Source organism: Dyadobacter bucti, assembly GCF_005869225.1.
GTDB lineage: Bacteria > Bacteroidota > Bacteroidia > Cytophagales > Spirosomataceae > Dyadobacter > Dyadobacter bucti.
Window position 1 is genome coordinate 403,315 of the sequence record NZ_SWFP01000003.1, and the last position, 57,671, is coordinate 460,985.

General features: G+C 44.6%; 48 protein-coding genes and 1 riboswitch (2 of these 49 only partly in view). Of the genes, 21 read left to right on the top strand and 27 right to left on the bottom strand.

The features are described from left to right. Positions 1-1,093 carry the 5' portion of a M16 family metallopeptidase gene (locus tag FBF61_RS11800; RefSeq protein WP_138477429.1) on the bottom strand. The gene continues 230 nt to the left of window position 1, outside the view, so the window shows 1,093 of its 1,323 coding nt (coding positions 1-1,093); the start codon lies at positions 1,091-1,093; its stop codon lies beyond the left edge, outside the window. A 100-nt stretch (positions 1,094-1,193) separates the two neighbouring features. On the opposite strand from FBF61_RS11800, the gene FBF61_RS11805 reads away from it, so the two are divergent. Then, entirely contained in the window at positions 1,194-2,003 is an 810-nt protein-coding gene (locus FBF61_RS11805; RefSeq protein WP_229215013.1) for an endonuclease/exonuclease/phosphatase family protein, read from the top strand. On the opposite strand, the gene FBF61_RS11810 is transcribed toward FBF61_RS11805, so the two are convergent. Beyond that, positions 1,970-3,745 carry a VRR-NUC domain-containing protein gene (locus FBF61_RS11810; protein ID WP_138477430.1) on the bottom strand — a complete coding sequence of 592 codons (1,776 nt, stop codon included), beginning with the start codon at positions 3,743-3,745 and terminating at the stop codon, positions 1,970-1,972. The two genes, FBF61_RS11805 and FBF61_RS11810, sit on opposite strands and share 34 nt — an antisense overlap. Before the next feature lie 214 nt (positions 3,746-3,959). Here FBF61_RS11810 and FBF61_RS11815 point away from each other — a divergent pair, with 214 nt between their 5' ends. Further along, positions 3,960-5,150 carry a phosphoglycerate kinase gene (locus tag FBF61_RS11815; RefSeq protein ID WP_138477431.1) on the top strand — a complete coding sequence of 397 codons (1,191 nt, stop codon included), beginning with the start codon at positions 3,960-3,962 and terminating at the stop codon, positions 5,148-5,150. 116 nt (positions 5,151-5,266) lie between these two features. Here FBF61_RS11815 and FBF61_RS11820 read toward each other — a convergent pair whose 3' ends face one another. Both FBF61_RS11820 and FBF61_RS11825 read right to left on the bottom strand, forming a co-directional pair. Continuing rightward, positions 5,267-7,717, bottom strand: a complete 2,451-nt coding sequence (locus tag FBF61_RS11820) for a TonB-dependent receptor (protein ID WP_138477432.1) — start codon at positions 7,715-7,717, stop codon at positions 5,267-5,269. A gap of 455 nt (positions 7,718-8,172) precedes the next feature. Beyond that, on the bottom strand, positions 8,173-8,364 hold the full coding sequence (locus FBF61_RS11825; protein WP_026628253.1) for a cold-shock protein: 192 nt from the start codon (positions 8,362-8,364) through the stop codon (positions 8,173-8,175). Between the two features lie 177 nt (positions 8,365-8,541). Here FBF61_RS11825 and guaA point away from each other — a divergent pair, with 177 nt between their 5' ends. Beyond that, the gene (gene guaA / locus FBF61_RS11830) at positions 8,542-10,071 is read left to right on the top strand and encodes a glutamine-hydrolyzing GMP synthase (RefSeq protein WP_138477433.1); all 1,530 of its coding nucleotides are present in this window, start codon (positions 8,542-8,544) and stop codon (positions 10,069-10,071) included. A gap of 64 nt (positions 10,072-10,135) precedes the next feature. On the opposite strand, the gene FBF61_RS11835 is transcribed toward guaA, so the two are convergent. After that, positions 10,136-10,300 (bottom strand): DUF1328 family protein, encoded by a 165-nt coding sequence (locus tag FBF61_RS11835; protein ID WP_138477434.1) that lies wholly within the window; start codon positions 10,298-10,300, stop codon positions 10,136-10,138. Between the two features lie 272 nt (positions 10,301-10,572). On the opposite strand from FBF61_RS11835, the gene FBF61_RS11840 reads away from it, so the two are divergent. Beyond that, positions 10,573-12,429: a M1 family metallopeptidase gene (locus tag FBF61_RS11840; protein WP_138477435.1), complete on the top strand. Its 1,857-nt coding sequence runs from the start codon at positions 10,573-10,575 to the stop codon at positions 12,427-12,429. 67 nt (positions 12,430-12,496) lie between these two features. Here the strand turns inward: FBF61_RS11840 and FBF61_RS11845 are convergent, their stop codons facing one another. The 3 genes from FBF61_RS11845 to FBF61_RS11855 form a co-directional block, all read right to left on the bottom strand. Further along, positions 12,497-15,064: a DUF5686 and carboxypeptidase regulatory-like domain-containing protein gene (locus FBF61_RS11845; protein ID WP_138477436.1), complete on the bottom strand. Its 2,568-nt coding sequence runs from the start codon at positions 15,062-15,064 to the stop codon at positions 12,497-12,499. Between the two features lie 317 nt (positions 15,065-15,381). Next, positions 15,382-16,086: a DsbA family oxidoreductase gene (locus tag FBF61_RS11850; protein WP_138477437.1), complete on the bottom strand. Its 705-nt coding sequence runs from the start codon at positions 16,084-16,086 to the stop codon at positions 15,382-15,384. Between the two features lie 76 nt (positions 16,087-16,162). Then, positions 16,163-16,795 carry an NAD(P)H-dependent oxidoreductase gene (locus tag FBF61_RS11855; protein ID WP_138477438.1) on the bottom strand — a complete coding sequence of 211 codons (633 nt, stop codon included), beginning with the start codon at positions 16,793-16,795 and terminating at the stop codon, positions 16,163-16,165. Positions 16,796-16,894: 99 nt separating this feature from the next. Here FBF61_RS11855 and FBF61_RS11860 point away from each other — a divergent pair, with 99 nt between their 5' ends. Further along, positions 16,895-17,260: a winged helix-turn-helix transcriptional regulator gene (locus tag FBF61_RS11860; RefSeq protein ID WP_138477439.1), complete on the top strand. Its 366-nt coding sequence runs from the start codon at positions 16,895-16,897 to the stop codon at positions 17,258-17,260. 34 nt (positions 17,261-17,294) lie between these two features. Here FBF61_RS11860 and FBF61_RS11865 read toward each other — a convergent pair whose 3' ends face one another. Beyond that, positions 17,295-17,696: a hypothetical protein gene (locus FBF61_RS11865; RefSeq protein ID WP_138477440.1), complete on the bottom strand. Its 402-nt coding sequence runs from the start codon at positions 17,694-17,696 to the stop codon at positions 17,295-17,297. Positions 17,697-17,891: 195 nt separating this feature from the next. Between FBF61_RS11865 and FBF61_RS11870 the strand changes: the two genes are divergently transcribed. From FBF61_RS11870 to FBF61_RS11880, 3 genes are read left to right on the top strand one after another with little or no spacing between them, the layout of a single operon-like run. Continuing rightward, positions 17,892-18,308, top strand: a complete 417-nt coding sequence (locus FBF61_RS11870; protein WP_138477441.1) for a pyridoxamine 5'-phosphate oxidase family protein — start codon at positions 17,892-17,894, stop codon at positions 18,306-18,308. Between the two features lie 36 nt (positions 18,309-18,344). Beyond that, positions 18,345-19,526, top strand: coding sequence for an alpha/beta hydrolase (locus FBF61_RS11875; RefSeq protein WP_138477442.1), 1,182 nt, complete (start codon positions 18,345-18,347; stop codon positions 19,524-19,526). A gap of 57 nt (positions 19,527-19,583) precedes the next feature. After that, positions 19,584-20,441, top strand: coding sequence for a cyanophycinase (locus FBF61_RS11880; RefSeq protein ID WP_205748274.1), 858 nt, complete (start codon positions 19,584-19,586; stop codon positions 20,439-20,441). A 114-nt stretch (positions 20,442-20,555) separates the two neighbouring features. Here the strand turns inward: FBF61_RS11880 and FBF61_RS11885 are convergent, their stop codons facing one another. From FBF61_RS11885 to fbaA, 4 genes are all read right to left on the bottom strand, one after another. Then, positions 20,556-20,939, bottom strand: coding sequence for a hypothetical protein (locus FBF61_RS11885; protein WP_138477443.1), 384 nt, complete (start codon positions 20,937-20,939; stop codon positions 20,556-20,558). Positions 20,940-21,650: 711 nt separating this feature from the next. Beyond that, a complete protein-coding gene (locus FBF61_RS11890; RefSeq protein WP_138477444.1) occupies positions 21,651-21,995 on the bottom strand; it encodes a T9SS type A sorting domain-containing protein in 345 nt (114 codons plus the stop codon). Between the two features lie 9 nt (positions 21,996-22,004). After that, positions 22,005-26,534 carry a M4 family metallopeptidase gene (locus FBF61_RS11895; RefSeq protein WP_138477445.1) on the bottom strand — a complete coding sequence of 1,510 codons (4,530 nt, stop codon included), beginning with the start codon at positions 26,532-26,534 and terminating at the stop codon, positions 22,005-22,007. Positions 26,535-26,719: 185 nt separating this feature from the next. After that, entirely contained in the window at positions 26,720-27,799 is a 1,080-nt protein-coding gene (gene fbaA / locus FBF61_RS11900; RefSeq protein WP_138477446.1) for a class II fructose-bisphosphate aldolase, read from the bottom strand. A gap of 178 nt (positions 27,800-27,977) precedes the next feature. On the opposite strand from fbaA, the gene FBF61_RS11905 reads away from it, so the two are divergent. The 7 genes from FBF61_RS11905 (at position 27,978) to FBF61_RS11935 (ending at position 36,988) form a co-directional block, all read left to right on the top strand. Further along, on the top strand, positions 27,978-28,280 hold the full coding sequence (locus tag FBF61_RS11905) for a hypothetical protein (RefSeq protein ID WP_138477447.1): 303 nt from the start codon (positions 27,978-27,980) through the stop codon (positions 28,278-28,280). After that, a complete protein-coding gene (locus FBF61_RS11910; RefSeq protein ID WP_138477448.1) occupies positions 28,277-29,482 on the top strand; it encodes a hemolysin family protein in 1,206 nt (401 codons plus the stop codon). Before FBF61_RS11905 ends, FBF61_RS11910 begins: the two co-directional genes overlap by 4 nt. A gap of 37 nt (positions 29,483-29,519) precedes the next feature. Continuing rightward, on the top strand, positions 29,520-30,437 hold the full coding sequence (gene bla / locus FBF61_RS11915) for a class A beta-lactamase, subclass A2 (RefSeq protein ID WP_138477449.1): 918 nt from the start codon (positions 29,520-29,522) through the stop codon (positions 30,435-30,437). A gap of 36 nt (positions 30,438-30,473) precedes the next feature. Continuing rightward, positions 30,474-31,094, top strand: a complete 621-nt coding sequence (locus FBF61_RS11920; protein WP_138478087.1) for an ABC transporter ATP-binding protein — start codon at positions 30,474-30,476, stop codon at positions 31,092-31,094. A gap of 18 nt (positions 31,095-31,112) precedes the next feature. Beyond that, entirely contained in the window at positions 31,113-34,577 is a 3,465-nt protein-coding gene (locus FBF61_RS11925; RefSeq protein ID WP_138477450.1) for a T9SS type B sorting domain-containing protein, read from the top strand. Between the two features lie 108 nt (positions 34,578-34,685). Continuing rightward, positions 34,686-35,135: a DUF4920 domain-containing protein gene (locus FBF61_RS11930; RefSeq protein WP_138477451.1), complete on the top strand. Its 450-nt coding sequence runs from the start codon at positions 34,686-34,688 to the stop codon at positions 35,133-35,135. Between the two features lie 71 nt (positions 35,136-35,206). Beyond that, on the top strand, positions 35,207-36,988 hold the full coding sequence (locus FBF61_RS11935) for an SGNH/GDSL hydrolase family protein (RefSeq protein ID WP_138477452.1): 1,782 nt from the start codon (positions 35,207-35,209) through the stop codon (positions 36,986-36,988). A 9-nt stretch (positions 36,989-36,997) separates the two neighbouring features. Here the strand turns inward: FBF61_RS11935 and FBF61_RS11940 are convergent, their stop codons facing one another. From FBF61_RS11940 to argS, 3 genes are all read right to left on the bottom strand, one after another. Beyond that, positions 36,998-37,891, bottom strand: a complete 894-nt coding sequence (locus FBF61_RS11940; RefSeq protein WP_138477453.1) for a 1,4-dihydroxy-2-naphthoate polyprenyltransferase — start codon at positions 37,889-37,891, stop codon at positions 36,998-37,000. An 82-nt stretch (positions 37,892-37,973) separates the two neighbouring features. Continuing rightward, positions 37,974-38,531: a glutathione peroxidase gene (locus tag FBF61_RS11945; RefSeq protein WP_229215014.1), complete on the bottom strand. Its 558-nt coding sequence runs from the start codon at positions 38,529-38,531 to the stop codon at positions 37,974-37,976. A gap of 139 nt (positions 38,532-38,670) precedes the next feature. Continuing rightward, positions 38,671-40,449, bottom strand: a complete 1,779-nt coding sequence (gene argS, locus FBF61_RS11950) for an arginine--tRNA ligase (protein WP_138477455.1) — start codon at positions 40,447-40,449, stop codon at positions 38,671-38,673. 161 nt (positions 40,450-40,610) lie between these two features. Here argS and FBF61_RS11955 point away from each other — a divergent pair, with 161 nt between their 5' ends. Continuing rightward, positions 40,611-42,164, top strand: a complete 1,554-nt coding sequence (locus FBF61_RS11955; RefSeq protein ID WP_229215015.1) for a hypothetical protein — start codon at positions 40,611-40,613, stop codon at positions 42,162-42,164. A gap of 27 nt (positions 42,165-42,191) precedes the next feature. Here the strand turns inward: FBF61_RS11955 and pyrR are convergent, their stop codons facing one another. Beyond that, positions 42,192-42,731, bottom strand: coding sequence for a bifunctional pyr operon transcriptional regulator/uracil phosphoribosyltransferase PyrR (gene pyrR, locus FBF61_RS11960; protein ID WP_138477456.1), 540 nt, complete (start codon positions 42,729-42,731; stop codon positions 42,192-42,194). Positions 42,732-42,797: 66 nt separating this feature from the next. Here pyrR and pth point away from each other — a divergent pair, with 66 nt between their 5' ends. Beyond that, a complete protein-coding gene (gene pth / locus FBF61_RS11965) occupies positions 42,798-43,358 on the top strand; it encodes an aminoacyl-tRNA hydrolase (RefSeq protein ID WP_138477457.1) in 561 nt (186 codons plus the stop codon). Between the two features lie 241 nt (positions 43,359-43,599). Further along, positions 43,600-44,073, top strand: a complete 474-nt coding sequence (locus FBF61_RS11970) for a hypothetical protein (protein WP_138477458.1) — start codon at positions 43,600-43,602, stop codon at positions 44,071-44,073. 75 nt (positions 44,074-44,148) lie between these two features. Here the strand turns inward: FBF61_RS11970 and FBF61_RS11975 are convergent, their stop codons facing one another. Then, positions 44,149-45,534: an OmpA family protein gene (locus FBF61_RS11975; protein WP_138477459.1), complete on the bottom strand. Its 1,386-nt coding sequence runs from the start codon at positions 45,532-45,534 to the stop codon at positions 44,149-44,151. A gap of 73 nt (positions 45,535-45,607) precedes the next feature. On the opposite strand from FBF61_RS11975, the gene FBF61_RS11980 reads away from it, so the two are divergent. Continuing rightward, positions 45,608-46,489, top strand: a complete 882-nt coding sequence (locus FBF61_RS11980) for a DMT family transporter (protein WP_138477460.1) — start codon at positions 45,608-45,610, stop codon at positions 46,487-46,489. 14 nt (positions 46,490-46,503) lie between these two features. On the opposite strand, the gene FBF61_RS11985 is transcribed toward FBF61_RS11980, so the two are convergent. From FBF61_RS11985 to FBF61_RS12000, 4 genes are all read right to left on the bottom strand, one after another. Beyond that, positions 46,504-47,292 carry a PhzF family protein gene (locus tag FBF61_RS11985; RefSeq protein WP_138477461.1) on the bottom strand — a complete coding sequence of 263 codons (789 nt, stop codon included), beginning with the start codon at positions 47,290-47,292 and terminating at the stop codon, positions 46,504-46,506. A gap of 133 nt (positions 47,293-47,425) precedes the next feature. Beyond that, positions 47,426-48,976, bottom strand: coding sequence for an alpha,alpha-trehalase TreA (gene treA, locus FBF61_RS11990; RefSeq protein WP_138477462.1), 1,551 nt, complete (start codon positions 48,974-48,976; stop codon positions 47,426-47,428). Between the two features lie 59 nt (positions 48,977-49,035). Then, positions 49,036-49,497, bottom strand: coding sequence for a DinB family protein (locus FBF61_RS11995; RefSeq protein WP_138477463.1), 462 nt, complete (start codon positions 49,495-49,497; stop codon positions 49,036-49,038). A gap of 33 nt (positions 49,498-49,530) precedes the next feature. Beyond that, positions 49,531-50,475, bottom strand: a complete 945-nt coding sequence (locus FBF61_RS12000) for a M20/M25/M40 family metallo-hydrolase (RefSeq protein WP_138477464.1) — start codon at positions 50,473-50,475, stop codon at positions 49,531-49,533. 138 nt (positions 50,476-50,613) lie between these two features. Next, positions 50,614-50,721: riboswitch (SAM riboswitch) on the top strand. Between the two features lie 131 nt (positions 50,722-50,852). On the opposite strand from FBF61_RS12000, the gene FBF61_RS12005 reads away from it, so the two are divergent. Beyond that, a complete protein-coding gene (locus tag FBF61_RS12005; RefSeq protein ID WP_138477465.1) occupies positions 50,853-51,905 on the top strand; it encodes a homoserine O-acetyltransferase family protein in 1,053 nt (350 codons plus the stop codon). A 152-nt stretch (positions 51,906-52,057) separates the two neighbouring features. Beyond that, a complete protein-coding gene (locus FBF61_RS12010; RefSeq protein ID WP_138477466.1) occupies positions 52,058-52,828 on the top strand; it encodes a M48 family metalloprotease in 771 nt (256 codons plus the stop codon). Positions 52,829-52,898: 70 nt separating this feature from the next. On the opposite strand, the gene FBF61_RS12015 is transcribed toward FBF61_RS12010, so the two are convergent. The 5 genes from FBF61_RS12015 to mobA form a co-directional block, all read right to left on the bottom strand. Beyond that, the gene (locus FBF61_RS12015; RefSeq protein WP_138477467.1) at positions 52,899-53,669 is read right to left on the bottom strand and encodes a glycerophosphodiester phosphodiesterase; all 771 of its coding nucleotides are present in this window, start codon (positions 53,667-53,669) and stop codon (positions 52,899-52,901) included. A 109-nt stretch (positions 53,670-53,778) separates the two neighbouring features. Beyond that, positions 53,779-56,088 carry an FdhF/YdeP family oxidoreductase gene (locus tag FBF61_RS12020; protein WP_166444504.1) on the bottom strand — a complete coding sequence of 770 codons (2,310 nt, stop codon included), beginning with the start codon at positions 56,086-56,088 and terminating at the stop codon, positions 53,779-53,781. Between the two features lie 2 nt (positions 56,089-56,090). After that, positions 56,091-56,456: a DUF7009 family protein gene (locus FBF61_RS12025; protein ID WP_138477468.1), complete on the bottom strand. Its 366-nt coding sequence runs from the start codon at positions 56,454-56,456 to the stop codon at positions 56,091-56,093. Further along, positions 56,440-57,288, bottom strand: a complete 849-nt coding sequence (gene fdhD, locus FBF61_RS12030) for a formate dehydrogenase accessory sulfurtransferase FdhD (protein ID WP_138477469.1) — start codon at positions 57,286-57,288, stop codon at positions 56,440-56,442. Before fdhD ends, FBF61_RS12025 begins: the two co-directional genes overlap by 17 nt. Before the next feature lies 1 nt (position 57,289). After that, positions 57,290-57,671, bottom strand: the 3' portion of a protein-coding gene (gene mobA / locus FBF61_RS12035) for a molybdenum cofactor guanylyltransferase (protein ID WP_229215016.1). It continues 233 nt past the right edge of the window; the window shows 382 of its 615 coding nt (coding positions 234-615); its start codon lies off the right edge, out of view; its stop codon occupies positions 57,290-57,292.

The window sequence follows — 57,671 nt, forward strand, 5'->3', positions numbered from 1 at the left end:
TCTGAAGCTCTTCTTCGGTAACACCGTCCTTGATGATCATTTCCAGCTGTCCGGAGATGGATTTTTCCAGAGCCTCTGCGGAGATATTATCGGCAGCTACGGCGAAAATTGTAAAAATATTGGGATCAAAACCTTCTCCCAGCGAGGTAAACACCCTTGCGGCGATCGTACTGTCCATCACCAGTGATTTCACCAGCCGCGAAGAATTGCCTGAAGTCAGGAGACTGCTCAGCAAATCGAGTGCATAATAATCCTGGTGGCCCGTTTGCGGTGTGTGGTATGCCATCAGAATATTGGGTGTGGTGATATCTTTATAAGCAGTAACCCGGCGTTCGCCATTCTGAGGAGGTTCTATTGTCCTGATTTTGGGTGGCAAGCCGCGCGCAGGTATAGGTGCCATATACTGGTCGGCCAGTTTGCGCACCTGGCCCATAGTAATATCGCCCACCACCACCACAGTAGCATTGTTGGGCGAATAATATGTTTTGAAATAATTTTCAAGGTCTTCCTGCGTCCAGCTTTTGATGTCCGATTCAAAACCGATCACCGGAAACATATATGGATGCTCCTGGAAAGCAACCGATTGTACTTGTTCGCCGATCAGCCTGTAGTTACTGTTTTCTAATCCGGTGCTCCGCTCAGAAAGTACTACACCCCGCTCACTTTCAACCATTTTCGGGTCAATGGAGAGGCTGGCAATACGGTCGGATTCAAGCTTGAAAATCGTTTCGAGCGCATCTTTCTGAAACCAGTCGGTATACACGGTTACGTTTTCGGTTGTATAGGCATTGTTGGAGCCACCATTGGCTTCCATAACGCGGTCGAACTCCTTGGGACCGTAATTTTTGGAACCATTGAACATCATGTGTTCAAAAAAGTGGGAGAGGCCGGTGATGCCGTGGACTTCATTTCGCGAACCGACTTTCCAGAACAAGTACATATTTGCCGTCGGGATGGAATGGTCTTCCAGTACCAGAAATTTCATTCCGTTCGGTAAGGTAAAAGTCTTTACGTCGTCTGGTTTGTTCTGGGCGTATGCTGCCCCGAAACCAGCGATTAATGCCGCGGAAAGCAGCAAATTTTTTAGCCTCATTGCATATTGGTTTTTAATTGATGTGTAATGATAATGAAATTTGAAAAAAGCATGATTGTAATCTGCTATTTTTGGCGTTGTTGTTTCTATATCCTGTTGAATGATGAAAAATCTACTTTACTGTGCCCTGACACTGATTTTATGCGCTGCATTTACCTCGGCTCCCGATAAAGATCCTGAAAATGTTTCGCCGGAAAAGCAGCTTCTTAAAGTCATGACCTATAACATTCATCATTGTAACCCGCCGTCTGCCGGAGACAAGATCGATGTGGAGGCCATTGCCAAAGTAATCAACGCAGAAAAGCCTGATTTCGTGGCTTTGCAGGAAGTGGACGTAAACACCGAACGTTCGGGGAAAGGGAAAAATCAGGCGCAACAGCTGGCCGAACTGACGGGTATGAAATTCTATTTTTCCAAAGCCATTGACCATCAGGGCGGAGATTACGGGGTAGCCGTTTTGTCCCGCTTTCCGATTGTCGATTCCGTAAGGTACGATCTGCCGGTACATGCCGACAAGCCGGAAGAAAACAGGACGATAGCCGCTGTAACGGTTGTTCTCCCCTCAAAACAAAAAATGATCTTTGCGAGTACGCATTTGGGGTTAAAAGAACCTAACCGGCTTTTGCAGGCTGAAAAGATCATTGAACATTTTGGCAAAACCAAATTACCTATGATCCTGGCGGGGGATTTCAACGCGGTTCCGGAAAGTCCGGTGATAGCTCATTTTGACAAATATTTCACGCGCACCTGCTCAGATTGTAAACCCACTATCCCTGTTGAAAATCCGGATAAAACGATTGACTTTATCATGTCAAATAAAGGCAGCAAGCTACGAGGATCCAATACCCGTGTAATTGACGAGCAATATGCGTCGGATCATTTGCCGGTCGTGGCGGAATTTGAGCTGTAATCGACGTCTGGCTTAATCCAATTGACCCTCACAATCCTGCTCTGCACCTGGTGCTCGGCGAAGAAATGCTGCCAGTGCAGCTGCCGGGAAGACAAATGGTCGGTGGGGGATTTAATTTCGATAAAAGCATATTCGTTTTCGTTCCAGACCAGTAAGTCGGGAAAGCCGCGGGTGTTTTCTCTGAGATTTAATGCGATTTCGATCATGATCGAATGGATCTGTTCGGGGCTGAGCAACGATATCAGTGTGAGGACCTTTTCCACGGCACCTTCGTACCATGGCACCAGCACATTGGTGACGCCATATTTTTCAGCATAAGTTTCCCTCACTATATCTTCCATGACTTCCTTGCTATTGGCTAGTCTCAACCGCTCGGTGAGCTGGGCAGACCTTTTAAAATAAAAATCGGGAAGGAAAAAGTCGGACGGGATCCTTTGTAGCGGATTGTGGATCGTTTTGACATTGGTATCATATATAATGTCCCAGAAAAGCAGCCCGAAAAGCGCCCGCCACGGTTCATTTTCACTGAAAAAAGCCTGATACCCCTGTTCCCGATAGTAATGTATAGCGCCCAGTTCAACCTGATAGCGGTACATGACAGGTACTTCAATAGCATCCGCTGCTTTCAATGCCTGGGTTGTACGCTTGACGACCCGTTTCTTTTTGTTACTGATTTTTTCATAAAAATCCTGGCTGAAATAACGCTCATCTGCATTTTGCGGGTTCTCAGCTATTTCTTCACAAAGTGCCAGGGCTTCATCTATTTCTCCGAGATTGTAAAGCAGCCTGACACGTCTTTCACGGGCCGGAGCATCGTTGGTGAGCTGGTAGATCGTGAGTGCCTGTGAGAGCATTTTTTTTCTTTCCAGCCAGGCACTTACCCGCAGGATAAAGGAATTAAAAGACGGAATGGCCTTAATGCTCAAACCGGTACCGCTGCCGGATTGCCAGTTCATAAACCAGTCGAAAATTTCTTCTGGCGGAAGTACGGTTTTGATGTCATCAAAAGTCTCTTTCATCAGCGAGACCATCAATGTATCGTCGACGTCCTTGCGGCTTTCAAATTGTATGGATAAATGCTGTTCGTCGAACGATTGGAAACGTACATGCCCGAGGTCACGGATCACGAATTCGGTCATATCCGCATTCCGGTTGCCGAAAAACAGAAATTTCATCAGCATGACTTCGGCCTCAAAGCTAACCTTGAACACAGGCTCTGTCTGGCAAATGATTTCGCATAATTTGCTGAACTCATATTCGTAGACCAGCCAGCGCACCAGATCGGGCTTGCGGATATTTTTGGAAGGCATGATGTCTGGCCCCAGCATTTTGGTGATGACCAGCAGCTCGGGTTTGGTAAAAAGGTCTATGATCTCATCCTGCCGGTTCTGATGTGAATCGCAGAGGGATTCGATAAAATCGTTTTCCAGCAGCTCATTCAAAACTGCTGGCAGGTCTGAAATTTCGGAGTAGGAAAGGCTGTTAACCCGGAAAAATGATTTGCTCCGGTTGCTGAAACGGATGAAAAGGCATTGCGCGTCTTCCGACAATCCATCATACTGGTTCAGGAACCGGCTCTCGTCTTCGTTCAGTACGTGTGCATATCTTTTGCGCACAAAATCCAGCACATAACCGAAATAATCATGGTAATACTTGGGTGGCAGATCCGCCGGAAACTCAGTATTCTGAGCAAATGGATTGGAAAACACTGTACTGGAAACCGGATAAAAATTATTTGACATCAATATAAAGTTACCAAATAAATCCGTCTCCCGTCGATTTTCAGGACGGGTTTTTAAAGTTTATATTTATTTTGCGAAATGGCTGATTTTTAGAAAAATTGATAGTGTAAATAGGATTATACTTATTATGAAAGCTTGCTTTTCTCAATTACATAGTATATTATAAAGAAATTGGTTTACATTTGTTTCCTATGGAAAACAATTTTACCTGCCCATGACAACATTAGATTCTTATGATTTCTCAGGCAAAAAAGCCTTGGTTCGCGTTGACTTCAATGTTCCGCTTAATGACAAATTTGAGATCACGGACGATACACGCATCCGTGCAACTATCTCCACAATCAACAAGATTCTTAATGACGGAGGCTCTGTCATACTGATGTCGCATTTGGGTCGTCCGAAAGACGGACCGACTGAAAAATACTCTCTGAAGCACCTCGTGAACCCGCTTTCCCTGATTCTTGGCAAAACCGTGAAGTTCGCTGACGACTGCGTTGGAGAAAGTGCAACCGAACTTGCCGGCGCTTTGCAGCCGGGCGAAGTATTGCTGCTTGAAAACCTTCGGTTTTACAAGGAAGAGGAAAAAGGTGATGAAGCTTTTGCCGAGAAATTGTCAAAACTGGGTGATGTTTGGGTGATGGATGCTTTTGGTACCGCACACAGGGCACATGCTTCTACCGCGGTTATCGGCAAGTTTTTTACTGATAAAGTTTGCGGTTATGTGATGCAGGCTGAACTTGATAATGCTGAAAGGCTTCTCGAACATTCAGAAAGACCTTTTACAGCGATTATGGGTGGGGCCAAAATTTCTGATAAAATTCTGATCATCGAACGTCTGCTTGACAAGGTGGATAATCTGATCATTGGCGGAGGGATGTCCTATACTTTTTCAAAAGCGCAGGGTGGAAGCATCGGACAGTCGCTACTGGAAGCTGATAAGCAGGATCTGACATTGGAACTGGTTAGAAAAGCGAAAGACAAAGGTGTTAACCTGATATTACCCGTGGATACTGTCATTGCAGACCGTTTCAGCAATGATGCGGAGCGTAAAGTAGTTACAGCAGGTGAGATTCCTGACAGCTGGCAGGGACTGGACATTGGTCCTGAAACCATCAAGATTTTTGCTGACATTGTTAAAAACTCAAAAACAGTTCTTTGGAACGGTCCGATGGGTGTTTTTGAATTTCCAAACTTTGCACAGGGAACCAACGCAATTGCTGAGGCAGTGGTAGCGGTTACGGAGGAAAATGATGCATTCTCCCTGATCGGCGGCGGCGATTCTGCTTCTGCGATCAACAATGCAGGTTTTGGCGACCGCGTAAGCTATGTTTCGACAGGTGGTGGAGCGTTACTTGAGTATATGGAAGGGAAGACTTTACCAGGCGTTGCTGCTTTGGAAAGCTAGTCTTCAGGTTTGTATTGCAGAAAATAAGAAATCCATCCCTCACAGCGAGGGATGGATTTTCTGCATAACAAACCTAACTAATTTATGAATTCAGGTCTTGCGACCGGGATTCCTGATCAATTGCCGCCTGCACGTTTCTGAAGATCGTCAGAACCGGTATTACGCTGGCGGGCACCCTTCACATTTTGATTTCCAAAATTGTATGTAAAGGTAAGTCTGAACTGGCGGCTTGGCCACTGAGAGCGGACAGAGAAATCAATGTCCTTGTAAACCGCCTTACCGCGAAAGCGGTTAGTCCAGAAAATGTCATTCACGTTGAGACGGATCGTCCCTTTTTTATTCATTATATTTTTTTGCAGACCTGCGTTCAGCATGCCCATAGGCTTGGCTGCGTACAGACCGTAAAACGCCCGGCTGTTGTACCAGCCCGATATCTCTGCCGAGAATCCCTTGGGTAATGTAAACTGGTTGCTCGCATACATATTCCAGGATGCCTGTTTGATTTCCAGCTTTTCTTCCAGGTAAATCGAATTATAGTGGTTGTAAACCCCTGTAAAGTTGGTTTGCACGTTCCACCATTTTGCGATCTTGATCGGGAACGAAACAGTCAGGCTGACATTATCTTGGTTGTCAAGGTTATCGGATGTTACGAAAGTCTTATTTTCTGAAGCGATTTGCTGAGGCAGCTCGTCTGCGATCATATCCTTGATCCGGCTGTATGCCAGGGTGGTATTCAGAAAGTTTTTATAAACATGGACCAGCTGGAACGAATTGGTGTACTGCGGTTTCAGATTCGGGTTGCCTCGCTGGAAAGTATATGGATCAAGATAAAATTCGAATGGGTTAAGCGACTGGTAGTTCGGACGGTCGATCCTGCGGCTGTAAGAAATATTGATCACATTGTTGGTATCCAGCTGATTGGACAAAAACACACTTGGAAAAAGATTTACATAATTCCGGTCGCGTTTCTGGTTCAGCGTCACTGAATTTCCGATCGAGTGGGTATGTTCACCCCGGAGACCAAGCTGGTATTTTACCTTTTTTGAAATATTGCCGCTGTAATTCAGATAAGCAGCATTTACGTTTTCGGTGTATTTAAATTGATTGGATCTGGTAGGATCAAGAACCCAGTCGTCGATCTTTGTTTCAAAAACCATGTCATTATCAGAAGCAACAACGCTGGATTTCAAACCGGTTTCGAACTTTCCTTTCCAAAGCTTTTGCGTATAGTCCAGTTTTGCCACACCGATATTGATGTTAGAAGGCATATTATTCCGGACGTTCTCGGGATTTCCGTCGGGCGTTCCGTCCGGCGCAAAATAGCGGGTATCCAGTATGCTTTTCTTGGTGCCGGTATAATTCACGTAATCAATATCAAAGGTCAGTTCTTTGCCGTTGTCGTCGAACTGGTGTTTCAAATTCAGGTTTGAACTGATGTTATGCATGGTACCACCATTAAAAACATCGGTACGGAATGTTCTCTGCAAACTCAGATCTTCATTCAGGATGCGCGTATTGGTTTGCCCGAAAGGATTACTCCAATCGTTATAGAACCCCGAAACAAGTACGCCCACTGTTGTCTTTTCTGTTGCAAAATAATCCACTCCTGCCCTGATATTATGGTACTGCGACTTATTGATGCGCTCTGTGCGCTGATCGAAAATTGTCACCTTACCTTCAAAAGGGATTTTTCTGTAAATATCATTGTTATTAAAGCCTTTATTTAAAAAAGTACCTGCGCTGACGAATGAGCTTAGTTTCCCTGCGCGGTAATTAACGGTCACAGAAGCATTTCCACGGCCATATTTCGCATGAGCAAGCCCCAGATTAATATTTCCGTTGGTACCGTAATTTTTATTGCGTTTCATTTTAATATTAATGATCCCGGAGTTCCCGGCAGCATCATATTTGGCCGAAGGATTGGTGATCAGCTCTATTTTTTCGATGTTGTCGCTTGGAGTATTGCGTAAAAGCGTGATCAGTTCCTGTTGAGACAAAAATGTTTGTTTCCCATCAATCTGGACGATAACGCCTTCTTTCCCTCTTAATTTAAGCTGTTCATTTTGCTGATCGACAGTCACACCCGGAGCACGTTCCAGGATTTCAAGCGCAGTGGCCCCGGCAGATACAATACTGTTCTCAACATTGACGACGGTGCGGTCGATCTCCTGTTCAATAAATGGCTTTTTGGCTACTACGGTTACCTCGTTCAGCGACTGCGTGTCCGTAGTAAGCTGAGAGGCGGGCAGCGCGATAGGCGCATCCTTGACCGTAAAAGGTTCTGAGTAGTTTTTTTGATAACCAACCATGGAGACGAGTACGAGATATTTACCATTCGCAACCTGATCAAAAACATACTTTCCATTTTCGTCGGCGGCGAGGCCTTTCACGAGTACGGAATCCTTGGCGTGGAGCAGCAGTACATTCACAAAAGGAAACGGCTGAGATTTCTCGTCCAGGATTGCTCCGGACAGTTTTGCCTTCCCTGGAAGGTTCGGATTAGTTTGGGCCAGCACAAAGCTTCCGCTCAGTAGCAGGGCTACAGTTAGGTTAGTAAAGAATTTCATGGCTAATGGATTACTGTTAATGTACGGGCTGCAAATTGCAAAAGCTACTTCCTCAGCTCCGGTACATTGCAAATGTAAGTACTTTGTATAACATAGAACCTTTGATTACATAAATGGTTATTATGTTACATAAGTGGATAGTGTGTAACTGGATTCGGTTTATAGATACAAATGAAGAAATGAATGTTGCATGAAGCACGGAAAAAAGTTTGGACGGGGGAAAGGGGGGATGGGGGAAGAAGGAAAGGGAGGAAGGTCATGTGTTGTCATTTGCAGTCATGTGTTGCTATCACGATTCCTGACTGTGTCTGACTAAAAACGACCATACTTGACTAAAACTGACACATGACAAAATACGACTGCTCTCAATAACTAACTGCTATACCTGAAATGAAAAAAGCCGCCTCGTTGCTTTCGCATTGAAACGGCTTTTTTAAAATTATATTAAGTCCCTATCAGGCAAGCTTAACATTAATCGCGTTAAGTCCTTTACGTCCTTCCTGTAGGTCAAAAGTAACGTCGTCATTTTCGCGAACTTCGTCAACAAGACCGGAGATGTGTACAAAATAGTCCTGTCCCGTCTCTGTGTCTTTAATAAACCCGTAACCTTTAGAGTCATTAAAGAATTTTACTGTTCCTTGATTCATATTAATTATATATTGAAAAATTTAGGTAAATGTAACCATAAAATAGTGTTAGTACAAAATAACCTTGAAAAATTAAAATGAATCGCAGTTCTGTGCCAACGGGTTATCCGACTGCCTTTAAACTATTTTTTTCGTTTCGGTCAATCTCCCTACATTTGCGTTTTAGATAGCATTTATATGACTGAACAAATTCTTATTTTGGATTTTGGTTCACAGTATACACAATTAATAGCACGTCGTGTCCGTGAGCTTAATGTCTATTGTGAAATCCATCCATACAATAATTTCCCCGACCTCACTCCCAACATTAAAGGTGTCATTCTTTCAGGCAGCCCCTGTTCCGTCCGGGATGCAGATTCTCCTAAAATAGATCTTGATAAATTTCGTAAAATAGTACCCGTTCTCGGCGTATGCTATGGCGCGCAGTTGATGGCCCAGATGCTCGGTGGAGACGTAAAACCTTCTCAGCACCGCGAATACGGCAGGGCAAGACTTGATGTGAAGGATACAGATTCTTCCCTGCTGGCCGGCTTGTCGGAATCTTCGCAGGTTTGGATGTCACATGGAGACACGATCGTTCGTGCTCCTGAAAATTTCCACATCGTAGCTTCGACGGAATCTGTTAAAGTTGCCGCTTTCAAAATTGAGGATGAACTTACCTATGGTATCCAGTTCCACCCGGAAGTAACGCATTCCACAGAAGGTAAAAAGCTGATGTACAACTTTGTAGTGAAAATCTGCGGTTGTAAGCAAGACTGGACTTCTGAGTCATTCGTGGAACATACCATACACAACCTTCGCCAGAAACTGGGCAACGACAGGGTTGTGATGGCATTATCGGGAGGTGTCGATTCAACAGTTGCTGCGACGCTGGTACATCAGGCAATCGGCGAAAATCTCTATTGTATTTTTGTAGATAATGGCCTGTTACGTAAGGATGAATTTGCGGAAGTACTTCATTCTTACCAGAATATGGGCTTGAATATCAAAGGTGTAGATTCAAGATCTCATTTCTACGAGTCGCTCAAAGGGCTTACAGATCCGGAAGCAAAGCGCAAGGCGATCGGCAAATCCTTTATCGATATTTTTGATCAGGAAGCGCACCTTATCGAAGAGGTAAAGTGGCTGGGGCAGGGAACCATATATCCTGATGTCATTGAATCTGTCTCCATCAACGGGCCTTCCGCAACGATTAAATCTCACCACAATGTAGGTGGCTTACCCGATTTCATGAAGCTCAAAGTGGTGGAGCCACTGAATACTTTGTTCAAAGATGAAGTCAGGGCAGTTGGAAGGACACTTGGCATCGATGAAAATATACTGGGGCGTCATCCGTTCCCGGGACCTGGCCTTGCGATCCGCATTCTGGGAGAGATCACTCCGGAAAAAGTAGCTATCCTGCAGGAAGTCGACGCGATATTTATCGGGAGTCTGCGCAAATGGAACCTGTATAAAGAGGTATGGCAGGCTGGTGTCATGTTGCTGCCGGTACAAAGTGTGGGTGTGATGGGAGACGAAAGAACTTATGAAAGTGTCGTCGCACTCCGGGCGGTTACTTCCGTCGATGGCATGACCGCCGACTGGGCGCATCTGCCATACAATTTCCTGGCGGAGGTTTCTAATGATATTATCAATAAAGTGAAAGGTGTGAATAGGGTTGTCTATGACATTTCGTCCAAGCCACCTGCAACCATTGAGTGGGAATAGTCCTAAAAAGAGAAGAGCGGATCAATGTCCGCTTTTCTCTTTTTAAATCGTCTTTGCAAGATCATCAGGATCGCCCGACGCCACGGCTTATCAGGCTCAGTACAAATAGTACCAGAAAAACGAAGAAAAGTATTTTAGCTATTCCGGCAGCACCGGCAGCAATTCCTCCAAAGCCAAGCACTCCGGCTATAATAGCTACGATTAGAAATATTACGGTCCATTTAAGCATAATTGACAAAGTGTTAAGGTTATGATTGATTCATATATGCTTTTAGGAATTACCAATTATGTGCCAAAGCGGGTTTATCGGTTAAAGCCTATTTCTGGCTTAAAAATGAAGTTATTCGTCCCTTTTCAAGGACTTTTGTGTGGAGAATGATGCCCATCCAGATCTTGTAGCCATGCTGTAAACAACGGCTTAGTACCGAAATTTTTTCCTGATAAGCCATACAAATATGCTATTTTGCGATACTATCAATCTAAATCATACCCGTACTCCGGATGAAACTTAAACTATTAGCGCTGGCGCTGACAACGATGACTTTAACAGTTTCTGCGCAGAATGATCGTTGGCAGCAACGCGTAAAATATCAGATGAATGTTGATTTTGATGCCATAAAACATCAATATAAAGGAACACAAAAGCTGGTCTATACAAATAATTCCCCCGATACCCTGCAAAAGGTATTTTATCATCTGTACCTGAATGCATTTCAGCCGGGCAGCCAGATGGACGTGCGTTCAAGGACCATCAGCGATCCTGATCCGCGGGTAAAAGACCGTATTTCCAAACTATCGCCTTCGGAGATCGGATATGAAAAGATCATTTCTCTGAAACAGAACGGAAAGCCGCTGAAATACGAAGTTGTGGGTACGATCCTGGAAGTGACGCTGGCGGAAAAAATTCTTCCCAAATCCCAGCATACATTTGACATGGAATTCGAGGCACAGGTGCCCGTGCAGATCCGCCGGACCGGCCGGAACAATAATGAGGGCATTGATTACTCCATGGCTCAATGGTACCCTAAGATGTGCGAATATGATTATGAAGGCTGGCATGCCAATCCTTACATAGCGAGGGAATTTTATGGAGTATGGGGTGATTTCGATGTCAAGCTGACATTGGATGCTTCCTATGTTGTAGCCGCAACAGGCTATCTTCAGAACCCTGAAAAAATTGGTCACGGTTATTCAAAAAAAGAGGTAAAACACAAAGCCGGTGAAAAATTAACCTGGCATTTTATAGCGCCGGAAGTACATGATTTTATGTGGGCAGCCGACCGAGATTATGCGCATGATGTTGTGAAGGTAGATGATAACCTGGATATGCATTTTTTCTATCAGACCGATACCCTGGTGAACGTCTGGAAGGAAATGGAGCCGTTGGCTGTAAGGTGTTTTAAGATCATGAATGCAAAATTCGGACGTTATCCCTACAAGCAGTTTTCCGTCATTCAAGGTGGAGACGGTGGTATGGAGTACGCAATGGCCACGCTTATTGTCGGACGCCAGAATCTGCATGGACTCGTAAGCGTAACGGTGCATGAAGCAATCCACAGCTGGTTTCAGGGTGTACTGGGTACCAACGAATCCAAATATGGCTGGATGGACGAGGGCTTCACGACGTACGCGCAGAATATCGTGATGAGCGAATTATTCCCCTCCAAGCTGGATGCCCAGCGCGGCAGCACCATGAGTTACAGAAATCTGGTAAAATCGGGTCTTGAAGAACCTTTGACGACCCATGCAGATCATTTTAATACCAATCGTGCATATAGCATTGCGAGCTATTCCAAAGGGGCGGTCTTCCTGAACCAGTTGGAATATATTGTAGGAAAAGACAAGCTGGAAAGCGGTATGAAAAGATATTTTAATGAATGGAAATTCAAACATCCGAATCCGAATGATCTTAAAAGGATCATCGAAAAGGAGTCGGGCCTGGAACTGGACTGGTATTGGGAAGATTTTGTGGGAACGGCCAAAACCATTGATTACGGGATCAAGGAAGTGGTTTCCAATGCGGGTAAAACAGATGTCGTTTTGGAAAGAACCGGACAGATGCCCATGCCGCTGGATGTGGTGGTAAGCTACAAAGACGGATCTCAGGAGAATTTTTATATCCCGCTTGAAATGATGAGGGGAGAGAAAAATGAAAAGCTTTATACCAAAACAACCCTTTTGCCGGATTGGGGCTGGACTTACCCTGAGTATGCTTTTTCAATTGAGCGCGGTCTGACGGATATTGAACGTATTGTGATCGATCCGAGCCAGCGCATGGCAGATATTAATCCGGATAATAACACTTATCCCTCTATATCCAGAGAGCTTCCGAGATTCAAAGCAGTTCCGGTGAAATAGAAATTCATAAATAGAGCTGGACTGGCTGATCGGACTGTTATTCTGGTCAGCCAGTTTTTTATGGCAGCTATCTTCCAAATTTGATAGAAGTTCCGAGCCGGAAACCCATTCCTTTAAAGTGGCTTCCATGAAACTGAGCAACAGCCTCCAGACGTATGACTCGGACAATGTTATCAATTCCGTAGACTACCTCAGTGTAATTGCGGATCGTCGGCACTTTCAGATAATGCAGCTGCAAGGTTTCAGAAATACCGATAAGCCGGAGCGGTTCGATACGGGTGAGCGCAAAACGCTGCAAGTTCCAGACGGCATGTACCTGGAAGAACCATGACGAAGTGCTGTACCGATAGTATTGCAGCATCCGGAACTGGTCCGGCGGATATGTGTATTGGAAAAAGAACTCATTGCCCATAAAATGCCTGTAATCCGGGAAATACATTTTTTTCGTGCTCAAAAAACTACCCCCGCTGACAAAATATTCGAGGCTGCTACGCGGGCCGAGGTTCATGTCCTGACGAATGCTGCCCTGTAAAAGAGCGTAGTCAACATCGCCCGCAAATTCCAATCCACTTTTATAATTAATACCAAATGATGGCCCCTTGCTCCGGAGATAACGTTTTTCGCCATTCCGTATCAGATACCTCCGCCAGGGACGGAGCGTAGCCGTGAGATCAAGCAGTAATGCATTGTGTTCAGGGAAGCCAGTGTCGGCTAATTCCTTATTGACCGGTCGATTAGGAGTGAAACCGAATTTACTCCAGAAAAAAATAGGCCTGGCACTTTCCTGATTGCTTAATTCTTTGCGGTGCTCATAGTCCAGCCTGGCCGATACACTCAGGATATCACCGATGTTTCTCAGGGTATACTCCGCGGTAGCATATTGTTTCTGGTACAACTTCATGAAGTTTCGGTCGAAAAAACGGGCCGCCATGCTATTGGGAAGGGGCTGTACCGGGTTGTTGGGGTTAAGCTGGCTGGCCATTTCTCCTCCCGAAAGCATCAGGTTCCACTTTTCATTACCTATATTGGTTTCCAGATTTCCATACACCCTTTTTCGGCCGAAGGAATACCTTATCAAAGGAGTTACACTGAGGACATACGATTTGTCCCATTTCTTTTGCCACGTGGTAAGCAAATTTATAGCATTCCCTTCGACCGTGTTATAACTTATCGCCAGCAGCGGGCTTTTGAAATAAAATGAATTACGGTTGCCGAGGGCATAAGTGTTGCCGGTGATGAGGTGCGATAATTTGAAATTTGAAGAATCAGGCCTCGATTTTTTTCCTTCTTCTTCTTTTACAATTTTGATACTATCCTGAAGTAAATAACCCGAAACTTCCGATTTTGTCAAGGGGATTGGCCGCAAAGTCTGCCAGTACGTGGTGTCACGCTTATTGGCCATAGAGTCTATCACAATAGAATCCGCACGGACAAGGCGATCGTTTCCCGCCATTTTTTGTTCTCTTTTCTGCTCTTTTTCGTATTCTTTGGTAAGCTTCCTGAAATTCTTTGTGGAAAATTCCTTTTGGTCCCGGATCATGTTTTCGAGATTCTTTTGCCGGGTTTTGTCTTCCACAGGCTGCTCTTTTTTATGATCGCTGATCACAATATCCTCTCTGAGGCCCGGGTCGATATCCAGTTTTTCATAAGTTAGGGAAACAAGGTATTTGAACTCACCTCCAAAACCCAGGTAGCTGCCGTTGATCCTGAACTGCTGGTTAACCGGTATCCATACATTCTGGATCGGACTGAAAATCTGCCTGGCGGAAATATTCAACCCGCTGGTTGTAGTTTGCAGGTCATAACTATGGATCGACCAGCGGTCTTCCAGAATAAATAGGCTTCCTTTGAAAACACCTTCCCCATAGGCTTTTGGGATTACTTTGATCTTGTTTACAATCTGTCCCTGATCTTCGAAGTAGCCTTCATACTCAAATTTATAATAAGCAAAGGCTTTGGGGGAGAGAGGCGAGACTGTTCCTGCGATTTCAGGGCTGTACAAACTGGCCAGAATATATTCGTTTGGGGAAGGTATGCTGTTGTCCAGACTGTTACGGGTAGAAATTACATGCTGACTATAAGTATTGGGCCTTCGGTATTTGATCTCGGCGACACTTTCATTCAATATGGCTTTCCCTTCCTGGATACCTTCTTTTTTAAGCCGTCGTTCTACGAGATAGGGGATTTTGGTTGGTAACGCAGTACTTCTCGAATACACTTTGGCAGTGTAACCACGTATCTGTAACTGGTGAAACCGCGATTTGGCAATAGCCCGGCGCATGATGGTATATGCAGGATCTTCTTTCCCTTTTCCGATGGTCGCTTCCTGTAAATTCAGGGCCTGTTCTTCCAGGGTAATGTTCAGTTCGGTGAATCCTGTGCCCACTGTAACGGTTCTGAAAATACTTTTGAAGCCCAGATATTGAAACACAATTTCATAATTTCCAGAAGGCAGACTAAACTCATATTCCCCTTCTTCATTAGCCATCGTTCCATTGCTTGTTCCTTTAACCGCGATACCGGCGTAGGGCAGTGGTTCCCCATTTTTCGTGGTTACACGTCCTTTGATACCTCCCGGGTAGGAGATCGAGACGACATTGAAGATGAAGAAGATTGACAAGAACAAAAGGCGCATAGAGGATCATTATGGGAAACTGGTTATTATATTACTACATAACCGTACCAATTCTGATTTTGCGGGCAAAAAATTTTGTCCGACACCCTTAAAGTTGTTGATTATTAGATTTTTAAGATGAAGGATTGACCGTTGCGAAAGCAATACCGCCTTTCTGGCTGATGGCATCGCAATATTGATGTCCGGAATAATTACATCCCTTTAAGATTCCTATGCAGCGCAACTGTGAGACTTGTAACATCAGGAAGGCTGAAACTATATAAAAAAACAGTATGCCGTTTCGCGCATACTGTTTAGTAAGAGGAGTATATATTATTTTAACTGCAATCCCCGTCGATTGTGCAGTTTTCACCGTCGGCCAGGGATACCAGGGCGGGGTTTTGTTTTTCCCATTCCCCGAAAGATTTTTCGAGCGCGCCCAGGAAAGTTTCCGGTTGCTGTGCACCCGATACTGCATATTTGCGGTCCATTACAAAGAAAGGAACGCCTCTGGCCCCAACCTGCTGGGCTTCGTAAATATCCTTACGCACTTCATCGCTGAACTTTGTGCTGTCCAGTACTGCTTTTAATTCACTTGCATCAAGCCCGATTTCAGTTCCGAGCTGAACAAGTGTGTCGTGGTCGGCTGTATTTTTTGCGTCGGTAAAGTAGGCTTTGAATAATTGCTCTTCCGCCGCGTCGCCTTTGCCTTTTGTCTTGGCATACTGCACAAAACGGTGCGCATCAAATGAATTGGCGACAACAGATTTGGACAAATTGTACTCCAAACCTACTTCGCTGGCAAGGTTCGTAACGTGGTCATTAACCTGTTCGGCATACTCAAGCGTCCAGCCTTTTACTTCTGCCAGGTATTCGTTAATGCTTTTGCCTGGCTCGCTTTTCATTTGCGGATTCAGCTGAAAGCTTTTCCACTCCACCTGAATTTTGTCTTTCTGTGGAAACTGTTCCAATGCCTTCTCAAATTTCCTTTTCCCGATGTAGCAAAACGGACACATCACATCACTCCATATTTCAACTTTCATATCTGGTCAGGTTTAATTTTCACCTAGCGCGCCCTTCGACTACTGATAGGAGAGCGCCGAGGTCATCTAGTCAATTCTAAATCGAAATAAAAAGTTCTTCCTGTGGCCTTCTCACTTTTTTGGCACCAACCAGCGGGTCTTTTTCATTATCGCGGTAACCCAACGTCATGATCACAACGCTTTTTAGTCCTTTCTCCTTCAATCCCAGCAATTCGTCAAGCTCGGCGTTTTTGAAACCTTCCATTGGCGTCGCATCAACCTGCTCTGTAGCTGCTGCAACCAGGGCATGTCCCAATGCAATGTAGGCCTGGCGTGCAGCCCATTGGAAATTCACATCTTCCGTTCTGCTCAAAATACCTCCCTGAATGCTATTGTGAAAACCGGAAAGAGATTCCACCGAAATGTCGCGGGTTGTGGCAATGAGGTTTATGTAACTGGCTATACTTTCTGCAGTGATCTTTTCCCAGGCGGCAAAAACCAGGATCTGGGAAGCTTCCAGGATCTGAGGCTGGTTGTTTGCTATTTTGTGTATTTTTTCTTTCGTTACCTGATCTGAAATAACAAGTACATTGTAAGGTTGAAGCCCTACTGATGAAGGTGCTAAATGTATGGCTTCCAGTATAGTATCAAGTTTTTCTTTGGGAACTGCTGCTCCGGTCATCCTTTTCGCGGCGTAGCGCCAGTTGAGGGTCTCTATTAAATTACTCATGTTGTTTTCGCTTTAAAAATTAAGTATGCAAACTTAAATAAATATACTATATATTTGTAAGTACTATACAAAAGCATAGCGATAAAAGATCCATAAACAATGATTGATACAGAAAAAACTATAGAAGGTCATACTTTGGGCGAATGTACCAGAAGTATTCTTCCCGTTCGGGATGCCCTGGAAGTGCTGAGTGGTAAGTGGAAACTGCCGATCATAATTTCGCTGATGTTCGGAAACAAACGTTTCTCTCAGATCGCGAAAGAAGTCCCCGGGATTACTGATAAAATGTTGTCAAAGGAGCTGCGCGACCTGGAAGCGAACGATCTTGTGAAGCGGTCAGTATATGATTCGATTCCGGTTGTTGTTGAATATAAGCTCACGGAGTACGGGCATTCCCTGAAAGCTGTGATAGAAGTGTTGCGGAACTGGGGCATTGCCCACCGTAAGAGGATTATGGAGAAGTAGTATCAAAATGGAATTTTGATACTACAGGTTTTAGTTACTTGTTGTAGGCGGCGACAGCCAGTTTGAGATTTTTCCTGCCATTGCTGTCAAAGGCCAGGCCGATCCCGAGTAATCCGGCCCCGGCTGCCAAAAGGCCCGGATTGATTTTGGCACCTCCGAGTACACCTCCCAATGAATATCCGATAGCGCCACCTCCGAGTGTAGCGAGTGTCAGCGCGATGTTGTTGTTATTCCTATATTTCTTCACAAAGATTTCCAGTTCCGGTGATGGAGAGGGTTTTTCTAACAATAACGACCTGATCTGCTTGGGCTTGGGAATTTCTTGTCCTCGGTAAATGATGCGGCCTTTGTAATATTGGATCTTTTCGGTTTCCGCCTGTGCCAGGGCAAATAACGATAGCAGGGATAGAGAAAAGGTAAAAAGGATTTTTTTCATTGAAGGGGCGTAAGGGTTTGTTTATAATAATTATTTGATAAGGCATATTAGGCTAAATGTCAGGAAAATTAATCTTCTGATGGTAAGTATCCAACAGCTACAAGATAAATTTTGAAGCCAACGCCGGATTTTACCCGAATTTTCAAAATGCGGCACTATTGTTTTAGCTGAAGTCGGAAAAAAACAAATAGAATCATGGCAGAAAAAACACTTCAGGACGTCAGCAAGATCATGAAAGACATTGACATCTGTATGCTCACCACGACGACTTCCAATGGTATGCTGGCATCACGGCCGATGAGCAACAATGGTCAGGTTGAATACGACGGCAATTCTTATTTTTTTACCTGGGAAGGTTCCAGGATGGTCAGCGACATAGAGCTGGATAATGGCGTTAACCTTACTTTTCAGGGTGAGAAAGACATCTTTATTTCCGTAGCCGGAAAAGCTGAAGTTACGCGTTCAAAAGATAAGATGAGCGAGCATTGGGTGGCGGAACTGGATCAGTGGTTTGAGGAAGGACTTGATACACCCGGCCTGGCCATGATCTCTGTCAAAGCCAAACAGATTAAATATTGGCAGGGAATGGAAGACGGGGAAGTTAAATTATAACATAAAGGTTCTTTTCTGAAAGAACCTTTATGTTATATGAAAAACCTCCTCCTATTACTTGCATTAGTCGTTTTACTGACCGAAGCCCGGGCGCAGAATTATGACGAGTCAAAAGTTCCCCCTTATACTCTGCCTGATGTTCTGAAAACAACGGGCAGGAAAAAGGTGAAAAGTGAAAAAACCTGGGAAAATGTTCGGCGCCCGGAAATCCGGAAACTTTTTGAAGATAATATCTATGGTCAGACGCCAACCCGCTACGATAGCATCAGATATGTTGTGAGCGAGGGACAGTCCGTGATGGAAGGCAGGGCAAAACACAGAGAAGTATTGATTGAAGTATTCCGGCAGGGAAAACAGGTGAAAATAGATCTGGTACTGCTACTTCCAAGTAATGTAGAAAGGCCGGTGCCTGTATTTGTTCTGATCAACAACCGCGGAAAGGAGAACACCGACCCGTCCAGAAAAATCAAAAGCGAGTTCTGGCCCGCGGAAATGGTGATAGACAGTGGTTATGCAGTGGCAGCTTTCCACGTCAGCGATCTTGCGCCGGACAATAAGGATACTTACAGCAATGGTGTTTTACAGCTTTACCCCGAGCAGCTCGCCGCCGACAACGGTATGCGGGCAATCGGGGCATGGGCCTGGGGCGCGAGCCGGGTGATGGACTATTTTGGAACGGATACCGACATAGATGCAAAAAAGGTAGTGGTCGTAGGTCATTCGCGGGGAGGTAAAGCATCGCTGTGGGCAGCGGCACAGGACCGGCGGTTTGCAATCTGCGTTACGAATTGTTCAGGAAACACAGGTGCTGCATTAGCCAGGCGGCAGTTTGGCGAAAGGATAAGCCGGATAAACACTACTTTCCCGCACTGGTTCAACAACAATTACAAGAAATACAACGATCGTGAAAATGCGTTACCAGTAGACCAGCACATGCTGATCGCCTTGGTGGCGCCAAGACCTGTATATGCTACCAATGCATCCAAAGATCTTTGGGCTGATCCGAAAGGGACTTTTCTAAGTTTGAAAAATGCGGAGCGCGTGTACGGTCTATATGAAATGAGATCAGCGCTGCCGGCCGATCCGCCGGGAATTAACGAGCCGATCATCCGGTCGCCACTGGCATATCATATCCGTGAAGGAGAGCATAATCTTACTGCATACGACTGGGGTAATTTTATCCATTTTGCGAATTATCATTTCAAAATAAGCAAATAACCGGCATCCTGTGTGCCTGTGGGTTTTTATACCGGCATCTTTTATTAAATTTCAAACATGAAAATTGATTTGATGAAGTTGCCGGTTTGTCTCCTCTGTTTAATCCTTTTAATTAGTTACAAAACAGCAGGACAATCTGCAAAAGGAACACTTTTTATCATTGGTGGCGGTGAGCGCCCTCCGGCATTGATGAAGGAGCTGGTAGCTGTATCGAATCTGCATGCGGGTGATTATGTAGCGGTATTGCCCATGTCTGGCACTAGTCCTGACACTTCATTCCATTATTTCAAAGCAGACTTGAAACCGGTCTGCAATAATCAAATCGTTAACCTCAATTTTAAGTCTTCCGAGGTAAACAATAAGCTGCGGCTGGACTCTCTCGAAAAAGCAAAACTGATCTTTATTACAGGCGGTGATCAGGAGCGGTTTATGGACGTGGTGCTGAACACGCCGGTCTATGATGCGATCCACCGGGCATATCAGAACGGCGCGACGATTGCCGGTACGAGTGCGGGCGCCGCTGTCATGAGCAAGTTCATGATAACCGGCAATGAATTGGTAGGCGATACTACATTAAGATCGACTTTCCGAAAGATTGTCGACAAAAACCTGGAAATAAAACCGGGGCTCGGACTCATGCCCAATGTAATTGTCGACCAGCATTTTATTGTCCGCAGCCGTTATAACCGGCTTTTATCCGCCATCGCCCGTTTTCCTGAACTCATTTGTGTTGGGATTGATGAAGAAACAGCCATTATTGTTACCGGAAATAAAGTAAGGGTTGCCGGAAACAGCCAGGTGGTGGTGATAGCAAAACCGGAAGGTCTGAAAATTACCGATAATGGTCTAATCAAAATGAAAGACATCCGGTTCAGCATTTTTACAGCTGGTGATAGCTTTTTGATTGGTAAGTAAGGGGGAATTGCTTTTCCCCACATATTAAATCGGATATCGGTTTTAAAATGACTATCCAATTTTCAAAACTGAATATTCATCTTGAACTCCATTTAGGCCGTGCGAAGAGCACAGTTATTTAACTTGTTCTATTCTATCCTTATAAATGTTGAATGCAGCCGGATTTTTTTCCAAATAGTACCAATTGGTATAATAGGCTACACCGAGATATACGGAATCTTTACTATTGAAAGAAGAAATCAGCGTGATGCTTCCTTCCGAAGTTCGAAGATCTCTTTTAATATTGAAGGTCAATTTTTCGGTTTTCCCAGGGTATACGTCCTTAAAGACCCATACTTTCGCTCCGTTGTTCGCATTGACTTTGATTGTCGGGATGATCGAATCGGTTTTGTTGATAATAGCATATTTTACATCAAACTTCTCTTTATAAAACTTGTCCTCGCATGAGAATTGGGAAAAAATGGTAAATATCAGCGATATGATCCTAAGAGTGTTCATTGTAGCTTTACAAGGATATTAAGTGGTGAACCATTATTTATTTCAGCAGAGCTACCAACAATTCGGTCACTCAAAGAATTGATGTAATTATATATCTCATCATCAGTTTTAGTGACTTTAACATTGTAATCAAAAATATTTTTTTTGTATTTCTGGGCGATTTGAGTGAAATATTGTAACCCCACAAGACTGTTAAACAAATCCATGTCCTTACTTAGAAATTCGATTTGAGGTGTGTCACATTCGTGTGCTTGCGTAAATCAGGGGTATTATATCCTTACAATTCCTCCCAATCTAAAACAGATCAAAACGAATCTTTGTAGTACCTAGGCTTCAATGAGCCGCCGGCGAGTTCGGTCGATCAAAAGGTTATTAATAATGAATTTGATTTTAACAAACGGTTGCAAAACGATGTCACCCCTCACGGGGTTCACGTGTTCGTGATTGATTTTTTGTCTAGAATAATTTCATCCCTTCGGGATTTCAAACGGGATTCCGGATCGGTTCAATTAGGAGGTAACTTGTAGAAGCCCGAAGGGCTGATATTATTATAACAACCGGACACTTCGCTAACCAAAAACCCTGGCAGGGGTGGCATTATTGGGGAGTCACCTGCCGGGCTTTTTAGGCAAAAAAGCAGCTCCGAAAAGCTGCTTTTTAAACCATATTTGCTATGAATGCAAACTGTATCAATCTTCGTCTCGTTACCTGCTACTTCATTACTACCAGTTTTTTAGAATAGGTTTTATACCAAGCTGTTGCAGTTACCAGGTACGTTCCCGGAGGCAATTTCGATATATCCATTTTGCCATTGGGAAGCATAGGTTGCCTGAGCAATGAGGCGCCTTTGACATCGAAAATTTCCAGTTTTTGGATCTTGTCACTATCGACTCGGACATCCACAATGTCTTTTGCGGGATTCGGATAAATACGAAGATCGCCATTCGGGTTATAGCGTATTTCCGAAAGCCCTGACTTTCTTTCGATGTTCTGAGCATGCAAGCTTATGGAGTTCATTGTGCCAAGAAATAGCAGTATTAAGATGATTTTTTTCATAAGAATAAATTAATTGGGGATTACATATGGAATTTCAAGATCATCGATCGACATCCCGATAGCTCTTCCGCCGAGGGGAGCTTCATGGGTTATTGCCTTGATTATTTCAAGTGTGTTGTTGTCGTATTCGAAAACCATAAGCTTGAATTTTACATCCGCCGCGAAGTTTTCATCTGTGCCATTCAGGAGTTTGGTAATTTCAATTGTCATCTTGTATATCCCGGTCATTTCAGGCAAGTTTCCGTTCGCGTTAAACTGGGCATTAGGATCCGGAATAAACATCACACCTGCTCCATTGGAAAAAATGTTGTCAAATTCGTATGCAAGTGTTCCATCCGGTGCGATAACCGTCACTTTTGCCTGGAAAGTGGTTGCGTTTGGAAATTCGAAATCGAAGAGATCCAGCGAAAATCCCAGGCTGCTAATTCCACTACCATTTCCGACTGGCGGTGTCTCCGTAGGTTTATCAGGTTTTCCTTCATCAGAGCAAGCGTTTCCGCCGAGGGTAAGGAATTCTTTCCAGGTAGTCACGGAACTAATATCGTCATTCAATGCGGCAAAGGTATACTTGTACCCCGTGTTACAATGAAGTTGGTAAAGCTTAACAGACTCTAATGTGGGCAGCAGCTTCTCAAAAACAACACTGCCTTCTTCCTTAAGTTGGAATTTATATCCGCTTGGCGCCCATTCTATGTTCTGCTTTGCTGTAAAGGTCAGATCTGCTTTCTGTTCCGGTGGGTCCACGTCACTTTCCTCAACAGGTTTGATACTGAGCACTTTGTCTGGTCGTAATTTATACGTCAAAGGAGCAGCCCATTTGCCGAAAACCATCTGCTGGGTCTGCGGATCTTTGGCACCAGCTCTCACTGTCCAGGTGTAACCGCCTGTGATACCGGGAGGTAAAATGTCCATATCAAGTAAAGTGATATTGGTGTTGGGCGTAGAGCCCGCTCCGTTCGCAGGAACAACCTGATCCATCGTACGTGCCACACTGAACTCATAAGTCTGGGCGCCAACCACCGGATCCCATGTGAAATTTGCTCCGAAGCGGACAGGTACCACATCCTTGGGGCCGGTAAGTATTACGGCCGGAATCAGATTGTGGTCGATCATGATGCTCCGTACTGCGGATGGGTTGCCTTCTTCACCTACCGGCACAAACGTGCCTTTAGGGCCCACCGGCACAACACGCCAGTAAATGACTTCCTTATCCTTGAAGCTGGGCATCTGATTGAGGGTTTTACTTAAGATTGCACCGTCGGCAAAGTCATAGCTTTTCAGAAGTACATCAAACTGATCGGATAGCGAAAACTGTAATTTATGGCCGGCAGCACCTTTCACCGGAAGCCAGCTGAATTCAACATCCTGTCCAAACGGCGGAACGGTGATTTTGTCGACGGGTGTGCTTGCTGCTCCCTGGGGTTTGCCGGTCGTATACGAAATCCATTGGCCGTTATTACTCCAGTCGGTTATGATCTCGGGACCGGTCTGTCCGATGTGGTTCAGGCTGGCATCAAGGCCTTCCGGCGATCCTTTCATTTGGCCGATATCCCGTACCCGCCATTGGTATGGGGTCGTTACTTTGAAAACCTCTGAACTGTCGATCTGGGGCGTCGCTGCGTCGAATACGTCAGGGGCGTGCGAGATTTCCAATATATTGTTCGGTAGGGCGTCCTCAATCACCTGGATCTCGGACTTTATAATGCCGGGGTTAGTTTTGAAAGTAAACTGTTGCGGCCAGGGGTGCACATTGGCCTGCTTGTCATTTGGAGTAATGGTCTCAGCGGTAAAAGGCCCGGTTGTAAACCAGTAGGTTGGCGACCATTTTTTCTTAACCACCAGCTGGTTGCAGAGGCTCGAAGGATTGTTTTCCGGAGGGCAGGCCGAAGCTTTGACAGTAAGTAGCCTGGATCGCCAGTAATACATTTTGTTGGGTTCCATGAAGAACCTCGCGTGCGCCATGCTTTTTCCAGGATTGTTTTCATCCTGAAAAGGCAGAAGGATATCGGCCTTATAAGCGGTTGCTCTGTAAACTGTTGCCAGCTTGTCATCAAATGAAGGGTCAGTCGACAGCTCGAATAGCCTGGTGTCCTCATATTTTGGGTATTCGGTCTCTATACCCAAATCAACCGGCATGGGATATACGCTGGGAGCTCCGTTTTCAGGTATGTGAGCCAGCAGGATGTTAAAAGCCTCTCCAACACCGACTGCATGCCACGCATCGGTGACTGCAATGTAGGCGGGAGAGTTGGCTGCATGTCCTAGTTCATTTACCAGTGCCTGCAGCGTGGCGAAACGCATATCTTCAAATGTAGGATTCGGGGGAAGGTATTTGGTAAAAGCGATGAAGACAATTTGTTCTGCTAGTTTTGTATCGATACCGAACACAGTGCATAATTCTCCTTTTTCATTTGGCCAGCCATTGGGATATTCCAGACCCGTACCTTTCACGAGTAAATAAAACCAATAATTCATAACACCTGAGACCGTCTCGATTACCTTGGGGTCATAGTTTTCTCCCAGAAAATACATGGCCTGTCCTTTGCTTTTTGGATTACTGAAACTGTGGATGAAATCAGACCCTGTATAAAGATCTTCACCAAAAGTCCAGATGGCAGGAAGCAGTTTACCAGCTCTATATCCATTTTTTACAGCTAACGCGAAAATATTCCCTAGAGACATTTTAATGGCGGACGCCTCCGGATTGATGTATTTGCCACTTTCAAGATAACCCAGCTCGTGATAGTAGACGCCGTCCATCAACGTCGAAATAATCTGATCTGATGAGGGGCAATTCGTTGGAAATAAAGGATAATTGAGCGTGTTGTTTTCTGGATTGAACGAAGGTGCGGTTTCAATCGGCAGCGTGCATCCAACGCAGGTTTCTATTGGGATAATACTTGACGAACTACCATAGCCCGTGTATTTCAACCCCTTCGAAATCTCCATATTGCTTAGATATCTGGATGCTAATTCATGAGCCCAATGTATTGTTACACCTGTTTGGGACTCATTTACATTGTTTTCGGGAGAGTAGTTGTTATCATTATCTCCGTCAACATATTCAGGACAATCCCGATCACTATCATATCTTGTTTTAATCGCCGCATGTTCCGGAGTGGCGCAACTGGATAAAAAATATATTTTCGATGATTGCGGGTTCGGCTCAATTGTGGCTTCGGAGGCATCGAAACTGACATTCCCGTTATACCAGCTTTCCGCATTGCGTGTTACCGGGCATACAAGGTTATGCTTTCCGGGGTCCCATTTACCACCTACTCCAACCGCATGCCACGCATTCATAATCTGAACATACACATGGGAACCAACAGGATAACCTAGCTCTTGTGCTGCCTGCAATGTGTTGTTCCTCATGTCAAAATAGGTGGATGCTACTGTAAACTTCTCCGTAAATGCCTTAAAAAATATCTTTAATGCAATCTTTAATGAACCTTTTGAATCATCAGGGACAATTTGTCGTACTAGGCAAGATTCCTTTGAAGGGTCTTCATCAATAAAACCTTTCTTTCCATTTACCATCGCGTAAAATGCGTGTGAAGCAACGGTTGAATTAATGTGAGGATCATAGTCCGGATGGTTGTGATGCAAATATAATTCCCCTTTATAGGTGTTGGGAAATCCAAATAGCTTTGGTTCCTCAAAAGAACGGAACCCGGTGTATGCGCCTTTTCCTATATAACTACCAACCGACCACCTTGGGATAAAGGGTACTTCTTGCATATTCATAAACCCCATTCCAATTATGTCACAAAAGGATTCAAGTAATTCGTCCGCTTCCGTCTCCACGTAATCATCTCCAATCAAATGATCAATGATGCCGTGTGTTATTTCATGCCCGATAATGTCTCTGCTTGTTTCATATTTTATGCTCTTGTCGAACATATTATAGAATCGTCCATAAAAAATGTATTTACTGTCAGGATCGTACCGCGTGTTATCTTCATCGATGGTTAGGATACTTTTTATTACCTTATTACCTTCTTTATCAAACCCCTGCCATCCAAAATTATCGTGGGTGAATTTGGTGAATTTCTGTGTTGCTTCGAGGATGCTCACAGCTGCATCGCTGGGTAAAGGGTGCTTGTATTCGACGGGAGGTCTTTTGTTAAGGTATGATAAATCTTCAAATATGGGTTTGTACAAAGGATTAAATGCCTGCTTATCTGTTACAACATCAGCGAATGGGACCAAGTCTTTTGCACCGATGCCACCAGCTACTTCAGTTGGTGCGTACAATCCCAGTAAAGGCTCTTTAAAGGCGCAGAGTGCAATACCTTTTGTGCAGACAACATAAGGAATGTCACCAGAATATGGATCCCATTCCTCTTCCAGGAAAGGTAAAAACAGGTTGGCGGTGAATGTTGACTTGCCATGGTAAATTGTTTGTGCGATAGTCGTCCTGTGTTTAGGATGAAACATCGTTCCTAGTTGTCCCTTTTGGTACAATAAGCTATCCTGTCCGTTTACGTGAGAAAAACTACACAAGACAAGAAAAATAAAACATACAATTTTTTTCATAGGACATGATTTTGATGAAAGATGCCGTTTAGACGTAATATCACGGGCAGGTTACACCAAAATCACCTAAAATGAGCAAACGGTGGCTGTCAATTAGCAAGAGGTAAAATGTAATATCGAAAAAGAGAAGAACAAAAAAAGCAGCTCCTAAACGCTGCTTTTTTAATATCAAAACTAAGAAATGATTATCCCAGCTGATTAATGCAGTTCAAATCTTCGAATGCAATTTTCAGACGTTGGATCATGGACTCTTCTCCTTTACGAAGCCATACACGTGGATCGTAGTATTTTTTATTTGGGGAATCAGCTCCATCCGGGTTGCCAAGCTGTGACTGAAGATATCCTTCTTTTTCTTTGTAGTACTTCAGAATACCTTCCCAGGTTGACCATTGCATATCGGTGTCAATGTTCATTTTGATGGCACCGTACTCGATCGCCTCGCGGATCTCTTCACGGGAAGAACCTGATCCTCCGTGGAATACGAAGTTTACAGGCAGGTCGCCGGTTCCGAATTTTTCTTTGATGAACTGCTGTGAGTTACGAAGGATTTTCGGTTCAAGCTTCACATTACCCGGCTTGTAAACACCATGCACGTTACCAAATGCTGCAGCGATTGTGAAGTTTGGAGAAATTTTCAAAAGTTCTTCATAGGCATAAGCCACTTCCTCAGGCTGAGTATACAGTTTTGAGCTGTCAACATCGCTGTTGTCCACGCCATCTTCTTCACCCCCCGTAACGCCCAATTCAATTTCCAGCGTCATGCCTATTTTGGCCATACGCTCGAAATATTTGGAGCAAACTTCAATATTCTCTTCAATGGGTTCCTCTGACAGGTCCAGCATGTGTGAGCTGTACAAAGGCTTGCCATGCTGATCGAAATAGCGTTCGCCCGCTTCCAGAAGACCGTCGATCCAAGGGAGCAATTTCTTTGCACAGTGATCGGTATGCAGGATGACCGGCACATCGTACAAAGCCGCCATTTGGTGAACATGCATCGCACCTGAAATACCACCCGCAATGGCAGCCTGCTGATTGGCGTTGGAAAGGCTTTTTCCTGCATAAAAAATAGCTCCGCCATTTGAAAACTGGATAATAACCGGGCTGTTCACAGCTTTTGCAGTTTCCAATACGGCGTTCACTGAATTGGTTCCCACTACATTAACCGCCGGTAAGGCATAGTTATTTTCGTTGGCATGTCGGAAAATTTCGCTAACTCCGTCACCGGTTACAACACCTGGCGCAAAGCGTTTTGTGGTCTCGCTCATAGTAAAATAGGATATTTTTTCAAGATATAATTTGACAATTCAGATATAAAAAATGAACTGTGCGGCAAACGTTGCAAGTTAGGTATTTTAGGGAAAATGGGGGGAATATGAATGGTATATTATGCTTCACTACGAAGATTTATCCGGGCCTAACCGTTTTAACTCAATCTGTGTATCTTTGAAAAAGATTGAAAATCCGGCTGTCAAAACGGACGGGTATTTTTTACGAACACCTTTGTTAATGAATTCCAAACTTACCAGGACTGTTTTGATTGCGCTCGCACTCGGTTTTTTTGCCGTGTGGATACTGGAGTTCCGTCGGGCAGGACTATTAGAAAGTTACTGGCTGCTGCTGCTGAGCGTGACATGCCTTTTATTGTTCCAGTTCAGCAGGCTCAAAGCGGCTATGATGGCCAAGGAAAAAGAACAGGGCAAAGCTGTTCCCCAAAAGATCAAGTCAGGTAAAACCGCACGAAAATGAATATGATACTTTCCGGGCTGACCATTTTATTTTTTGTCCTGGCAGGGTATTATGGCGCTGTACGGTCTGTCCTTCTGGATATTTCTATCGACAGGTATTCGATCCGCCATGAAAAAGCGGAGGAAGTATACCAGACACTTTACTGGAGAAGAATATTGAGGATGATTCGTCTCGCAACGGTTGCACTGGGATGTTTTTTTGCAGTCCTCACTGTTTTTCCGATACTATCTCAACACTCGGGCATTCGGGAAGGCATCGTCCTCACGGTGTTGTTTGCTGTTCTTATAGTGATGTGGATGGCCTCATACAGCAGCTGGGTGAAAATTGGAAGAAGTTTTCCGAAAATACTTGATTTGTCGGCATTTCCTGTCAGGTTTGGCGAGTGGCTGATGACGCCCCTGTACTGGGTTGTGGAACCGTTTGTAAAGGAAAATATTCTATCCGCATCGCTGCGGGATGATGCCATTTCAGCCGACGATCCCGACTTTGATGACCATAGTATTGAAGAACGGATGTTTATCAATGCTCTTGATTTTAAAGATTTGAGAATCAGGGATTGTATGATTCCCCGGACAGAGATATCTGCTGTCAATGTGAATGCGAGCATCGAAGACCTGAGAAAGATTTTTCTGACCAGCGGGCATTCCAAGATCATTGTTCACCGGGACTCTGTGGATGATGTGCTCGGATATTGCCACGCACTGTCGCTTTTCAAAAAGCCCAAGGAAATCAGCAACATTATCACGCCGATCCTGATCGTACCTGAGGCAATGCCTGCCAGCGATCTGATGCTGCGTTTTCTGGAAGAGAGAAGAAGTCTGGCACTTGTGGTGGATGAGTTCGGCGGGACCTCCGGGCTGGTGAGTGTGGAGGATGTGGTCGAACAGATTTTCGGGGAAATCCAGGATGAATACGATTCAACCGAGGATTGGACAGAAAGGCAGCTGGACGACAACAGCTATATTCTCAGCGCGCGGCACGAGCTCGATTATCTCAATGAAAAATATGGCTGGGAGCTTCCGGAAGGGGATTATGATACATTGGCAGGAATGTTGATACACTTTTACGGCGATTTGCCTGAAGTTAACGAGACAGTTGAAATCGCGCCGTATTTGTTTCAGGTGGTGTCTATGCAGGATACCCGCATAGAATTGGTAAGGCTGACGATACAGGAAAAAGATAGGAAAAGCGAAAAGAATTGATTGACAAATATTCGCCGTTAAAGCGCACAGATTAATAATGATTCAAAGATTTCGCTCCATAAAGTTTCTTTTCCACATCGGGTTGGCAACTGTTTTTTTATCGGCTCCCGTGTCCGCCCAGGAACAGGATCTCAAAGCCGGCATCACAGAAATTGTCGGGAAAGCAAATGGCACAATAGGCGTAGGGATTATGCACCTGGAAACCCGGGAAACAACTATTGTGAATGAAAAACACAAATTCCCGATGCAGAGTGTCTTCAAATTCCCCCTCGCCATGGCGGTGCTGGACCAGGTGGATAAAGGAAAACTTTCGCTGGATCAGAAAATACATATCACCAAAAAAGACCTTCTGCCGAAAACCCATAGTCCGTTGCGGGATAAATATCCGGACGGCAACGTAGATATTACGCTCGCCGCGATATTGGATGCAACGGTTTCATGGAGCGATAACAATGGCTGTGATATACTTTTCAGGCTGCTCGGCGGACCGAAAAATGTCCAGGCTTACATTCATAATCTAGGCGTAAAGGACATTGCCATTGTGGCTACGGGAGAAGAAATGTCCAGGCACTGGGATGTGCAGTTTACAAACTGGTGTGAGCCCAAGGCTATGTTGCAATTACTTAATATTTTTCAAAAAGGGAAAAAGCTTTCGAAAAGCAGCACTGATTTTCTCAGGAAATCAATGGTGGACTCTCCGACGGGACCGAAGCGGATCAAGGGCTTGCTTCCTAAAACGGCGGTTGTCGCACACAAAACAGGAACTTCCGGCACCAATGACAAATGTGTCACCGCAGCCAACAACGATGTAGGCATCATCACTTTGCCGGATGGAAAACATATAGCTCTGGTGGTTTACGTTTCCAATTCGACCCTGGACGAAAAAGGGCGTGATCTGGTGATAGCCCAAATAGCAAAAGCGGCTTATGATCATTATGCCGAAAGTAAAAAATAAGCCATGTCATTTCTTAAAACCTTAATGTTCTGATTGGTGCGGATTACAGTTGAAAATATTGGGAAGAAATTTGTGACCGAGTGGATAATCCGTCATGCGAGTTTTGAACTTTCGGGGGGACAAAAATATACTTTTGTAGGGCCTAACGGAAGCGGAAAGTCTACGCTTCTCCAGTTACTGACCGGCATTATGCCTGTAACCGAGGGTGTCATTAAATACAATGATAATTCAGGCAAGGAAATCGAGATAGATAATTGGTATAAACATCTGGTCATCGCCGCACCCTATCTTGAACTGATCGAGGAATTTACCCTGCGTGAACTGATTGAATTTCACAGCAGCTTCAAACCGTTGAAAAAAGGTATTTCATTCGCCGATTTTGAGGATTTTGTACAGTTATCCCACGCCAGCGGGAAAATTATAAGGCATTTCTCTTCCGGTATGAAGCAACGCGTAAAGCTAGGGCTGGCGTTTCTGTCAGACGTGCCGGTGATTTTTCTGGATGAACCTACTACCAACCTGGACGTTCAGGGCATACGCTGGTACCTCGATCACGTGGTTGATAACACAGATAATCAGCTTGTTTTGCTCGGGTCGAATGTGGAGCAGGAATATGAATTTTGTGAAAATATCATTACCGTTTCTGCGTTCAAATAAAAACGTGAAGTACATTTTATGAGGGAAACTTTACAGTCAATTCTGCTATTGATCCTGATTTTTCTTTGTGGCGCGGGCAGCAAAGTCCGGGCAGGAGGAATGTACTTTATCGAAAACAAGGGGCAATGGGAGAAGGAGATATTGTTCCGGGCCGAAATCCCAGGCGGTTTTCTATTCCTTAAAAAGCAATCGATCGTATATGTGCTGTATAATGCTTCGGAGGTGTCCGCCAGGCATGCCGGCAGGCCTGTAAAAACTGCTTTGGCAAAGGGAAATGTGCTTTTTAAAGAAACCATCTCGGCACATGGGGTGGAAGTACAGTTTCAGAACGCTTCGCAGACCGTTACATACAAGGCAAATAAGGAAGTCAAAACACGTTTCAATTATTTTTTAGGAAAAGACCCTACCGGCTGGTCTGGCAATGTAAAAGGCTATGAGGAAATACGCTATCAAAACCTTTATGATGGAATTGATATGCGCATCTATATGCATCGATTTACGCTTAAATATGAATTTATAGTTCATCCTCAGGCAGATGCGTCACAAATCCGGATGAAGTACAGCGGGACGGACGATATTTCTTTGAGCGAAAAAGGCCAGGTTGTTGTCAAAACTTCGGTCGGGCAGTTTAAAGAAGCGGAACCCTACTCCTTTCAAAGTGTCGCCGGTAGAACAAAGGATGTCGCCTCCCGCTTTGCCCTTAGTCCCGATCACACAGCCTCTTTTGTCCTGCCACAAGGGTATAATAAATCCGAAACACTCACGATTGATCCCGAGCTGATTTTTTCAACCTATTCCGGTTCAGGATCCGATAACTGGGGACATACTGCAACGTATGATGAGGAAGGTAACCTATATTCCGGTGGTACTGTGTTCGGGTCAGATTTTCCGGCAACTATCGGTGCTTTTCAGGTTAAATTCGGAGGAGAAGTGGATGTTTCCGTTCTCAAATTTACACCTGACGGAAGCGAGTTGCTATATGCTACCTTTCTGGGAGGAGCCGATACGGACCTTCCTAGCAGTTTGATTGTCAATAGCAGAAAAGAACTGCTGATCCTGGGCACAACGTCTTCGAGAAATTTTCCGGTAACAGCCAATGCTTTTCAAAAAGTTTTTGGAGGTGGTACCGATGTGGTGCCCATTTCCGGTCTGGAACTACCGAATGGCGCGGACATGTTCGTGTCCAGACTAAGTGCTGACGGAAAGCAGCTCGTTGCATCCACATTTCTCGGAGGCAGCGGAAATGATGGCGTAAGTATGCCGTCGGATACGGGTATACAGAACTACGGTGACAGTTTCCGGGGCGAGATCGGTTTAGATATAGCCGGCAATATCGTGGTTGCATCGTCTACCAATTCTCCCAATTTTCCACTAAGAAACCCGGTTCAGGATAAAATTTCGGGCCAGCAGGACGGTGTAATTCTTAAGTTTTCCCCTGACTTGAATGATCTGCTATGGAGTACTTATCTGGGTGGTAATCAGTGGGATGCTGCTTATTCAGTAAAGCCCGCGGCAAATGGTGACATTTACGTGACGGGTATTTCTCAAAGTACGGATCTGCCGGTGAATGCAAATTCGTATCAAAAGACTTTATATGGTGTAGAAGACGCTTTCGTTGCAAGATATGCGAACGACAAATTGCTCGGCATAACCTATCTCGGCACAAACCGGGAAGATGCAGGATACCTCCTTGATCTGGATCAAAATGGCAATGTTTATGTGTACGGGCTCAGCACAGGTGATTACCCTGTAAGCCAGGGAGTATATCAGAATGAAAAAAGCGGGCAATTCATTCATGCATTGGATGCTGCATTGTCGAAATCTATTTTTTCGACCATTATAGGTTCTGGTAGGGGAACACCGGATATCTCACCGACTGCGTTTCTGGTAAGTGAATGCGGCAATATTTATATCGCTGGCTGGGGTGGAAATGTAAATGTGACATCAGAGCATACCCCGTTCAGCAGTACAACCAATCTGCCGGTCACTGACGATGCGATTCAAGCTGTTACCAATGGCAACAACTTTTATATCGCTATACTGGAACAGGGAGCCAAGTCGCTTTTATACGCCACCTACTTCGGCAACCTTGACCGCACCGGGAGAGTTCAGGGGGATCATGTGGACGGGGGAACCAGCCGGTTTGACAAGAACGGTACCATTTACCATGCAACCTGCGCCTGCGGTGGCAGCCATTTTCCTGTAACCCCACAGGCCTGGTCCCAAACCAACAACAGCGAGAACTGTAACAATGCAGCGTTTAAAATTGATATAGACAGGCTCAAAGCAGATTTTGATGTGTATTCGGGAAGTACAAAAGATATAACCCGGGGCTGTGCACCATTGTCGTTGTCATTTGTAAACACAAGTGAAGGAGGCATAGACTATATATGGGACGTAGGCGGGAATGTTTTTTCGAGGGAGGACGACCAGTCCGAATATATTTTTGAAAAACCGGGCGAATACACCGTTACTTTAAAGGCATATAACCGTCTAAGCTGTAAACGGGTTGATATGGTCTCCAAAAAAATCATAGTGGAAACACTGGACGTTAAAGTAAAAGAAGATACTACGGTCTGCGAAAATACAGCCGTAAAACTATTTGCTTCGGGTGGAACGCAGTATAAATGGACACCTGCAAACGGACTCGACAATGCTACAAGTTCGGCACCGACGGTTACTGTTAAAGAAACAACGGAGTTTGCAGTGGAGGTGAGTAATGCAAGTGGCTGCAAGGTGAATGAGTCAGTGAAAATAACAGTCGCCAAAAAAACTGATTTTATAGAAATGCCCGACACGGAAGTTTGCCTTGGCGCAACGGTTGTCCTGACTGTTTCCGGGGATGCACAAAGCTATCGCTGGCTGCCAAACAACGGGCTTCCGGAGACGATCGCAAAAACGGTAACCGTGAAGCCGGAACAAACAACTACGTATACGATTGAAGGGTTGTATGCGGACGGATGCAAGCCTGTCCGGGAAATAACGGTGAATGTGGACAAATCCTATGAACCTGTTTTTGATATCACACAATCGGGCGGCGCTTGTAATGAGCCGTTTAATTATACTTTGAATAATAAAACACCCAATGCGCAACGCTATGAATGGAATATGGGCACGGGAAATTTAATCAACGAGCCGAAAGTCACTGAGTACGTGTATGAAACGGCCGGGGAATACACGATCACCCTCACGGCTTACAATGCAGCTGGGTGTTCGTTATCAAACTCAAAAAAAATAAAGGCGGAACCGGCTTTTGTTCTGACGAATGTGATTACCCCCAACGGTGATGGGAAAAATGATTCATTTGTAGTGCCGGTTTCTCCATCATCCCTTGAAATTTTCAACCGTTGGGGCAAGTCTGTATTTAAAGCTGCCGACTACAAAAATGACTGGGGAAAAGGAATCGCAAACGGTACCTATTATTATGTAGTGGACACCCCGCAGGGAAATCACTGCAAAGGCTGGATCGAGGTTTTGGAATAAGGCCGTTTTGATCGCCAAGGGATATTTATTAAATTTAATATCAGGATTGTAGAGCATTATTGAAAGAAAATTGAAACACTATATTTTACACTTTTAAATCAAAACAATATGAAAAAGATAGTTCTCTTATTAATTATTCTGGGCAGTTTCTCGGTTGTCAACGCGCAGAGTACGAATCATTTCGGGAAAGAAATCAATGATGAAATGGCCATAGCAGCCAGCTCTCTTCCTGAAAAAATGAAAGACAAAACCGAAATGGATGCGAAAGTTTCGGGTACGGTGGAATCGGTTTGTCAAGTGAAAGGTTGCTGGATGAAAGTGAAAATGGACAATGGCGAAACCATGCGTGTGATGTTTAAGGACTATGCGTTTTTTGTCCCAAAAGATATTGCCGGTAAAACAGTAGTGTTTGAGGGAGAAGCGCAGAAGAAAATGGTTCCGGTGGAGCATTTGCAGCATTATGCGAAGGATGCTGGTAAAAGCCAAGAAGAAATTGCTAAAATTACGGAGCCTCAGGAAGAACTGACTTTTATAGCTGATGGCGTGATCGTTAAATAAGCACATCTGTAAGTAAGAAATAACCGGATGGACACTTTTGTAGAGATACAACAGTGTCCTTTTTTATTTGTATGAAAATTAGAATCTCTGCCCTCCTGTTCTTATGTTTTTTTTGCCATCAGTTATCTTTTGCACAGTCCGGCAAACTGAATTGGTGGAATCCCCAAACCGCCGCATTTCCGGTAGTTGAAGGCCAGGCCTGGCCAAAAGAGTTGAAAAATCCGTACGATCGTTTTCCCGCCCGGGCTGAAAAGCAGGTCAGGAAGCAGGTTTGGGATTTGTCCAGTCAATCGGCTGGTCTGATGATCAGGTTTCGCGCTAATTCGCCTCAGATTAAAATCAGATATACGGTCGGCGGAAAACATGGTATGCCACACATGCCGCCGACCGGTGCAAGCGGTGTGGATTTGTACACTATTTCCAGCGACGGCGAACTGCAGTGGTGCACTGGGAAATATGCATTTGGTGATACGATAACATTTGATTTCAATGGTCTGAGACCCAACGATAATTATCACAAACTCGGGCGGGAATACAGGCTTTTTTTGCCTTTATATAATAGTGTGAAATGGCTTGAAATAGGGACACAGGAGGGTTCTGTATTTACTCCACTGGCTGTTAGGCCAGAAAAGCCGGTGGTGGTGTACGGTACGTCTATCGCCCAGGGAGCTTGTGCATCGCGGCCGGGAATGGCCTGGCCGGCAATTTTGGGCCGCAAGCTTGACCATCAAACGATCAACCTGGGTTTTTCCGGAAACGGGCGGCTGGAAAAGGAAGTGATAGATCTGATTTCCGAGATCGATGCGAAAATTTATGTGCTGGATTGTCTGCCGAATATGATTGTGAAAGCAGATGGATCGACCCAAGTCACAGCGGAGGAAGTCAGGAGCAGGATATTGAATTCGGTGCGTAATTTAAAACAAAAACGGCCAGCTGTACCCATTGTGCTGGCTGAACATGCAGGTTATACAGATGGTGACGTCAATTCCGAGCGGAAAGGGTTTTACTTGGAAACAAACCGGATTTTGCGGGATGCTTTTGCACAGCTGAAATCAGAAGGAATACAGGAATTGTATCTCATTCCAAAAGATGATTTTAAACAGGATTTGGAAACAATGGTCGATGGAACGCATCCTACAGATCTGGGAATGATGCGTTATGCTGAAGGGTATGAACCACATATCCGGAAAATATTGCATGAAAAAAGTGGTGAAGTGTCGACTACCCAGCCGGTTACGCAGTTGCGTGAGCTGAATAATTATGATTGGGAATCGAGGCATAAAGAGATATTGGAGCTAAACAAAAAATCAGCACCATCGGCGATCGTGATCGGGAATTCCATCACCCATTTTTGGGGTGGGTTTCCAAAAGGACCACGTGCTACCGGTGAAGAATCATGGAACAGTACATTCGGCAAAAGCGCAAGAAATCTTGGCTACGGATGGGACCGCGTGGAAAACGTACTCTGGAGGATTTACAATGGGGAGCTTGACGGATTTTCATGCAAACAGATCTTTATCAATATCGGCACAAACAACCTGCACCTAAATACGGACGATGAAATTGTCGAAGGATGGAAATTGCTTATTGAGGCGATCAAAAACCGTCAGCCAGCTGCTATCATCACAATGTTTGGAATTTATCCGAGAAGACAACAGGAAGAACGTGTCGCCAGCCTCAACAAAAGGTTGGCACAACTGACCGGTGAAGCAGATATCAATTATCTGGATCCCGGCAAGGTATTTCTGCAAACGGACGGGAAAATTGATGAATCTCTTTTTTCGGACGGTCTTCACCCGAATGCAAAAGGTTACTCACTGCTGGGGAATGCGATTAAACCATTTGTGAAGTAGCGGAACGCCTCAAAGTACAGTACCAATCCCAAACAGGATCACAAACAGCAGCGTAGAAAGCGCCATTTGTTTCAGGTAAGGATCTAGTTCACTGGCTTTTTTGAGCCGGGAAATGGCCAGCCCGTTCTTGATAAAAAACGGGAAACTCAGCAGGAACAATAAGCTGGTATATCCTGAAAAATGCTGAATTGTATAGATCAGCACACAAAGCATACCGATCGTGAGTATGAACCAGTGGTATGCGATTGCTTTTTCCCTTCCCAGCCGGACAGGGATGGAGTTTTTGCCCGTAGCTTTGTCAGATTCTATATCACGTATATTATTGATATTCAATACCCCCACTGCAAAAAGTCCGCAGCTTGTGGCGGGCAGCAGAAGTCCCCAGTTCCAGACATGCGTATGCAGATAGCTGCTGCCCAGAACACCCACCCAGCCAAAGAAAATCAGGACCGAAAGATCTCCCAGACCAACGTATCCGTATGGTCGCTTGCCGGCGGTATAGGTTATCGCGGCGATAATACAGGCAATCCCGATTCCAAGAAATACCCAGAAAGTATTTGCCGGGGCATCTTTCAAGGCCAGAGTCAATAGCGCGATCCCGGATATCAGCGCCAGAATTGAAAAAACGATGATAGCCCGTAACATGGTCCCTGCCTGGATATGCCCGGAATGAACAGCGCGCCTTGGCCCTTCGCGCAGTTCGGTATCTTTACCATTTACCGCATCACCATAATCGTTGGCGAAATTGGAAAGTACCTGCAAAAGAATAGTCGTAAGTACACTTAACCCTGCGACGGCCCAGCTGAAATGACCGGTAGAAGCTGCTAAAAAACAGCCCATTAAAATACAAGAAAGGGCAAGAGGTAAAGTTCTGGGGCGCGCAGCTTCAATCCAGGGATTCATTTTTTGAGAGTCGACGGTTATTGAAAACGCAGAATCCGCAGGCGTTGCCTTGCGAAATTCTGCGTCTGGAAATGTAACTTTATTAAATGCCCACTGCGTTGATGAACTCAGGATCAGTAGGTAGTATTTTGGAAGCAAAGAAGTTGGTTAGCTCGCCTTTTTCATTCACTACGTATTTGCAAAAATTCCACGTCGGAACTTTGTCGTTCCATCCATTCAATTCTTTAGTACTCAGCCATTTGTAAATCGGAGCCTGATCGTCGCCAAGTACGGAGACTTTTTCAAACATTGGGAATGTAACACCGTAAGTTGCGGAGCAAAAAGTGGCTATTTCTTCATTTGTCCCTGGCTCCTGGCCATTAAAATTGTTGGCAGGAAATCCCAGAACTACTACCTTGTCACCATGCTCTTTATTGAATTTCTCCCAATCCGCATATTGTTTGGTATATCCGCATTTGGACGCAACATTCAGGATCACTACTTTTTTTCCTTTGTATTTACTTAAATCAACGGTTTTGTTGCCTACAAGCGATTTGACTTTGAAATCGTAAAGTGTTTGTTTGGCAACTGCGGCATCTGCCGGTTTCGAAGCGATTTCGCTTTTGTCGGCAAAAAGCCCTGTAAGCAAAGAGGTGAACATAATAAGAACTGTTTTCATTAAGGTCATAATGGTAGCTGGTTATTGGTTAGTACGTTTAAAGGTCAAATGCAATCGATATGGGGACATTCTTAATAATACTGAATTTAAGATCTAACCAGAGAATTCAATCAAATCCACACTACATTCTTTCCGGCACCTCTATGCCTAATAACCCCAAAGCTTTGCGAATCGTTTCAGAAACTACGCTCGATAATGCAATTCTGAACTGAACAGCCTCGGGGTTCGGATCAGAGAAAATCGATACCTCGGCATAGAACTGATTATACACTTTGGCCAGCTCAAATGCATACAAGGAAACAATCGACGGTGCAAATTCATTTGCGGCTGCCATTACTTTGGTTGGATATTGGGCCAGTGCAAATACAAGTTCGCGTTCCGCCTGGTGCATTTGGTAAGTCGCCGGCGGTACTACCGCAGCAATACCTGCCTGCTCAGCTTTGCGGGCAATAGACCGGATGCGCGCGTAGGTATATTGGATAAATGGACCTGTATGCCCCTGAAAATCAATTGATTCTTCCGGATTGAAGAGCATTCTTTTCTTTGGATCCACTTTGAGCAGGAAATATTTCAAAGCTCCAAGAGCAAGCTGATTGTAAAGCTTGCGTGCTTCATCACTAGCGAAATCATCAATTTTACCCAGCTCTTGTGTGCGGCTTTCCGCGGTTTTCACCATTTGATCCACCAAATCGTCCGCATCTACCACAGTACCTTCCCGTGACTTCATTTTTCCCGAGGGCAGATCGACCATTCCGTAGCTGATATGAAAGCAACCATCTGCATAAGGGCGGCCAAGGCGTTTCAGGATACCAAAAAGAACTTTAAAATGATAATCCTGTTCATTACCAACGACCCACAAATAACGGTCATTGTGAAAATCGCTGTTTTTCAATTCTGTTGTACCCAGATCCTGCGTGATGTACACAGAAGTTCCGTCGCCTCTCAGCACAAGTTTTTCGTCCAGTCCTTCTTCCGTCAGATCGATCCAGACGCTATTATCCTCTTTTTTGAAAAAAACATTTTGTTTGAGACCTTCCTCGATGATGTCTTTTCCTAAAAGGTATGTATTGGATTCATAATATGTTTTGTCAAAATTGACACCGATTTTGTTATAAGTTACGCTGAAACCCTGGTAGACCCAATTATTCATTTTCTGCCACAAGGCGACGGTTTCCGCGTCACCCTTTTCCCAAAGGAGCAAAAGGCGCTGCGCTTCCAGAATCCAGGGTGCTTTTTTTGCGGCATCTTCGTCTGACATCCCCTGGGCCACCAGCTCAGCGATCTGTTTTTTATATTCTACATCAAATTTCACATAATATTTACCGGCAAGGTGGTCGCCTTTGATGCCGCTCGACTCGGGTGTTTCGCCTCCGCCAAGTTCGCGGTAAGCCAGCATCGACTTACAGATATGTATACCCCTATCATTGACCAGGCAGGTTTTAACCACATCGAACCCACTTGCTTTCAGGATTTTGGACAAAGAATCCCCTAGGAAATTGTTTCGCAAGTGCCCCAGATGTAGAGGTTTATTGGTATTGGGAGAGGAAAACTCCACCATCACGGACTGTCCGTTGGACGGAAAAGTACCAAATGATCCGTCGGAAATAATTTCTCCGAAAAGATCCAGCCAGGTAGTGTCTTTGAGATTGATATTCAGAAACCCCTGAACCACATTGAAACTTTCGACGATCCGGGAGTTTTCATTAAGGTAATTTCCGATAATCTGCCCGATCTCCACAGGCGAGCGACGGGTAGTTTTGGTTAAAGTGAACGTGACAAACGTATAAAATCCTTCAAATTCCTTTTTTGTTGGCTGTAACAATATCTCATCAGCCGCTATTTCAAAATTTGTCTGAATCGCTTTTTGGATATCTTCCTTCAGTATTGCTTCAATCGTCATGAAAAATGGGGTAAACAGAAAGTGTCCTCTTTAAATCGAAGTAACATTTTCCGAAGTTTTTATTTGAGTAAAATTATTTATAATATTAATAGTAATGTTATCCTTTTTGATGCAAAATTAGGGTAAATATTGAACAGACTTACACCCCGAAGGAAGAAGTTATGAATAACCGTTGTCTATATTATTTTCGGATTTTTCTGATCACACTGATGAGCCTGACCTGGGCTGATGATGTTTCTGCGCAATTGCAGCAGTCGGACAGGCTGGAAATTCCGACGACTTCTTCCTATTCCGAGCAGTTTGAGGTGTTCAGCCTGGGTGAGCAGGGGATTTTATCGGTGATCAGGGGTGATCAATATTCCAATAACAGAAACGAACAGTGGCAGTTTGTAAAGTATGATACGACGTTGAACATGGTTTGGCGGAATGGCTACAAGCTTGATCTGCGTTACATTCCGGTGATGGCTTACAAAGGTGAGGAGAGTGGCTACTGGCTGTTTGCAGAACCGGACACCGACCGTTTTTTATTTTTGCAGTTGAATTTTTCGGACGGTTCGATGGATGTTTTCAAAGGAAACTTGCTGTCCGGGGTTGACGTCCAGCAATTTAAGGTTATTGGAAGCAAAGCGCTGGTTTCTGGATATTACCGGTCGCGGCCTATCGTGATCGTACACTCGTTTTTTGATCACACAACCCGTGTCTTACCGGGATTATTTGAAAAAAATACGGAGCTCAACAACGTTGATATCAATGAAATAGACGGGTATATCAATGTGATCACTTATGCCTATCGCAAAAAAAACTGCGTTTTTGAGATCAAAACTTATAATTACGACGGTAAACTGCTGAAAAAAACGTCTCTTAGCGATCCCAGAAACAGCTTTATATCCGGCCAGATCATTCCTTTAAACCCGGACGACTCTTACCTGATCGGCAATTATTCGGTGGGTTGCACGCAGTACTCTCAGGGACTGTATGTGACTCACATTGAACACGACGAGCCCCGTGAGCCTCAGTTTATTGAGTTTTCGGAACTGCAGAATTTTTTCAACTACATGAAGCCGAAACGCCGCCAGCGCATGCTGGAGCGCATTGGTAAACGCAAGAGCCTGGGTAAGGAAAACCGTTTCCGGTACCGGCTTCTCGTGCACGAACTAATCCAGACCGAAAACGAAATTGTATTGGTAGCAGAGGTTTATTATCCCAATCAGCGTTCTACAAGTCCAATTATTTCCGGAGGTATTTCGAGGCCCTACATTGCCCGTTCGCTGGAAGGATATCGTTATACACACGCCATCGTCTGCGGTTTTGACAGGAGCGGCAAATTTATCTGGGACAATTGTATTACCATTAAAGATCTGACAAGTTTTGACTTGCAGGAAATGGTGCAGGTGACGCCGGTTGATGATTATTTTGTGCTGGCGTATCCCCAGGAGGGTGAAATTCATACCGAGGTAATCAGCCGGGACAAAGTGGTTGTGGAAACTGAAAAGTTCAAAATTAATCCTAAGTCCGAGCAAGAAAAAGTACTTAATAATGAAGACGGTTACCTTTCTCCTTGGTATGGGCAATATTTCATTGCGTACGGAATGCAGCGGTTAGGAACTTCTTTTGTCGGGCAGGGGCGGGAAGTCTTTTATATCAACAAACTCACATATAAAACAGATGATATCGGAAAAGCGGACACAAGCGAAGAAGCGTCACGCCCGAGGTAGCATGCATGTGTTGATGTAGAAACCCGATTAATCGACCATCCAGATACGGTCCGCTTCGAAACCCTGCTCTTTCCATTCGACGAGTACGCGCTGGCTTTCAACTGTACTCACCTCCATACCGGCATAGTCGGGGTCAATAGGAAGTTCCCGGTTATAGCGGCGGTCTATCAGCACCAGAAGTTCTACAGCTTTGGGGCGACCGAATGCGGTCATGGCGTCCATTGCAGCCCGGACCATCCTGCCGCTGGCCAGAACATCGTCGATCAGGATTACCATTTTTCCTTCGATCAAAAAGGGGACATTGGTTTTGTTGGGCAAAAGGGGAGATTCTCTTCGCCTGAAATCATCCCGGTAAAAAGTAGCGTCGAGGTAACCGAGCGGAATGGTTTTTCCAGTGCGTTCATTCAGTTCAGCTACAATTCGTTCCGCAAAATATATTCCTCTAGGCTGCAGGCCCATGACGACAGTGTTAGAGAAATCCTGGTGATTTTCAATGAGTTGCTGGCATAACCTGCTGGTCATGATTTCGAGAAGCGGGCTGCTAAGTATTAATCGTTTTTGGGGCATAACGTAATTTCCCTGAATTTTAGCCTAAATTAAGTGCTCAAAGATGAAATCAAAAACTTTTACCAAATGAAATATCTGATTGCCGGGCTAGGGAATATTGGTCCGGAATATGCTTTCACCAGGCACAATGCCGGATTCATGGTTTTGGACAGGCTCGCTGCGCAAAATGATTTTAAGTTCTCATTTGAGCGTCTGGCATTCGTGGCGGAATGGAAATACAAAGGACGCCAGATATATTTTATCAAACCCACCACCTTCATGAATCTGAGCGGCAAGGCGATCCGCTATTACATGGACCAGTTTAAAGTACCTGCTGAAAATCTGCTGGTTATAGTCGATGAATTGCAGCTGCCCTTTGGAACTACCCGCATCAAGCCCAAAGGAAGTCATGGCGGTCACAACGGACTGAAAAACATTGAAGAGCTGCTTGGTACTTCGGAATATCCTCGTTTGCGCTTTGGTATTGGAAATAATTTTCCAAAAGGCAGACAAGTAGATTACGTATTAAAACCTTTTTCCAATGATGAAATGAGCGAACTTCCTATATTTTTGGACAAGGCCGGCGATATGGTGGTGTCATTTTGTACTTTGGGTATACAACATACAATGAACAATTATAACCAATGATTGAACTATTTCAAGAAAATATAAATATTTCAAGATGTGATTTTATTTGGTTTTCCGGATCACTATCCAAATTATTTTCAAGTTAAAGGTTAAAAAATAGTATTTGTTAGCAGTATTTGTGCTTATATAAATATTAAATTCCAAATAAAATTCTGTTGTAGCGTTTTTATTCAATTTGTAATTTCAAAATTAATTGTGACATTTGTATCACTATTAGCAAAAAGAAAAATTGAATTAAACCATGAAAACAAAACAGAAAAGTTTTATATTTGCAATTGTATTAGGAATTGTAATTTTTGTTGCTCCTAAAAAATCGCAGGCTGAGAACACAATAAATGAACTTAATAACAGGACAACTGTTCTAGCCAATAAATCCGATTCGGAATTTGCGTCGTATATAGGGCAGGTACTTCCGGAATTTGTTAAGCAGGAAAATTGGAGTATTATTGAGAATATAATTACTTTATACCAACAGACACCGTCGAAACTTCGCGTTACAGATGCGGGTCTGATCGGTAAATTTAGTTCGGCTGTCGCAGATTTGGGAAGCAAGCTGGAAGAAGTAAATACACCGGAGTCTCTTGAATTGAAAAAGAGTCTTTTGAAAAAAGCAGAAGCGGTGAAGTTTATTACAACATTTGATTTAAATACACTTTCAGCAGATCAGATCGAAAATGCGGCAGTGAAAGCGCCAAATTCATTTGTAAGCTTATAAGTTGAAGATATAAAAGATAAGAAAAGGTTAAGGGTTTAGGAATAGTCAGTATAAAGCCATCTCCATGAGATGGCTTTATCTTTTTACAGGCTCCGCCCAAATATCTACCCGCCGATTGGATTGCTTTAACGTCTCTGATTTATTGAGCCTGCTGGGCTGGGTAGAACCATAACCTGATCCTTCGATGCGGTTTTCGGGAATGCCTTTTCCGGTAAGATAGTTTTTGACCGCCAGTACACGTTGGTTTGAGAGTTCCAGATTTTTACTGAAATCGCCCGTGTTGTCGGTATGGCCTTTTAGCATGATCTTTAAATCAGTACGCTTTTCGAAGTAGGCTACAACAGAATCCAGCCTCGTCGCTGCCGCCCCTTCAAGCGTTTCGTTGCTTTGTGAAAAGTAAACGGTTGAAAGTGGATGAGTGTAAGTCTCAGGTGCCAGGCTGATCAGCGATTTAACTTCCTCATGCCTGTTTGTAGTTTTGATCCCGATGCTTCTCGGTTCAAAACCGTCGGCCTGTGCAGAGATCCGATAAGACTCAAAAGGGCGTAATTCAAAATTATAAGCACCATTGACAGTTTTGGTTTGGGCCACAAGGGAGTCGTTATTCGATTTTCTCACCGATACTTCTGCATCATTGACCGGTTTCAGGTTTCGCCCATCGTAAATCCTGCCCGTGACGACTGCCATGTTGCTATTTTTCCTGCCTGAGGGCGCTGTTTCTTCCGTTTCCTCTTCCTTCTCCTCTTTGGCGACCTGTTCTTTGTTAAGCCTGCTGATGGTTTGATAGCTTCTCCTGATAAAAACGGGTGTCATAACCCTGTCATATACCCTGATCAACGCCACCGCCCCTGCGCTGGCTTCATGATTGGCTATCAGGTCGTCCTGGAAAAAATTGAGCACCTGGTCTGCATCCAGAATTCCTTCCGTGCCCGGATCTTTGAATTCCAGCTTAGACTGGCCATTTATATACATCTTGATGATTTTGGTCTCGAAATCACGAGAGTACACATAATGGACATATTGATTGGCCCGTACCGGAGCTTTTTCGCCGATTGCAAAGTCGTAGAAGTTCAGTTTGCCGTCGTATATATAGCTTCCGTAATCGCTTTTTCTGTTTTTGAAATCCAATACGCGTTTCCAGCTGTCGAGTTCACTGAGCTTGAAATAGATCTCTATGGTAAATGATTTGTTCAGAAAACCTTTTGCCTCGGTATTGCTGAACTGCAATCCGCTGTTTTTTTCAAACTGATAAATAGTACGACTCAGATCGTCGGAATTTGGAATTTTTTCTTTTATAAACTGTCCCGCCTGACCAAGCTGTTTTAAGGCAGGTCCTCCGCTTTCGATGGGTATTAAACCGTTATTAAAATCATAGGTCCACTGGCTTTGAGAAAACGCGGCAACGCACGATAAGTTGAACAAAATCAAAAAAATCCACTTCACGTCTTTTATGCAAATCATGTTCAAAAATATGAAATGTAGAGGGCGAAGCCGAAATGCATCATGTATTTTTGCGGCATAATTGTTTTTGTGTGTGAAAAATCTTGGTATTGGTCTTCTTTTTTCCATTCTGTGGTCTTCTGCTTCGGTTGCAACAAAGTTTGGTGTACAGTCAGCACCGCCCCTGGTATTGGCAAATATTCGTTTTTTTATTGCGGGAATCCTGTTGCTCGGTTTTTCATATTTGTTCGGTAAAGATCAGCGTTACCGCCTGCCTGACCGAAAAGAGCTGTTTCAACTCGGCCTGTTTGGATTTCTCAATACAACGCTTTATCTCGGCCTCTACGTGTGCGCCATGAAATATAGTACTGCCGGCATCGGTAGTCTTGCTGTATCAGTGAATCCGCTGATCATAGTTTTACTTTCATCCTGGTGGTTGAAAAGGCGTCCCAGGCCGGAGGAGTGGCTCGGGATCGTTTTAGGAATGGCTGGCGTGGGAGTGGCCACATATCCGCTTCTTGCGGACAGTTCTATCACCGCGTTGGGGGTAATTTTGTTGCTGGTGAGCATGATAGCAGTTTCAGCTGCGAGTGTTTACTATGCAACTGTTCATTGGTCCTTACCGAATCTGCTGATCAATGGATGGCAGGCATTTTTGGGAGGGATACTTTTGTTACCCGCAACGTTCTTGCTGAGTGATTTCTCCACAGCCGTTTATGATACGCAATTCTGCGCCTCAGTACTTTGGCTGAGCCTTGCCGTTTCTATTGTTGGATTGATATGCTGGTTTTATCTGTTGAGGATCGATACCGTTACCGCATCCATGTGGCTTTTTCTTTGTCCGTTATTCGGGTTCTTTTTTGCATGGTGGCTTATGTCCGAACCAATCACAATTTACACCATTATAGGGACTGTCCTTGTAATAGGGGGTTTGTACGCAGGTCAGCGGACTAAGCTCGCACGCAGTGGTAAATAAGAAAAAGTTTAAAATCAGCTTATCGTAATTTCACCCTGAAGATAAAGTCTTGCCTGGCCGCCGATGAAAACCCGGTCGCCGTCGAGTTCGCATTTGAGAAAACCGCCGCGTTTTGAAAGCTGTTTTGCTGTCAGCCTGGTTTTAGATAGTTTTCCGGACCAGTAAGGGATCAAGGTGGTATGTGCAGAGCCGGTTACGGGATCCTCGTCTATCCCCGATTGTGGTGCAAAAAACCTCGAAACGAAATCAACCTCGTCCCCAGCAGCGGTCACGATGATCCCGCGGGCTGGAATTGTAGAAAGTACGATGATGTCAAAGTCAAGTTCACGGACAGCCTCTTCCGTTTCAAGAACGACGAGATAATCTGTTTTTCCCTTATATACCTCGACCATGACAGCGGATGTAAGGCTTTCAACAAGTGCCGGGGGAGGGACTGCCACATGAAACTGATCCGTTGGGAAATTCAATGTGAGCCAATCTTCCTTACATTCAACAGCAAGTTCTCCGCTTCTTGAATCAAAAATGATCTTTTCTCCGGGATATTTTTCAATATTAAAAATGACGTATGCAGCCGCCAAAGTCGCATGTCCGCAAAGTTCTACCTCTACTGTGGGCGTAAACCACCGGATGTGAAACCCTTTTTCTGTCGGAACATAAAATGCAGTTTCGGCGAGATTATTTTCGGCTGCAATATTAATCATGGTTTCCTCAGGTAACCACTCGCTCAGCGGGACAACTGCCGCCGGATTGCCACTGAAAAGCTTATCTGTAAATGCGTCAATCTGGTATATTGATAGTTTCATGTATCAGGCAATATAAGGGGTTAGTACCACCAAGGTATTAAAAATATTCTCTATAAAAATATCTTGTCTCTGGAAATTTTCAAGATAATTATTAAAATCAGATAAAAATGAGCGGCCGTTTTCATAGCCGAAATCAACGTTTTCTGTTTTTCATCCGAAGGTAAACCCCGTTGGTCCAGCCAAAACCTTCCTGAATCTCGTACTCGCCGCCACCCGCGATCAGGTTCGTATCTGACACATTATATTTTTCGAGCATTTTTCCGGAGTGTTTGAATTCTTTATCTACCAGGCCGAGCCATTCTTCGCTGAGTTCGTTAGCTGTGCGGTGAAAATTGTAATTGCGCAAACCCTTGTAAGTGATCCACTGCAAAGGGGCCCAGCCATTCGGTGCATCCCACTGTTGCCCACTCCGCTGCGTGGTTGTCAGTAATCCTCCGGATCGCATGAAATTAAGGCGGATATAAGCCCTCATGTAGTGAGAATGCGGTTTCGGGGCGAGTTTGAAAAACAATGGGAAAGTGCCCGCCAATGTGATGGCTTTGGCGTAGTTCCTGCTTTTGAGGTCAAAATCCATATAGAATTTCCTGCTGTCATCCCAGAAATAAGTCTGGATCGCCTCAGCCCGTCGGTTTGCCTTTTCTTCGTAAAGCATACTCATTTCCGGGTTTTCATCTACGAGATAAGCCTCGGCCAGCGTTTTTTCAAGATGATACATCAGGCAGTTCAGATCAATCGGAATGATATCAGTTGTGTGAATAGAGGCAAAATCGGTTTCATCCTCAAACCAGCGACTGCTGAAATCCCAGCCAGACTCCGCAGCTGCCCGGATATGCCTGAACACGGAGTCCGGGGATGACTGGTATTTTTCCGCGGCCTCGTGGCTAAGCTCAATATCTTCGCGGTACGATTCAGGTCGCGGAGAGGCTTTATCGTCCCAATACCTGTTGAGAAACACCCCGTCAGGCATACTCACAATCCGTCTGTGGGCGGTGAAAGGTTCCAGCGTATTGTTGCCGGTGTCCATCCAGTAATCATATTCTTTTTGCAACTGATGCAGGTATTTAGGTAATATTCCGATGCCCTCCATTTCGGAGTACAATTTGACCATCAGCGAGAAAAACGGTGGCTGCGAGCGACTGAGGTAATAAGTGCGGTTGGCAGTGGGTATATATCCGAAATTGTCTATCAGGTAGGCAAAATTATTGATCATGTTTTTGATCAGATCATTTTGTCCTGATTCCTTCAAGCCAAGCATTGTAAAGTAACTGTCCCAATAATATATTTCCCGGAACCTGCCGCCCGGCACAACATAAGAGAAAGGCAGGGGAATCAGTGAACCGCCGTTTTCCTGGTTTTCGGGCTCCCGGGTAAGTACAGGCCATAATCGCTCAATATGTTCCGAGGTGGACATATTCTGGTCGGCCTGAAAATCGGAAGTTATCTGTTCGGGTATCCTGAAATGAGACCGTACAAAACCTGCAAGGTCAAAGCATTCGTCATGTTTTTGCTGATGATACTTTTCAATGATCAAAACAGGATCTTCCAACGGGATGGCATCCGCGAAAGACTTCGAGTCGGTGAAAATATGACTGTTCTGCACATCCTTGTACAAACTACCGTATAATTCCTCGGGAGAAGTATAGGACTGGCAATATTTGATAGTGGGTGAAACGAATCCGTACAAGCTATTGATATTTAAATGATTGTAGATAGAGGTCTGAAAAACAGAATGCTTTCTTTCGCTTAACCTGGGAAAAGCCTCGCATAATAAATATAGTCCGTCAGCGGAGGCGGATATCCTGCATTTCGAATACTTAAAATGATTTGCCCTCTGTGATAAGTTGAATGGTTTACGACATGCGCAAGAATATCCTGAATATCATTTGTAAAAGGCTGCCCCTGCAAATTTCGGTAATGGAGAGACCTCCTGAAATCGACCTCCTGTAATCTGTTCAGGTAATCCAGCCAGTGTTTTCCGTTTTGTTCAAGCTGACGCCCAATTTCTTCCAGGGAGAGTACGCTCCAGACCATCGCATCATTTTGCTGGTTTACTATCCGTTTATACCAATTGCCCTGTGCGTGGGCAACATGGCTCATCAATCGAATGATTTTCTCATCCTCTATATTATTGATAATTAGACAATCCAATATCTCTTTGTTTGCCCAATTGTTAAAACTGAAAAGTCTTTTGAAATATTCCGTCATAGCTGTTCAGTGTTTTTTGTAACGGGGCTTATATCAATCAGTCACTTCCTTGAATTTCAGTTTGGGAAGTTTCATAGCGTTTTCTATCAGGTTTATCTGAATATTAAGAATACCTGCCTCCGCTTTGAAATCTACTTTTTCAGGATCATCCGTTGGTTTATGGTAATCATCGTGCCCTCCGGTATGAAAGAAAAGTACGGGGATCTTTTTCGCATAAAAAGAACCGTGGTCCGATCCGCCGCTGCCAGCCTTATCTGTAAAGAATTTAGTCTCACTCGCGACGTCCTTAAATACAGCCGGCCATTCCTCTGAGGTTCCGTAGCCTCCGATCCCTACTCCGCGCTTCGGGTCATATCTTCCAATCATATCCATATTGGACATAAAATTGATCTTATCCAAAGGTATGGTCGGGTTATTTACAAAATACCGCGAACCGACAAGCCCCAGTTCTTCCGCTCCGAAAGCAATAAAAAGGAAGTTATAAGCCTCTTTGACATCATTTTGAGAAAAATATCTTGCCAGTTCCAGAAGTCCGGCAACACCTGACGCATTATCATCCGCTCCGTTATGAATTTGTCCTTCCGGTTTTTCTGCCTTGGAACTGCCTTGTTTTCCCAAGCCCAGATGATCAAAATGCGCACCGATAATGATGGTATAATCCGCGCCGTTATTCAGAAAGCCGATTACGTTCCTGGTCTCGCGTATGCTGTCGGGAACGACGACACGGCGGATTTTGGCTGTGAAAGGTTGAAAAAAACCATTCGTTCCCTGGGGCTGAAGTTTGTATCTCTTGAATTGGGAGGCCACATATTTTGCCGCCTTTTCGTTCTCTTTGCTTCCGGTACCCCTTCCTTTCATTTTGTCAGAGGCAAGCTTGTAAATATGCTTTGATATTTGATCAGGAGAAGGATGCACATTTTGGGGAAAAGACACCGTGGCGTGTAAAAAAACAAGAAGAAAGAGAAGATAATTTTTCATTTAAAATCCGGATCGTTAATTGACAAAGATAGAACCGCTGCATTCACGGGCAAATAGAATTTCGGCATTTGTTTGCATTTTCAGGCATCCGGGATTAATATTGCACCATCAAGTCAATTGCTTCACTTATCAGCGATTGATTTATAAAGAAGAGGCGAGAGAATGGGCTCTACGAACCTCTGGCAACCTGCTACCACATTGGAGAAAGGTGCTAATTCCCACCTAAGTTATTAGGAGATATAAACTCAATTCGCGTGTACTTACAGTTAGAAATTTCCGTAAGCCGAATGGCTTTAATCTCACATTCTGTACGCTCATCTTTTTTATGGGCTCTGCGGTTAATTGTATTGTTGAATTAAACTCTGTGCTCTGGCACTATGCAAGCGGAACAAAAAATATTTAAATACCCATACGCCTATTCCCTGGAAATGGGAGGTGAACTGCCAGGTTTTGAATTGTCCTACACTACTTATGGAAAAAGAAATGAGGATGATACGAACATTGTATGGATCTGCCACGCACTTACCGGCAGCTCCAACGCAGCCGACTGGTGGGACGGGCTGGTAGGAGAGGACAAATATTTTGATCCCCGAAAGTATTTCATCATTTGTGTCAATGTATTAGGCTCCGCTTACGGATCCACCGGACCGCTTTCTGTCAATCCGAAAACACAGAAACCTTATTACAGGAATTTCCCGGTAATTACTGTCCGGGATGTAGTGGGCACAATGGAATTGTTGAGACAAGAGCTGGAAATCCGTAAGATCAAAATCTGCATCGGAGGTTCACTCGGAGGGCAGCAGGCTCTGGAATGGGCCGTCGAAGTACCGGACTTATGTGAAGAGCTTGTTTTGATCGCATCTAATGCGTTGCATTCTCCGTGGGGAATCGCTTTCAACGAGTCGCAAAGAATGGCTATCGAGGCTGACCCTACTTTTAAAAACGAAAATAATGAGGCGGGTGGCATGGGCATGCGGGCGGCACGTTCGATCGCATTGCTTTCCTACCGTAATTACGATACCTACAATTTCACCCAGGCACGTGACAATCCTGATCAGATAGACGACTTTCGGGCATCGTCTTATCAGCAATACCAGGGCGACAAATTTGTGAAGCGTTTTAATGCTTTCTCCTATTGGGTATTGTCGAAGATCATGGATTCACATAATGTGGGCAGAAACCGTGGAGGAATTGTACATGCGCTGGGGCTGGTGAAAGCCAAAACGCTGGTGCTGGGTATCAAATCAGATTTGTTGTTTCCTTTGTCTGAACAGCAGTTTCTGGCAAGACATATTCCTGACGCCGTTTTTCAGGAGATCGATTCCCTTTACGGGCACGATGGCTTTTTGATCGAATATAAGCAGCTGGCGCAGGTTATCCGTGCATGGCAGGAGAGCAACGGACAGTTGCAGCTATCCAAAATCAACTGAAATTCATTCCTTCCCGATACCGAAGTCCTGTACGTTCCGTACAGGATTTTTTTATATTTAATCCTCGTTCCGGTCCACTGTTTTTACGCTATACGTTTTGGTATACATTTTATATAAACAAAACCGGAAGGTCACTTAAACTCTATCAAAAAATGCGCAGACTGGGAGGAAGATTCATATTCGCAATTATCATTGTGCTGGTCACTTTGTTCAGTTATTTTAACAAAACACAGGTCAACTCGGTTACAGGCAAAAAGCAGCGTGTAAGCCTGACACCCGAGGAAGAAGTCCAGCTCGGACTGCAGTCCGCACCTCAGATGGCCGCCGAATTCGGAGGGCTGTATCAGGATCCACAGGTCCAGAATAAGATTGATGCTATAGGAGAAAAACTGGTGAATTCAACAGAAGCCAGCCGTTCACCTTACAAATTTGATTTCCACGTTCTCGCTGATCCAAAAACTGTCAATGCATTTGCAGTGCCAGGCGGACAGATATTTATCACTATGGGCCTTTTAAAGGAATTGAAAACCGATGATCAGATCGCCGGTGTCCTCGGACATGAAATGGGGCACGTCATCGGGCGGCACTCGGCTGCGCAAATGGCAAAAGGTGAATTATTGCAGGGACTTGCGGGCGCTGCCGGAGTCGCCGGCGGAGATTATACTTCCGCCCAGACAGCACAATATGTCGCTAATCTGGTCAATCTGAGCTACGGACGTGACGACGAACTTGAATCAGATGATTTTGGTGTTAAATATATGATTGAAGCCGGCTACAAGCCAGAAGCACTGCTGGATGTAATGGAAGTGCTTGAAAAAGCTTCTGGTGGTAACGAGCAGTCGGAGTTTATGAGCTCACACCCCAGCCCCGCGAACCGGGAAGAGAAGATCAAGGTAGCAATTGATAAATATGGGAAGAAATAACTTCCGAGCGCCGGGCTTCGACTTCGCTGAAACCTACATGTGGGCGAGGTCGAAGCCCGGTAACAAATTTTTATTTATTAATTGAGAGTAACAGTTCCGGTTCGTTGGTAGTGATAAAATCCACACCGTTTTCCAGGAAATATTTCATGGTTGCTTCATCGTTGACCGTCCATACATTGGTCTTCATTTTTTCCTTCTGGGTATCTTTGATATAACTCTCATGTTTTTTGTAAACTGTAAAATGGTAGTCAATACCATCCAGTCCGGCTGCGGCGATTTCTGCGGGCGTTTTATCACCATTCAGGTATTCGACATGTGCTTTCGGTGCCAGCTCTTTTACTTTTTTGCAAACATCAAAGTCGAAAGCAATGTAGTCGGTGATTTTTTCAACCTTTAACTTCTTTACCATTTCCACACATTTCGTAGCCAGAGCCAGCGAACGTTCTTTGCTGATCGACGAAGTTTTGATTTCCAGGATCAGACGCGTTTTTTTCTGTTTGGAACCGGCTTTCAGATAAGCTTCAAGCGTTGGAAGGCTTTCGCCGTCAGCCAGCTTGATCTGAGATAGTTCTGCTGACGACGTTTTTTCGATATGTGTTCCCTTGATAGCATGGTCATGATGCACATATATAACCGAATCGGCAGACATGTGTACATCAAATTCGCTTCCGTAACAGCCTAGCTTGATAGCGTGCTCCAAAGCTCCGATCGAGTTTTCAGTAACCCCCGTATTTTTCCAGGCACCGCGATGTGCTATTACCTTATTTTTATTTTGAGCCATACTTTCAAAGGTGCTTAAACAGATAAAAGCCACCGCAACTGATAAAAAAAATCTTTTCATTTTGTGAATTTTAAACTATAAAAATTACATCAACCATGGCTGCAAATACCAGGTTTGCTATTAAAGGTGAAAAGTAAGGTACGTTTACCTTACTAATGTTAGCTGAATATTAAGGTTCGCGTTTACGCAGTGTAATGATGACATGTTTGGAAGTAGGTGTGTTGCTTTTTTCAGCTACGCTGGTCACCGGAACAAGGACGTTTGTTTCCGGAAAATAAGTAGCTGTGCATCCTTCCGGAATCGGGTACTCGACTACAATGAATTTTCGGGCAATCCGCTCCGTCCCGGCATGCTGATTAAAAATGTCCACTACATCGCCTTTGTTCAGGTTTCGCGCCGACATATCAGCAGCGTTCATTAAGATAACCCTGCGTTCATTATAAATTCCGCGATAACGGTCATTTAAGCCATACACGGTGGTATTGAACTGGTCGTGGCTGCGGATGGTCATCATCACCAGCTCATCTTCCTGTAATTTATTTTCAGGCAGCGGTGCCAGGTTAAAGTGGGCTTTTTGACTTATTGTATCAAAATTGCCTTCCCGGTTACAGTTCGGCAGATAAAAGCCGCCAGGCTCCCGCACCCGGAGATTATAGTTTTGAAATCCCGGAATTGTACGCTCAATTTCCTGCCGGATATGGTCATAATGCAATGCGTAACCTTCCCAGTTTGTCTTCGTTTTAGTACCCAGGGTCGCTTTTGCAATTTTACACATGATGACCGGCTCGCTCAATAAATGCTCGGATATAGGTTTTAAGACGCCTTTCGAAGACTGTACAACCCCCATTGAATTTTCGCAGGATACGAACTGGTTTTCTCCATTCACCATATCCATATCGCTCCGGCCAAGACAGGGAAGAATAATAGCTTCTTCACCATGAACCAGGTGGCTGCGGTTGAGCTTGGTAGAAACCTGCACGGTAAGCTGACATTTACGTAAAGCTTCCGCGGTAAAATTGGTATCAGGCGTAGCCGAAAGGAAGTTTCCGCCCATTGCAAAGAAAACTTTTGCTTTTCCTTCGTGCATCGCTTTGATCGCTTCCACAGTATCATAACCATGGTTTTGAGGAGGCGTGAAACCAAAATTGGCTTCAATAGCCGCAAGGAATTTGGCGGAAGGTTTCTCGTAAATCCCCATGGTACGGTCGCCCTGCACATTGCTATGGCCGCGCACCGGGCAAGTTCCCGCACCGGGTTTTCCGATGCTGCCTTTCATGAGGAGCAGGTTAACGACCTCCTTGATTGTATCCACAGCGTTTTTGTGCTGGGTAAGGCCCATCGCCCAGCAGGCAATGATTTTCTTTTTGTTTTTCAGGATTTCCGCAGCTTTCTGTACCTGGGAAAAGGGTATTCCGGCAATTTGAGCTAACTCAGCAGGATTGTATCGTTCAACTTCTTTCCTGAAATCGCTGAAACCTAGGGTATTATTTTTGATAAAATCAACATCCAGCACGGTACCGGGGGATTTGTCGTCTTGGTTCAGCAGCAGGATCTGGATCGCTTTCAGCAAAGCCATATCACCGTTGATTTTAACCTGTAAGAAAAGGTCTGTTAAAGTCGTATCGAGGTTCAGAACCCCTTTGACCGTTTGCGGATTACTGAAACCCATCAGGCCGGTTTCTGGCAATGGATTGATAGAAATGACCTTTGCACCGTTTGCTTTGGCTTTGTTCAGAGCCGTTAACATTCTCGGATGATTCGTGCCGGGATTCTGGCCGAGGATCATGATCACTTCGGCTTCATAAAAATCCTCGAGTGTCACCGAACCTTTTCCGATTCCCAGCGACTGTCCCAATGCTACCCCGCTGCTTTCGTGGCACATATTACTGCAGTCGGGCAGGTTATTTGTTCCATATTCACGTACAAAAAGCTGGTACAAAAAGGCAGCCTCGTTGCTGGTCCTGCCGGAAGTGTAAAAAATGGCTTCGTCGGGAGAAGCAAGACTGTTAAGCGATGTCCCGATTTTATCAAAAGCTTGGTCCCAGGAAATCGGCTGGTAATGTGTACCTCCTTTGGGTAAATACATGGGCTGTGCAATACGCCCTTTGCCGCCGATTTCATAATCCGAAAGCTTGCTAAGGTCAGAAATTGAATTCTGGCTGAAAAATTCGGCATCCAGTTTTTTAGCCGTTGCTTCCTCTGCCACTGCCCGGGCACCATTTTCACAGTATTCGGCTATTCCCGAACGCTCATCGTCGGGGTCTGGCCAGGCACAGCTAGGGCAGTCAAAGCCTCCCTTTTTGTTCAGATACCATAGCGCTTTCATCCCGCGGGAAAATCCTGCTTCGCCTACCACTTTTTCGAGGCTGGAAACTACCGCTGGAATTCCTGCGGCTACTTTTTTTATCTTGCCCAATTTCAACCCCGTAAATTCTTCGGGATTTTCGGCTGTCTCGGGAGTAGGATTTTCATTGATCATGGTCAGCAGCTTTTTGGATTCTCATAGTTGTCCGACTGGTCTTCTGTAGTATTGTCGAGACATTTAAAATCTTTTTCCAATAACAAATACAACGTTTTCTCGCCATCGATTGGCATATTGGCGTCAAAACCTACAACATTATTGACGGGCCATTCCTTCAGATAAAGTGAAGGTACCTGCATGATGATCTTCCAGCCGTCGAACGAAGCCGAAAGGTCTTTTACTTCATTATTTTGTTCGAGGACATATTCAAAAGCGGTACTTCCAAACGAAGTTTTCTCAGAGAGATAACCCTCATTTGCCAATCTTTCCACTTCCTTTTTGGACAATCTGACACGAACTGAATTTCCGTTAATGCGTATTTTCATAATTTGTTATTCTTTCCCAGCCGGTATAAATATTGAATTTGTCTTTTTTCAAAAAACCTACGAGTGTAATACCGCTTTCCAGAGCAAGTTGCACCGCAAGGCTGGACGGCGCGCCAACCGCAGCCACTATTTTAATCCCGGCCATCGCCGCTTTCTGTATTAGCTCAAAGCTCGCCCTGCCGCTGAGCAAAAGTATTTTATCGGCAAGTGGCAGCGCGTTTTTTAGAAACATAGAGCCAATTACCTTGTCGAGGGCATTGTGCCTTCCCACATCCTCACGCAATGTTACAAAAGAACCGTCCAGTTCAAACAACGCGGATGCATGCAGGCCCCCGGTACTTTCAAAAATAGTCTGCTGCTTTTCCAGTTCCTCAATCAATCCTGAGAATATATGGGAGTTGACGGTAATAGAATCATTCTGGCCTGAATAGGCGGATACCGTTTTGATAGCATCGATGCTGGCCTTTCCGCAAACACCGCAGCTTGATGTGGTGTAAAAATTTCTTTCAGAAGAGGATAAAACCGGCACCTCATAATCATTCAGTGTTACCAGAACCGTATTTTCTTCGAGTAATCCTCCGATAACATTCTGGACTTGCGATGCATTTTGAATAATGCCCTCTGTGAATAAAAAACCGGCGGCCAGCTCTTCGTCGCCCCCAGGTGTACGCATAGTCACCGATATGCTTTTTCTGATGCGTTTGTCTTCGTTTTTGTAAGACAGCCGTATTTCCAGCGGCTCTTCAATGGCCAGCTGGTCAGTGAAATCCGAGATACCTTCGGCAGATACCTTTTTGATTTGCCTGCGTACAATCGATACTGTTTCGATCATTTTACTTAATATTTTGTTGGTTCAGAACCAGTTTCATATTTTGATATGCTTCCGGAGTATCTACGCTGGTCATCACCTTATCGTCTTCGGGATAATACTTTTGCGCCTCCACCGACCGCAGAAAGTGCTGAAGTGAAAATTCGTTCCGGTTAAAAAATGCTTTTAGTAAAGGTGCACAATCCCTGGAATACCATGCAAGCAGCGGTTCGTATTTGTTGTCATGGTTAAAAAAAGCGGATGTCGGCTTTCCCAGGTTTTCTAAAAAACAGCTCAGCACATTCGAGGTGATAAGAGGGTAGTCGCATCCGATCACCAAAAAATCTTTCCCCGGAAATGTTGAAAAAGCGGTCAGCAAAGCAGCGATTGGGCCAATTTGCTGATAT

What these genes read in the sequence shown, in the direction of transcription:
- FBF61_RS11805 (WP_229215013.1), top strand. Translation starts at nt 1,194, where the DNA reads ATGATGAAAAATCTACTTTACTGTGCCCTGACACTGATTTTATGCGCT.
- FBF61_RS11810 (WP_138477430.1), bottom strand. Translation starts at nt 3,745, where the DNA reads ATGTCAAATAATTTTTATCCGGTTTCCAGTACAGTGTTTTCCAATCCA.
- FBF61_RS11815 (WP_138477431.1), top strand. Translation starts at nt 3,960, where the DNA reads ATGACAACATTAGATTCTTATGATTTCTCAGGCAAAAAAGCCTTGGTT.
- FBF61_RS11820 (WP_138477432.1), bottom strand. Translation starts at nt 7,717, where the DNA reads ATGAAATTCTTTACTAACCTAACTGTAGCCCTGCTACTGAGCGGAAGC.
- FBF61_RS11825 (WP_026628253.1), bottom strand. Translation starts at nt 8,364, where the DNA reads ATGAATCAAGGAACAGTAAAATTCTTTAATGACTCTAAAGGTTACGGG.
- guaA (WP_138477433.1), top strand. Translation starts at nt 8,542, where the DNA reads ATGACTGAACAAATTCTTATTTTGGATTTTGGTTCACAGTATACACAA.
- FBF61_RS11835 (WP_138477434.1), bottom strand. Translation starts at nt 10,300, where the DNA reads ATGCTTAAATGGACCGTAATATTTCTAATCGTAGCTATTATAGCCGGA.
- FBF61_RS11840 (WP_138477435.1), top strand. Translation starts at nt 10,573, where the DNA reads ATGAAACTTAAACTATTAGCGCTGGCGCTGACAACGATGACTTTAACA.
- FBF61_RS11845 (WP_138477436.1), bottom strand. Translation starts at nt 15,064, where the DNA reads ATGCGCCTTTTGTTCTTGTCAATCTTCTTCATCTTCAATGTCGTCTCG.
- FBF61_RS11850 (WP_138477437.1), bottom strand. Translation starts at nt 16,086, where the DNA reads ATGAAAGTTGAAATATGGAGTGATGTGATGTGTCCGTTTTGCTACATC.
- FBF61_RS11855 (WP_138477438.1), bottom strand. Translation starts at nt 16,795, where the DNA reads ATGAGTAATTTAATAGAGACCCTCAACTGGCGCTACGCCGCGAAAAGG.
- FBF61_RS11860 (WP_138477439.1), top strand. Translation starts at nt 16,895, where the DNA reads ATGATTGATACAGAAAAAACTATAGAAGGTCATACTTTGGGCGAATGT.
- FBF61_RS11865 (WP_138477440.1), bottom strand. Translation starts at nt 17,696, where the DNA reads ATGAAAAAAATCCTTTTTACCTTTTCTCTATCCCTGCTATCGTTATTT.
- FBF61_RS11870 (WP_138477441.1), top strand. Translation starts at nt 17,892, where the DNA reads ATGGCAGAAAAAACACTTCAGGACGTCAGCAAGATCATGAAAGACATT.
- FBF61_RS11875 (WP_138477442.1), top strand. Translation starts at nt 18,345, where the DNA reads ATGAAAAACCTCCTCCTATTACTTGCATTAGTCGTTTTACTGACCGAA.
- FBF61_RS11880 (WP_205748274.1), top strand. Translation starts at nt 19,584, where the DNA reads ATGAAAATTGATTTGATGAAGTTGCCGGTTTGTCTCCTCTGTTTAATC.
- FBF61_RS11885 (WP_138477443.1), bottom strand. Translation starts at nt 20,939, where the DNA reads ATGAACACTCTTAGGATCATATCGCTGATATTTACCATTTTTTCCCAA.
- FBF61_RS11890 (WP_138477444.1), bottom strand. Translation starts at nt 21,995, where the DNA reads ATGAAAAAAATCATCTTAATACTGCTATTTCTTGGCACAATGAACTCC.
- FBF61_RS11895 (WP_138477445.1), bottom strand. Translation starts at nt 26,534, where the DNA reads ATGAAAAAAATTGTATGTTTTATTTTTCTTGTCTTGTGTAGTTTTTCT.
- fbaA (WP_138477446.1), bottom strand. Translation starts at nt 27,799, where the DNA reads ATGAGCGAGACCACAAAACGCTTTGCGCCAGGTGTTGTAACCGGTGAC.
- FBF61_RS11910 (WP_138477448.1), top strand. Translation starts at nt 28,277, where the DNA reads ATGAATATGATACTTTCCGGGCTGACCATTTTATTTTTTGTCCTGGCA.
- bla (WP_138477449.1), top strand. Translation starts at nt 29,520, where the DNA reads ATGATTCAAAGATTTCGCTCCATAAAGTTTCTTTTCCACATCGGGTTG.
- FBF61_RS11925 (WP_138477450.1), top strand. Translation starts at nt 31,113, where the DNA reads ATGAGGGAAACTTTACAGTCAATTCTGCTATTGATCCTGATTTTTCTT.
- FBF61_RS11930 (WP_138477451.1), top strand. Translation starts at nt 34,686, where the DNA reads ATGAAAAAGATAGTTCTCTTATTAATTATTCTGGGCAGTTTCTCGGTT.
- FBF61_RS11935 (WP_138477452.1), top strand. Translation starts at nt 35,207, where the DNA reads ATGAAAATTAGAATCTCTGCCCTCCTGTTCTTATGTTTTTTTTGCCAT.
- FBF61_RS11940 (WP_138477453.1), bottom strand. Translation starts at nt 37,891, where the DNA reads ATGAATCCCTGGATTGAAGCTGCGCGCCCCAGAACTTTACCTCTTGCC.
- FBF61_RS11945 (WP_229215014.1), bottom strand. Translation starts at nt 38,531, where the DNA reads ATGTTCACCTCTTTGCTTACAGGGCTTTTTGCCGACAAAAGCGAAATC.
- argS (WP_138477455.1), bottom strand. Translation starts at nt 40,449, where the DNA reads ATGACGATTGAAGCAATACTGAAGGAAGATATCCAAAAAGCGATTCAG.
- FBF61_RS11955 (WP_229215015.1), top strand. Translation starts at nt 40,611, where the DNA reads ATGAATAACCGTTGTCTATATTATTTTCGGATTTTTCTGATCACACTG.
- pyrR (WP_138477456.1), bottom strand. Translation starts at nt 42,731, where the DNA reads ATGCCCCAAAAACGATTAATACTTAGCAGCCCGCTTCTCGAAATCATG.
- pth (WP_138477457.1), top strand. Translation starts at nt 42,798, where the DNA reads ATGAAATATCTGATTGCCGGGCTAGGGAATATTGGTCCGGAATATGCT.
- FBF61_RS11970 (WP_138477458.1), top strand. Translation starts at nt 43,600, where the DNA reads ATGAAAACAAAACAGAAAAGTTTTATATTTGCAATTGTATTAGGAATT.
- FBF61_RS11975 (WP_138477459.1), bottom strand. Translation starts at nt 45,534, where the DNA reads ATGATTTGCATAAAAGACGTGAAGTGGATTTTTTTGATTTTGTTCAAC.
- FBF61_RS11985 (WP_138477461.1), bottom strand. Translation starts at nt 47,292, where the DNA reads ATGAAACTATCAATATACCAGATTGACGCATTTACAGATAAGCTTTTC.
- FBF61_RS11995 (WP_138477463.1), bottom strand. Translation starts at nt 49,497, where the DNA reads ATGACGGAATATTTCAAAAGACTTTTCAGTTTTAACAATTGGGCAAAC.
- FBF61_RS12000 (WP_138477464.1), bottom strand. Translation starts at nt 50,475, where the DNA reads ATGAAAAATTATCTTCTCTTTCTTCTTGTTTTTTTACACGCCACGGTG.
- FBF61_RS12005 (WP_138477465.1), top strand. Translation starts at nt 50,853, where the DNA reads ATGCAAGCGGAACAAAAAATATTTAAATACCCATACGCCTATTCCCTG.
- FBF61_RS12010 (WP_138477466.1), top strand. Translation starts at nt 52,058, where the DNA reads ATGCGCAGACTGGGAGGAAGATTCATATTCGCAATTATCATTGTGCTG.
- FBF61_RS12015 (WP_138477467.1), bottom strand. Translation starts at nt 53,669, where the DNA reads ATGAAAAGATTTTTTTTATCAGTTGCGGTGGCTTTTATCTGTTTAAGC.
- FBF61_RS12020 (WP_166444504.1), bottom strand. Translation starts at nt 56,088, where the DNA reads ATGATCAATGAAAATCCTACTCCCGAGACAGCCGAAAATCCCGAAGAA.
- FBF61_RS12025 (WP_138477468.1), bottom strand. Translation starts at nt 56,456, where the DNA reads ATGAAAATACGCATTAACGGAAATTCAGTTCGTGTCAGATTGTCCAAA.
- fdhD (WP_138477469.1), bottom strand. Translation starts at nt 57,288, where the DNA reads ATGATCGAAACAGTATCGATTGTACGCAGGCAAATCAAAAAGGTATCT.